This window comes from Sphingobacterium sp. UBA1897, assembly GCF_002337775.1.
Classification (GTDB): Bacteria; Bacteroidota; Bacteroidia; order Sphingobacteriales; family Sphingobacteriaceae; genus Sphingobacterium; species Sphingobacterium siyangense.
Genome location: NZ_DDGR01000004.1, coordinates 1 through 57,671, shown reverse-complemented (window position 1 = coordinate 57,671; position 57,671 = coordinate 1). Strand labels below are relative to the sequence as shown.

General features: G+C 38.4%; 57 protein-coding genes, 1 other RNA gene and 2 pseudogenes (1 of these 60 running past the window's edge). 18 read left to right on the top strand and 42 right to left on the bottom strand.

Annotation, left to right across the window (positions count from 1 at the left end):
• Positions 1 to 516, bottom strand: the 5' portion of a protein-coding gene (locus B4N43_RS02980; protein ID WP_286732686.1) for a hypothetical protein. 12 nt of this gene lie to the left of the window's left edge; only the first 516 of its 528 coding nucleotides appear in the window; it begins with the start codon at positions 514 to 516; its stop codon lies beyond the left edge, outside the window.
• A 96-nt stretch (positions 517 to 612) separates the two neighbouring features.
• On the opposite strand from B4N43_RS02980, the gene B4N43_RS02975 reads away from it, so the two are divergent.
• Positions 613 to 2,643, top strand: a complete 2,031-nt coding sequence (locus B4N43_RS02975; protein WP_286732684.1) for a M3 family metallopeptidase — start codon at positions 613 to 615, stop codon at positions 2,641 to 2,643.
• 255 nt (positions 2,644 to 2,898) lie between these two features.
• Positions 2,899 to 3,266, top strand: a transfer-messenger RNA (tmRNA) gene (gene ssrA / locus B4N43_RS02970).
• A gap of 725 nt (positions 3,267 to 3,991) precedes the next feature.
• On the opposite strand, the pseudogene B4N43_RS25470 reads toward ssrA, so the two are convergent.
• Positions 3,992 to 4,786, bottom strand: a pseudogene (locus tag B4N43_RS25470) (recombinase family protein); the annotation flags it as partial.
• Positions 4,749 to 4,937 carry a hypothetical protein gene (locus B4N43_RS02965; protein WP_286732683.1) on the bottom strand — a complete coding sequence of 63 codons (189 nt, stop codon included), beginning with the start codon at positions 4,935 to 4,937 and terminating at the stop codon, positions 4,749 to 4,751. The gene B4N43_RS02965 and the pseudogene B4N43_RS25470, both read right to left, overlap by 38 nt.
• A gap of 660 nt (positions 4,938 to 5,597) precedes the next feature.
• On the opposite strand from B4N43_RS02965, the gene B4N43_RS02960 reads away from it, so the two are divergent.
• The 4 genes from B4N43_RS02960 (at position 5,598) to B4N43_RS02945 (ending at position 13,593) form a co-directional block, all read left to right on the top strand.
• On the top strand, positions 5,598 to 6,905 hold the full coding sequence (locus tag B4N43_RS02960) for a site-specific integrase (protein ID WP_286732680.1): 1,308 nt from the start codon (positions 5,598 to 5,600) through the stop codon (positions 6,903 to 6,905).
• 1,102 nt (positions 6,906 to 8,007) lie between these two features.
• Positions 8,008 to 10,698 (top strand): DEAD/DEAH box helicase family protein, encoded by a 2,691-nt coding sequence (locus tag B4N43_RS02955; RefSeq protein ID WP_286732678.1) that lies wholly within the window; start codon positions 8,008 to 8,010, stop codon positions 10,696 to 10,698.
• A 13-nt stretch (positions 10,699 to 10,711) separates the two neighbouring features.
• Positions 10,712 to 12,148 carry a type I restriction-modification system subunit M gene (locus tag B4N43_RS02950; RefSeq protein ID WP_286732676.1) on the top strand — a complete coding sequence of 479 codons (1,437 nt, stop codon included), beginning with the start codon at positions 10,712 to 10,714 and terminating at the stop codon, positions 12,146 to 12,148.
• Positions 12,148 to 13,593, top strand: coding sequence for a restriction endonuclease subunit S (locus tag B4N43_RS02945; protein ID WP_286732675.1), 1,446 nt, complete (start codon positions 12,148 to 12,150; stop codon positions 13,591 to 13,593). Before B4N43_RS02950 ends, B4N43_RS02945 begins: the two co-directional genes overlap by 1 nt.
• Before the next feature lie 29 nt (positions 13,594 to 13,622).
• Here B4N43_RS02945 and B4N43_RS02940 read toward each other — a convergent pair whose 3' ends face one another.
• Positions 13,623 to 14,426 carry a tyrosine-type recombinase/integrase gene (locus B4N43_RS02940; RefSeq protein ID WP_286732674.1) on the bottom strand — a complete coding sequence of 268 codons (804 nt, stop codon included), beginning with the start codon at positions 14,424 to 14,426 and terminating at the stop codon, positions 13,623 to 13,625.
• Between the two features lie 39 nt (positions 14,427 to 14,465).
• Between B4N43_RS02940 and B4N43_RS02935 the strand changes: the two genes are divergently transcribed.
• Positions 14,466 to 15,014: a restriction endonuclease subunit S gene (locus tag B4N43_RS02935; protein ID WP_286732672.1), complete on the top strand. Its 549-nt coding sequence runs from the start codon at positions 14,466 to 14,468 to the stop codon at positions 15,012 to 15,014.
• Here B4N43_RS02935 and B4N43_RS02930 read toward each other — a convergent pair.
• The 4 genes from B4N43_RS02930 to B4N43_RS02915 form a co-directional block, all read right to left on the bottom strand.
• Entirely contained in the window at positions 15,009 to 16,265 is a 1,257-nt protein-coding gene (locus tag B4N43_RS02930) for a restriction endonuclease subunit S (protein WP_286732889.1), read from the bottom strand. The genes B4N43_RS02935 and B4N43_RS02930 overlap by 6 nt on opposite strands.
• 213 nt (positions 16,266 to 16,478) lie before the next feature.
• Entirely contained in the window at positions 16,479 to 16,679 is a 201-nt protein-coding gene (locus B4N43_RS02925) for a hypothetical protein (protein WP_286732671.1), read from the bottom strand.
• 93 nt (positions 16,680 to 16,772) lie between these two features.
• Positions 16,773 to 17,000, bottom strand: a complete 228-nt coding sequence (locus B4N43_RS02920; protein WP_286732670.1) for a hypothetical protein — start codon at positions 16,998 to 17,000, stop codon at positions 16,773 to 16,775.
• Positions 16,972 to 17,190: a hypothetical protein gene (locus B4N43_RS02915; protein ID WP_286732668.1), complete on the bottom strand. Its 219-nt coding sequence runs from the start codon at positions 17,188 to 17,190 to the stop codon at positions 16,972 to 16,974. The genes B4N43_RS02920 and B4N43_RS02915 overlap by 29 nt, the downstream gene beginning before the upstream one ends.
• A gap of 1,106 nt (positions 17,191 to 18,296) precedes the next feature.
• On the opposite strand from B4N43_RS02915, the gene B4N43_RS02910 reads away from it, so the two are divergent.
• The 11 genes from B4N43_RS02910 to B4N43_RS02860 all read left to right on the top strand — a co-directional run bounded on the left by B4N43_RS02910 (position 18,297) and on the right by B4N43_RS02860 (position 29,704).
• Positions 18,297 to 18,590, top strand: a complete 294-nt coding sequence (locus tag B4N43_RS02910; RefSeq protein ID WP_286732665.1) for a hypothetical protein — start codon at positions 18,297 to 18,299, stop codon at positions 18,588 to 18,590.
• A 112-nt stretch (positions 18,591 to 18,702) separates the two neighbouring features.
• Positions 18,703 to 20,202 carry a hypothetical protein gene (locus tag B4N43_RS02905; RefSeq protein WP_286732664.1) on the top strand — a complete coding sequence of 500 codons (1,500 nt, stop codon included), beginning with the start codon at positions 18,703 to 18,705 and terminating at the stop codon, positions 20,200 to 20,202.
• A 299-nt stretch (positions 20,203 to 20,501) separates the two neighbouring features.
• On the top strand, positions 20,502 to 21,326 hold the full coding sequence (gene istA / locus B4N43_RS02900) for an IS21 family transposase (protein ID WP_286732663.1): 825 nt from the start codon (positions 20,502 to 20,504) through the stop codon (positions 21,324 to 21,326).
• Between the two features lie 48 nt (positions 21,327 to 21,374).
• On the top strand, positions 21,375 to 22,634 hold the full coding sequence (locus B4N43_RS02895; protein ID WP_286732661.1) for a site-specific integrase: 1,260 nt from the start codon (positions 21,375 to 21,377) through the stop codon (positions 22,632 to 22,634).
• Positions 22,627 to 23,604 carry a tyrosine-type recombinase/integrase gene (locus B4N43_RS02890; protein WP_286732659.1) on the top strand — a complete coding sequence of 326 codons (978 nt, stop codon included), beginning with the start codon at positions 22,627 to 22,629 and terminating at the stop codon, positions 23,602 to 23,604. Before B4N43_RS02895 ends, B4N43_RS02890 begins: the two co-directional genes overlap by 8 nt.
• A 5-nt stretch (positions 23,605 to 23,609) precedes the next feature.
• On the top strand, positions 23,610 to 24,629 hold the full coding sequence (locus B4N43_RS02885) for a tyrosine-type recombinase/integrase (protein WP_286732657.1): 1,020 nt from the start codon (positions 23,610 to 23,612) through the stop codon (positions 24,627 to 24,629).
• Between the two features lie 128 nt (positions 24,630 to 24,757).
• Complete coding sequence (locus B4N43_RS02880) at positions 24,758 to 25,585, top strand: Mu transposase domain-containing protein (RefSeq protein ID WP_286732655.1); 828 nt, start codon at positions 24,758 to 24,760, stop codon at positions 25,583 to 25,585.
• A 34-nt stretch (positions 25,586 to 25,619) separates the two neighbouring features.
• Positions 25,620 to 26,336 (top strand): IS21-like element helper ATPase IstB, encoded by a 717-nt coding sequence (istB, locus tag B4N43_RS02875; protein WP_286732652.1) that lies wholly within the window; start codon positions 25,620 to 25,622, stop codon positions 26,334 to 26,336.
• Positions 26,337 to 26,573: 237 nt separating this feature from the next.
• A complete protein-coding gene (locus B4N43_RS02870; protein ID WP_286732651.1) occupies positions 26,574 to 27,692 on the top strand; it encodes a tyrosine-type recombinase/integrase in 1,119 nt (372 codons plus the stop codon).
• Complete coding sequence (locus B4N43_RS02865; protein WP_070568342.1) at positions 27,685 to 28,689, top strand: tyrosine-type recombinase/integrase; 1,005 nt, start codon at positions 27,685 to 27,687, stop codon at positions 28,687 to 28,689. The genes B4N43_RS02870 and B4N43_RS02865 overlap by 8 nt, the downstream gene beginning before the upstream one ends.
• On the top strand, positions 28,676 to 29,704 hold the full coding sequence (locus B4N43_RS02860) for a tyrosine-type recombinase/integrase (protein WP_070568781.1): 1,029 nt from the start codon (positions 28,676 to 28,678) through the stop codon (positions 29,702 to 29,704). Before B4N43_RS02865 ends, B4N43_RS02860 begins: the two co-directional genes overlap by 14 nt.
• A gap of 255 nt (positions 29,705 to 29,959) precedes the next feature.
• On the opposite strand, the pseudogene B4N43_RS02855 reads toward B4N43_RS02860, so the two are convergent.
• The 34 genes and pseudogenes from B4N43_RS02855 to B4N43_RS02690 all read right to left on the bottom strand — a co-directional run.
• A pseudogene (locus tag B4N43_RS02855) lies at positions 29,960 to 30,584 on the bottom strand (helix-turn-helix domain-containing protein).
• 92 nt (positions 30,585 to 30,676) lie between these two features.
• Positions 30,677 to 31,744 carry a methyltransferase gene (locus B4N43_RS02850; RefSeq protein WP_286732648.1) on the bottom strand — a complete coding sequence of 356 codons (1,068 nt, stop codon included), beginning with the start codon at positions 31,742 to 31,744 and terminating at the stop codon, positions 30,677 to 30,679.
• Positions 31,744 to 32,691, bottom strand: coding sequence for a hypothetical protein (locus B4N43_RS02845; RefSeq protein ID WP_286732646.1), 948 nt, complete (start codon positions 32,689 to 32,691; stop codon positions 31,744 to 31,746). The genes B4N43_RS02850 and B4N43_RS02845 overlap by 1 nt, the downstream gene beginning before the upstream one ends.
• Positions 32,681 to 34,573: a hypothetical protein gene (locus tag B4N43_RS02840; protein WP_286732644.1), complete on the bottom strand. Its 1,893-nt coding sequence runs from the start codon at positions 34,571 to 34,573 to the stop codon at positions 32,681 to 32,683. Before B4N43_RS02840 ends, B4N43_RS02845 begins: the two co-directional genes overlap by 11 nt.
• Positions 34,570 to 35,487, bottom strand: a complete 918-nt coding sequence (locus B4N43_RS02835) for a phosphoribosyltransferase-like protein (RefSeq protein ID WP_286732643.1) — start codon at positions 35,485 to 35,487, stop codon at positions 34,570 to 34,572. The genes B4N43_RS02840 and B4N43_RS02835 overlap by 4 nt, the downstream gene beginning before the upstream one ends.
• Before the next feature lie 199 nt (positions 35,488 to 35,686).
• Positions 35,687 to 36,115, bottom strand: a complete 429-nt coding sequence (locus B4N43_RS02830) for a HipA N-terminal domain-containing protein (protein WP_286732641.1) — start codon at positions 36,113 to 36,115, stop codon at positions 35,687 to 35,689.
• Positions 36,102 to 37,127 (bottom strand): HipA domain-containing protein, encoded by a 1,026-nt coding sequence (locus tag B4N43_RS02825; RefSeq protein ID WP_286732638.1) that lies wholly within the window; start codon positions 37,125 to 37,127, stop codon positions 36,102 to 36,104. Before B4N43_RS02825 ends, B4N43_RS02830 begins: the two co-directional genes overlap by 14 nt.
• A gap of 464 nt (positions 37,128 to 37,591) precedes the next feature.
• A complete protein-coding gene (locus tag B4N43_RS02820) occupies positions 37,592 to 38,023 on the bottom strand; it encodes a hypothetical protein (protein WP_286732636.1) in 432 nt (143 codons plus the stop codon).
• Complete coding sequence (locus tag B4N43_RS02815) at positions 38,020 to 38,211, bottom strand: hypothetical protein (RefSeq protein WP_286732634.1); 192 nt, start codon at positions 38,209 to 38,211, stop codon at positions 38,020 to 38,022. The genes B4N43_RS02820 and B4N43_RS02815 overlap by 4 nt, the downstream gene beginning before the upstream one ends.
• Before the next feature lie 73 nt (positions 38,212 to 38,284).
• Positions 38,285 to 38,893, bottom strand: coding sequence for a hypothetical protein (locus B4N43_RS02810; protein ID WP_286732633.1), 609 nt, complete (start codon positions 38,891 to 38,893; stop codon positions 38,285 to 38,287).
• A 5-nt stretch (positions 38,894 to 38,898) separates the two neighbouring features.
• Positions 38,899 to 39,705 (bottom strand): DUF4099 domain-containing protein, encoded by an 807-nt coding sequence (locus B4N43_RS02805; RefSeq protein WP_286732632.1) that lies wholly within the window; start codon positions 39,703 to 39,705, stop codon positions 38,899 to 38,901.
• A gap of 20 nt (positions 39,706 to 39,725) precedes the next feature.
• Positions 39,726 to 40,913 (bottom strand): ArdC family protein, encoded by a 1,188-nt coding sequence (locus B4N43_RS02800; RefSeq protein ID WP_286732631.1) that lies wholly within the window; start codon positions 40,911 to 40,913, stop codon positions 39,726 to 39,728.
• A complete protein-coding gene (locus B4N43_RS02795; protein ID WP_286732630.1) occupies positions 40,903 to 41,067 on the bottom strand; it encodes a hypothetical protein in 165 nt (54 codons plus the stop codon). Before B4N43_RS02795 ends, B4N43_RS02800 begins: the two co-directional genes overlap by 11 nt.
• Positions 41,060 to 41,464, bottom strand: coding sequence for a M23 family metallopeptidase (locus tag B4N43_RS02790; protein WP_286732629.1), 405 nt, complete (start codon positions 41,462 to 41,464; stop codon positions 41,060 to 41,062). Before B4N43_RS02790 ends, B4N43_RS02795 begins: the two co-directional genes overlap by 8 nt.
• A 153-nt stretch (positions 41,465 to 41,617) precedes the next feature.
• Complete coding sequence (locus tag B4N43_RS02785; protein ID WP_286732627.1) at positions 41,618 to 43,657, bottom strand: type IV secretion system DNA-binding domain-containing protein; 2,040 nt, start codon at positions 43,655 to 43,657, stop codon at positions 41,618 to 41,620.
• 9 nt (positions 43,658 to 43,666) lie between these two features.
• A complete protein-coding gene (gene traN, locus B4N43_RS02780) occupies positions 43,667 to 44,512 on the bottom strand; it encodes a conjugative transposon protein TraN (RefSeq protein WP_286732626.1) in 846 nt (281 codons plus the stop codon).
• 19 nt (positions 44,513 to 44,531) lie between these two features.
• Entirely contained in the window at positions 44,532 to 45,695 is a 1,164-nt protein-coding gene (gene traM / locus B4N43_RS02775; RefSeq protein WP_286732625.1) for a conjugative transposon protein TraM, read from the bottom strand.
• Between the two features lie 59 nt (positions 45,696 to 45,754).
• The gene (locus B4N43_RS02770; RefSeq protein WP_286732623.1) at positions 45,755 to 46,186 is read right to left on the bottom strand and encodes a hypothetical protein; all 432 of its coding nucleotides are present in this window, start codon (positions 46,184 to 46,186) and stop codon (positions 45,755 to 45,757) included.
• Entirely contained in the window at positions 46,164 to 46,778 is a 615-nt protein-coding gene (gene traK, locus B4N43_RS02765) for a conjugative transposon protein TraK (RefSeq protein ID WP_165308865.1), read from the bottom strand. Before traK ends, B4N43_RS02770 begins: the two co-directional genes overlap by 23 nt.
• A gap of 15 nt (positions 46,779 to 46,793) precedes the next feature.
• On the bottom strand, positions 46,794 to 47,912 hold the full coding sequence (locus B4N43_RS02760) for a plasmid transfer protein (RefSeq protein WP_286732621.1): 1,119 nt from the start codon (positions 47,910 to 47,912) through the stop codon (positions 46,794 to 46,796).
• A gap of 14 nt (positions 47,913 to 47,926) precedes the next feature.
• Positions 47,927 to 48,706, bottom strand: coding sequence for a hypothetical protein (locus B4N43_RS02755; protein WP_286732618.1), 780 nt, complete (start codon positions 48,704 to 48,706; stop codon positions 47,927 to 47,929).
• 3 nt (positions 48,707 to 48,709) lie between these two features.
• Positions 48,710 to 49,381, bottom strand: a complete 672-nt coding sequence (locus tag B4N43_RS02750; protein ID WP_286732617.1) for a hypothetical protein — start codon at positions 49,379 to 49,381, stop codon at positions 48,710 to 48,712.
• Complete coding sequence (locus B4N43_RS02745) at positions 49,378 to 50,034, bottom strand: hypothetical protein (RefSeq protein ID WP_286732615.1); 657 nt, start codon at positions 50,032 to 50,034, stop codon at positions 49,378 to 49,380. Before B4N43_RS02745 ends, B4N43_RS02750 begins: the two co-directional genes overlap by 4 nt.
• 4 nt (positions 50,035 to 50,038) lie before the next feature.
• A complete protein-coding gene (locus B4N43_RS02740) occupies positions 50,039 to 50,701 on the bottom strand; it encodes a hypothetical protein (RefSeq protein ID WP_286732614.1) in 663 nt (220 codons plus the stop codon).
• Positions 50,694 to 53,180: a TraG family conjugative transposon ATPase gene (locus B4N43_RS02735; RefSeq protein WP_286732613.1), complete on the bottom strand. Its 2,487-nt coding sequence runs from the start codon at positions 53,178 to 53,180 to the stop codon at positions 50,694 to 50,696. Before B4N43_RS02735 ends, B4N43_RS02740 begins: the two co-directional genes overlap by 8 nt.
• A complete protein-coding gene (locus B4N43_RS02730) occupies positions 53,164 to 53,463 on the bottom strand; it encodes a DUF4133 domain-containing protein (protein WP_286732612.1) in 300 nt (99 codons plus the stop codon). The genes B4N43_RS02735 and B4N43_RS02730 overlap by 17 nt, the downstream gene beginning before the upstream one ends.
• Complete coding sequence (locus tag B4N43_RS02725) at positions 53,460 to 53,765, bottom strand: DUF4134 domain-containing protein (RefSeq protein WP_112375704.1); 306 nt, start codon at positions 53,763 to 53,765, stop codon at positions 53,460 to 53,462. Before B4N43_RS02725 ends, B4N43_RS02730 begins: the two co-directional genes overlap by 4 nt.
• Before the next feature lie 45 nt (positions 53,766 to 53,810).
• Positions 53,811 to 54,119, bottom strand: a complete 309-nt coding sequence (locus B4N43_RS02720) for a DUF4134 family protein (RefSeq protein ID WP_286732609.1) — start codon at positions 54,117 to 54,119, stop codon at positions 53,811 to 53,813.
• A 6-nt stretch (positions 54,120 to 54,125) separates the two neighbouring features.
• Positions 54,126 to 54,446, bottom strand: coding sequence for a hypothetical protein (locus tag B4N43_RS02715; RefSeq protein WP_286732607.1), 321 nt, complete (start codon positions 54,444 to 54,446; stop codon positions 54,126 to 54,128).
• Entirely contained in the window at positions 54,443 to 54,772 is a 330-nt protein-coding gene (locus B4N43_RS02710; RefSeq protein WP_286732605.1) for a hypothetical protein, read from the bottom strand. Before B4N43_RS02710 ends, B4N43_RS02715 begins: the two co-directional genes overlap by 4 nt.
• Positions 54,773 to 54,777: 5 nt before the next feature.
• Positions 54,778 to 55,404, bottom strand: coding sequence for a ParA family protein (locus B4N43_RS02705; RefSeq protein WP_286732603.1), 627 nt, complete (start codon positions 55,402 to 55,404; stop codon positions 54,778 to 54,780).
• 30 nt (positions 55,405 to 55,434) lie between these two features.
• A complete protein-coding gene (locus tag B4N43_RS02700; RefSeq protein ID WP_286732601.1) occupies positions 55,435 to 56,607 on the bottom strand; it encodes a relaxase/mobilization nuclease domain-containing protein in 1,173 nt (390 codons plus the stop codon).
• On the bottom strand, positions 56,604 to 57,014 hold the full coding sequence (locus B4N43_RS02695; protein ID WP_286732600.1) for a plasmid mobilization protein: 411 nt from the start codon (positions 57,012 to 57,014) through the stop codon (positions 56,604 to 56,606). Before B4N43_RS02695 ends, B4N43_RS02700 begins: the two co-directional genes overlap by 4 nt.
• A gap of 369 nt (positions 57,015 to 57,383) precedes the next feature.
• The coding region (locus tag B4N43_RS02690; RefSeq protein WP_286732598.1) for a hypothetical protein at positions 57,384 to 57,671 on the bottom strand (288 nt) is incomplete at its 5' end.

Genomic DNA, 57,671 nt, shown 5'->3' with positions numbered 1-57,671 from the left:
CTCCATCACCTCGATGAATTTCTTACCCTTATTCTTCGGGTCAAAAAGCATTTTCTCTACCCTGTCCAGCTCAAGAGCCTCGAGATGACTAGGTAACATACTCTCTTTCATCAACTTCAACAATTGATCCCAGTCCGCACGATTGATCTTGTTCTGAACCAACTCCATCATCTGCACGGCATTGCGGTATTCCTTGCTCGTTTTCAGTTCCACCACCATATCCATCCAGTCACCGTAAGTGAAAAGCCTACTTTTTACCTTTTGCAATTGTAAGGCTTTCATCTTGACCATATCATAGCCCAGCAGCATCTCCGTGACGGAATCAATCTCCATACAAGCAGCGATTTTAGCATAATCTTTTGGGAACTCCACCCTTGCATCGCCATCCAGAAGCTTACAGAACGCTGGGACCTCCTTTTTCAGGGAATCACAGTACTGCTGCGCATGTAGCTCCAGGGTCATGATCAGAACTAGTCCGATCGCTAACATCCGGAGATAAATAGATTTCAATTTCATGCTTCGAAGATACCCATTTTTTGGAAAATATCATCCATAGCACATAATTCACAATGATTTTGGCGCTTCAGCCAAATATTTATTACATTTACTCCTATGAGTATTTTAACAGAGAAATTTAAAACGCAGCACGACACGGCTCCGTTTTCACAGATAAAAAACGAAGATTATATTCCCTCATTTGATGAAGCTATTCAGAAGACAAAAGATGAAGTCGATGCTATCGTCAACAATCCCGAAACGGCAACTTTTGACAATACCATCGCTGCTATGTCCTACTCTGGACAGACACTAGATCGTTTGTCCAATATCTTTTTCAATCTCCATTCCGCTGAAACCAATGCTGATCTCGAAAAGATCGCACAGGATGTCGCCCCAAAACTATCTGCTTTAGGCAATGATATCACCTTAAATTTCGATCTTTTCAAAAGGGTTAAGGCTGTATACGATCAGAAGGATCAACTGACATTAACGGCAGAGCAAACCACCTTATTGGAAAAATCCTATAAGGATTTTGTACGCAACGGCGCACTTTTAAATGATGAACAGAAAGAAAAACTCCGCGAAATAGATGCCGAGCTATCACTTTTAAAATTGAAATTCGGGGAGAATGTCCTGGCCGAAACCAATGCCTATCAGCTGTTGGTAACAGACGAAAAAGATCTTGCTGGACTTCCGGAGGGTGCTGTAGAAGCTGCCCATGCTTTGGCTAAAGCCAACGAAAAAGAAGGCTGGCTTTTTACCCTGGATTTCCCGAGCTATCTTCCTTTTGTCACTTATGCCGACAATCGAGAACTTCGCAAAGAAATTACCCTCGCCGCAGGCCGTAAAGCTTTTCAGGACAACGAGCACAACAACGTGGACAATGTCCTTAAAATTGTAAAACTGCGCTTCGAACGGGCCAAATTATTAGGCTACGCCACCCATGCAGACTTTGTCCTTGCCGAACGTATGGCGCAAAACCCAAGCAAAGTCACCGAATTCCTAAACGACCTCCTTGGAAAAGCGAAACCAGCAGCAGTGAAAGAATTTGCAGAATTATCCCAGTTTGCAAAAAACATGCATGGCATAGACCAATTGGAAAAATGGGATGGTGCCTATTATGCCGAAAAGTTGAAACAAGAACGCTTTAATCTGGACGATGAAAAGCTCAAACCTTATTTCAAACTCGAAAATGTCTTACAAGGTGCATTTGAAGTAGCCCATCGCTTGTTTGGCATCAACTTCAAGGAAGTCGATACAATAGATACCTACCACGAAGAAGTACAAACATTTGAGGTCAGTAAAGACAACGGTGAATTAGTCGCTATCTTCTATGCCGATTTCTTCCCACGTAAAGGAAAGAGAAATGGGGCCTGGATGACATCTTTCAAACCACAGTACATTCAACAGGGTAAACAAGAACGTCCGCATGTCTCCATTGTTTGCAATTTTACGCGTCCTACAGCTTCAAAACCTTCGCTGTTGACCTTTCAGGAAGTGACCACATTATTTCACGAATTTGGACATGCCTTACATGGTATGCTAGCTGACAGCACTTATCCTACACTATCTGGAACCTCTGTATATTGGGATTTTGTCGAGTTACCGAGTCAGGTGATGGAAAACTGGTGCTACGAAAAAGAAGCTCTTGAGCTATTTGCCAAACACTATGAAACTGGCGAAGTGATCCCGATTGAACTTGTCGAAAAGATCCGCGAAAGCGCTTCATTTCTTGAGGGTATGGCAACAATGCGCCAATTGAGCTTTGGTCTATTGGATATGGGCTGGCATGGACAGGATCCAACAGCGATCTCGGATCTGAAAGCATTCGAAGATGAACAGTTTGCCTCAACAAAACTCTATCCCGATGTCAAGGAAAATGCCATGAGCACGGCCTTCTCCCATATTTTCAATGGCGGTTATTCTTCGGGCTATTACAGCTACAAATGGGCCGAAGTACTGGATGCCGATGCATTTGACTACTTTAAACAAAACGGCATTTTCAATCAGGAAATCGCAACCAAATTCAAGGATAATATTCTTTCAAAAGGTGGAACCGAACATCCAATGGTCCTTTACAAACGTTTCCGCGGACAAGAACCTTCGGTAGAACCTTTGTTGAAAAGAGCTGGATTGATCAAATAATTAGATTGATCAAATAATAAAAAAGCTGGATTTTATATCCAGCTTTTTTATTGGAAACATAAATCCATCAAGAACTTCCTCCCTATCAAAATCCCTGTAAAAGTAACAGAACACTCAGCCAATCAAATCAGGTTCAATTCTTAAGCTATTTTATTAAAGCATCATTTGTTTTCCATTCAGAACCAAAGCATTAAACAAGAATCGCACGTATCTTGCTGATTAAGCAAAAAAATAGTACCTTTGTAAGACATAATTGGGGTTGACCGGAATTGACAGGATGGAGACGGTTATGTAAGCATGTAGTGCGTTGTTAGTAGAGCACTTTAATCTGAACTTTCAGAATTATAACTGGCGAAGAAAACTACGCCTTAGCTGCTTAAGTTAGACTTAACATAGCTATTTGTCCCGTTAGATCCTGTTCTTTGGTTTAACATTCGGGGCATCGAACAATAGAACTGGCAAGTGTGATGTTGCTAAGCACTTGTGAGAAACAGCAACTACGGCGTACGGTATAGGTAAGCGACTCACCTTCCCTCGCTCGACAATTAAAGAGAAGCTAAACATGTAGAAAGCGTATACAGTACCATGACTGGACGAGAGTTCGAATCTCTCCAGCTCCACTTGACGGGATAATTGAAAAATTATCCCGTTTTTTTGTATAATCTAAACACCCCATTTCTCTCATTTTCAATTCATTACGAATAAAAGGTTCCATAATATATGGAGTTCGATAGATACCATTCTCATAGTATAAAAAGTCGTCGAACACCATTTTAATGAGTTCCTGCTTTTCTATTGTGTTAGCTTCTGTATAAACGTAATTAAGGTCTGAAAGATAAAATAATTGATCTCGTAACAATAAAAATGTCTTATCTCCATTATGTCTTAACTTATCAATTTGTTCTTTAAGAGATTCTTTTTTTATAGTCAACTCATTATGCCACCTTTCATAAGTATCGTGTTGAATCCGATTTGTAATCCATTTTTCTTCGATTGACATAAGCTTTTCTCCTGTCTGCTCGTATTCGATTTGGCGTTGTTTTAATAATGTTTTATGTTCCTTTAAAGTTATCTCCATCTCGATCTGGCTCTTCTCCTTTATACTCGATATTAGTTTTTCAGGAAGACTCATTAATTCTAAAGCGCCGGATAATTGTTTGTGAGCTTTTTTAGCACTTATATTATTATGGGCACTAGCGATGCTACATTTATAATAATAATAGTATTTTCCCATTTTCCCTTTACTAGCAGCACCAGTTAATAGTTTTCCACAATGGCAGCGTAAGGCACCACGTAGTGGAATTAGGTCGTCATAAATTTTCCTTTCTTTATTACCTCTTTTTATCTTTTCATTAACTAATTTCCAAGTCGTTGCTTCAATAATTGGCTCGTGATTTTTTAGAGGGAATAACCCTCCTGGATTTTGTTTCCATGCTTTGACTTGTTGAAATCCATAATATAAAGGGTTTGTTAATATTCGTTCAACGGCAGTAGTTGCCGTGCGTTTTAATCCCATTTCTATTGCCTTTTCCTTAATTTTGTATAAAGCAACTCCTGCTATATAAGCATCATAAATATATCTAACGACAATTGCTTCACTTTCATCCACTACTAGACGACGTGCCTCATTCTTACCCTCCTTTTTATAACCAAATGGAGCCCGCCCGCCTTGAATCCAAAGTCCTTTAACCGCTTTGGCAGTATAGATTCCTGCATTTATATCATTCTGTCTTTTTATATTTTCAGAATTACCCATTAAAAATTCAAGCCCCATTATAAAGAATGAATTATGATCCATACAATCATAAATTGATCCTCTACTAGCGCTTACAATCCTCACATCATAAAGTGCTTGAATTTTTGTAACCATATTAATGGCGTCGCCTGCGATCCTACTGAATCTTGTTAACTCAGCTACGACCAAGTAATCAATTTGATCATGGTTCTTTTTGATAAAGTCAAAAAGAACTTTAATATCCGGCCTATCAAAGTTTCGTGCAGTGTGTCCTTCGTCGATAAATGTATCCACAATTTCCACACCGCTATTATTCATCCATTGGCTTGTTATTAAATCCTGACGTTCGATACTATGTAAACTTTGACCATCACTGCTGTATCTTAAATAGCGTATACCCTTTTTCATTAGCTTCGTTTATTGCTTTTTTAACCAAAATTTTAACTATTAAATTTACTAATTTTTCTTCATTTTTTACTTTTAGGTCTGCTGTTGTATCGTCTTTTTTATACAATTTACCAACATCGTAATTCTCTTTTGTAACTATCTTTTTTGGCATAGGTATTTAGTAAATAAAATCTCAATATTAGTAATATAATCAACATGACGTCTTCAAATCGATTGACTTAAGTTTATTGATTAATTTAGGGAGGAGTATATTTATTATCCCATAATTGTTTTAAATTGAGTAGACTCACTTTGTCATTCTTTTTTTCTTCGTTCTCCAATTGATTAATTTCTGATTTTCCATTTTTCTTTATTAAAATCATAAAAAAATATTTACTAAAATTTCATATTGATTCATTACTCTACATGTCAAACCGTTTACGTTCAAAATTTGAAACGATTTAAATTTTTCATATTTAAATTCAACATTCAGTCGTTAAAAATTTAGATGAGTAAGGAACAATACTAAAAATTGCCTAGTGCCCATCCGTAACAAGTCGAACCAATTTTTTCAGTCAGATAATTGGTATCGACTATTAGACTCATAATCTTTTGGTCCCTGGTTCGAGCCCAGGTGGGAGCACAAAGCAAAAAAGCGGCTTTTCTATGCGGAAAAGCCGCTTTTTTCGTTTCTTTCCATTAATTTTAATTGATGGAATGGCCAGGGTGTACCTACCCTATTTGGCCAGTTTTGCATAGTTTTTTGTTGAACTTCACGTAAAAATGTAACAAATATGTAACGGGAATTTTTACGTGCTAAAGAAAAAGAATTATGGCAACCGTAAGCGCAAAAGTTTATGAACACCACAAGAAATCCGATGGCACCTACAATGTAAAAATCTGTGTCTATCACAAGGGAGAAAGAAAGTTTTTGGATACTAATCACTACGTTGTTCAGAAGCAACTCACTAAAGAAAAAAAGATCAAGGACACCTTTGTTCTTGACAAGTTAAATGACCAGCTCAAGGAGTACCGTAAAGCAATTAGCGAACTTGATGGGAGACTTGAATATTTTACAGCGGAAGCTTTAAAAGATTACCTGAAAGATATGGATGAGGATGTAGAGTTCATATCATTTTGCAGGGAACATATCGAACGATTAAAAGCTGATGGAAGAAACGGAACAGCCAAGAACCATACAGCTATTTGCAATAGCCTTGTTGATTATTTTAAAAGACATACTGTCTCCATAAAGGAAATAAATTCAAACATGTTGTTTATGTATGAACGATTCCTGAAGTCCGATAGAACCATGACTAGGTTTAATCAATTTGGAAATTCGGTGGTAACCAAAGAAAAGGGACTATCAGAAAGTGGGCTTCACAACCACATGCGAGATCTAAGGACTCTCTTTAACGAGGCCAGAAGAAAATACAACAACGAAGATTTGGGGATCTATCGAATCAAGCATTACCCTTTTTCAAAATATAAGGTTGGTTCTCCCCCTCTCACAAAAAACAGAAACAATGAAATAGATGATGTTTTAAAATTAAGGGATTGGCCTACTGTACCTAACAGTCGAGCTGAGTTAGCCAAAGAATTGTATATGCTATCATTCTATCTATGCGGAATTAACGCTGTAGATCTGTATTATCTAAATAGATCAGATATCAGAAATGGTAGAGTTGATTACAATCGCAAAAAGACAAAAGATTTAAGAAAAGACAATGCATTTATCAGCATTAGAATAATTGATGAAGCTAGGCCACTTCTCGAAAAATATATTGAAAAACTAAGAAACCGATATCGAAATCCTAATTATCTTAATTATGCATTATCAAAAGGAATGCTTCATCTTCGTAATCTAACTGGAATTAAAGATCTCACTTTATATTGGGCAAGACATACTTTTGCTAGCACAGCAAGAAACAAATGTCGATTAAATAAAGATGATGTATCCTTGGCTCTAAACCATGTTGATGAGGGAAATAGAGTAACAGATATTTATATAGAAAAAGACTGGAAAATAGTCGATGATGTTCAAAAGAAGGTAATGAGAATCCTCAGAAAAATTGACTCAAAAAAAGAAACACCTAAAAAATCGAAGAAAAAGAAAGATAAGAACAAAAAAGCAGCTTAAATATATACTGCAACGAGGTTCGTAAGACTTTAACCTAGGGAGTGTAACTCGAGTTGTGTCATTAGATTAAAAAGCTCTTTCCAGTTTGAGTCTATCTCCAAATTTAATATAAAGTTGGGATATCGTCAAGTCCCAGTTGCTCACTGGTATTGTGTAGATTTCGGATAAACTGACCGTGCGATTCCGTGGCAAATTGACCACCTGATCTTCTGGCGAAGCTAGCTTTGGTGCTGTAGTAATAATATCATCAAAAGTAATAATTAATACGTATCTATTCTGGTTTTATTTTCAATCTAAAAACACGCTTTAGCACATATGGGTCTATATCAATAATTTGTTAAGTGGAATAATGTCTTTTTCAAATGGCTGCAAATGAATAGAAATACAAGTAGTGTTTAGGTGAAATTACTCAAATATTCATTTCCTATCATTTCAAAGTAATAGGTAGATGTTATAAAAAAATACCAAATGACCTAATAAAAAGTCAATTGGTGTACCACATCATGAAAAATAATTAGTCTTATATTTCAAATATAAAGTTGTTCATATCTTATTTTATCGAAAGTATTTTACATTCAAAAGATTATTTGAATTATCCGTAAAACATTTATATATCAAATAGCATGGAAATTCAGAAAAATAAAATCATTTATACATATTTTATTTAAAAGTTTTCAGGAAAAAGCTGTATCACTTGAATACTAAGCTTTTATAAAGATTATCAAAAAAGTCAGGTAACGATTTTGTAACGATGCTTATTGCTTTGCTTTTCAACGTGTTTCCGTTATCTCATAGCAAATATACATAAATTAGACTAAAGATTAGAATTCAAGTTTTTAATCTAAATGATGTTTACATACTTTAATTTTCTCTGTTTTCTTGCTAAATTCTATTTGCGTAATAAAATGGATAGTATGCTCAAAATAAAAGCCTACGCAGGTTTTGGTTATTTCAAAAACAGTTTTATACCCTACTGACGAAAATGAATTTTGTATAAATGTTGAATATATAGCAATTTAGAAATTGTTATTCGCAAATATCATTTAACATTTACTATTTTTGTATTAACTTCCGATAATATAAATTATATAGAAGTAAGTAAATGACACCAGAAAAAAAAGCCAGAGAAATCATTAATCGTATGCTGAATGAATCTGGGTGGGAAATTGTCAGTAGAGATAATTACTCACCTAATGTTTCTGCTGTGGCTATCGAGGAAGGGATTTTGAAAGGAAGTCTGGAGGCTGATTATCTTCTGTTTATTAATGGGAAAGCCGTAGGTGTGATTGAAGCAAAAAAAGAAGATTGCCGACTATCTAATATTGTCATGGAGCAAGCCGAAAGGTATGTTCGTAGATTGCCAATTTGGTGTTCTTACTGGTATCAACCTTTGCCCATCATTTATTTATCAAACGGTAAGGAAATACTATTTAAAAATATCAATAACCTTAGTGAGGATTATATTCCTGTTTCTAAGATTCATTCTCCAAAAGAGATTGTAAATCTACTTGGAATAGAAGACGAGTATGCCGGTTTACCTGCGCTGCAAAAGAAAGGATTACGAGACTGTCAATATGAAGCAATTACTGAATTAGAGTCTAATTTCAGATTAGGTCAATCTCGAGCATTAATGGTACTTGCAACAGGGGCAGGAAAAACCTTTACAGCTTGTATGGCAGCGTATAGATTACTTTCATACACACCTATGAAGCGAGTATTGTTTCTTGTTGACAGAAACAATTTAGGACGACAGGCTGAAGGGGAATTCGGTACATTCCGCCTTACAGAAACAGGAGAGCCATTCAATACGATTTTTACCACGGAGCGACTGAAATCTGCTAATATTCCAAAAGATGCGAATGTTATTATTTCAACCATTCAACGGCTTTTCGCGCTGCTTACAGAGCAGGAGTTAAATGATAACGATGATGACGAATCATATAATGAAGACGGTAAAGAAATACAATTGAGTGGAAAGTTAAATCTTCCCCCGGATTTCTTTGACGTGATTATTATTGACGAATGTCACCGATCGATTTATGGAAACTGGCGACAAGTTTTAGAGTATTTTAAATCAGCAAAGATAGTTGGTCTTACTGCCACACCAGCGCCGGAAACATTAGCATTTTTTAATAATAGAATAGTTAACTATACCCTTGAAAAATCTATTGCTGACGGAATTAATGTTGATTATCGTGTATTTCGTATCAAAACTCAAGCTACCGAAAATGGAGGAGCTGTAAAAGAAGGGGAAAATATAACACAAATAACTAAGTACTCTGGCAAAGTAGAAGATGTAAAAACATCAGAAGAAAAAACATACACTTCTACCGAACTTAATCGCAGTATTGTTAATCCTTCGCAAATCAAATTGATTTTAGAAACTTATCGTGACGCTATATATACAGATCTTTATCCAGACAGAGAACCTCAATTAGAATACATTCCTAAAACGCTTATTTTTGCTTTAAATGATGCTCATGCAACAAATATAGTCCGGATTGCTAAAGAGGTATTTTCCAATCAATCGGAAAATTTTATTCAAAAAATTACTTATTCTGCCGGAGACAGTAATCAATTAATCAGGAGTTTTCGAAATGATAAAGATTTCCGCATTGCCGTTACGGTAACATTAGTGGCAACAGGAACTGATGTAAAACCTTTGGAAGTTGTTATGTTTATGCGAGATGTTGAATCGGATGCGCTTTATACACAGATGAAAGGTCGTGGTGTAAGAACCATAGGCGACGAACAACTTCGTAACGTAACTCCTAATGCTATCAGCAAAGATCTTTTCTTTTTGGTAGATGCAGTCGGAGTAACAGAACACGAAATGCAGGTAACTCGTCCTGGTGCCGATATACCATCTCCGAATATTTCGTTAAGAATATTATTAGAACGTATCACGCACGGAGATTTATCAGATGATAATTTAAGGTTGTTGGCAAGTCGCCTTTCAAGAATCAATGTTAAATCAGATGATAAGCAACGCCACAAATTTACCGATTTAGCAGGAGTTGAGATGAAAGATCTAGCAGTACAAATATTCAGTGCGTTTGAAAATGGTTTATTAGAATCTTTTATTGATACTAACCAACCTAATCTTGTCAGAAAAAGTCTTGTTCGTCCTCTTACTCATAAACCAAAGGCTCGACAATATTTATTAGAACTAAATGCAGGGTTTATTTCTATTTTACAGCCTGGAGAAGACAGCCTTATTGAAAAAGGATTTTCAATTGAAGAAGCTCAAAATACAACTCAGGCATTTGAAGAATACATCAATACTCATAAAGACGAGATTGAAGCGTTACGCATAATTTACAATAACACTAATGAGCCTATTACCTACGGAATGTTGAAAGACCTAAGAGAAAAATTGGTTCACGCCAGCAATAAATTCAATCCTATTTTATTATGGAATACTTATTCTGTTTTGGATCCTGCTCATGTGGTCTCATTTCGCTCAAAAGATGAAAAAAATGCCTTAACTAATATCATTCAATTGGTACGTTTTGCTTTTAAGCGAATCTCTGATTTACGTTCTTTATCATCAATGGCTGCAAGCCGCTTTGAGCTTTGGTGTGGACAAAATCAACGCCCCTTAACTGACGGTCAAAAAAAAATTATCCGCAGCGTTGTTAATTATATTGTCGCCAACGGAAGTTGTAATATGAATGATATTAAAGAAGAAGACAAACCTTTGGTCGCTCAAATGGTAAGAGATTTTGGTTCTGCAGATTCTGTAAATACTGCAATAATCTCACTTTCACAATTTATACTAAAAGCTGCTTAAAATAAAATTATTAATGGCAAAAAAAACAATTGCGACCGAACAGTCGCTTACAAAAAAAGTTTGGAGTTTAGCCACCATCCTTTCTTCACAAGGTGTTGGATTCACAGATTATATTACACAGTTAACCTACCTTTTATTTCTGAAAATGGACAACGAGAATGTTGAAATTTTTGGAGAAGATTCTGCCATTCCGGACGGTTATCGCTGGAATGATTTAACGAAGCTTGACGGACTTGATTTAATTGATCAGTACGAAAAAACGCTTAAAATATTAAGTCAGGAAGACAATCTGATAGGAACAATTTACACAAAAGCTCAAAATAAAATAGATAAACCGGTATATCTCAAAAAAGTTATAACGCTTATTAATGAAGAAAACTGGCTTTCAATGGATGGCGACGTTAAAGGTGCTATCTATGAAAGTATTCTTGAGAAAAACGGTCAAGACAAGAAAAGTGGAGCGGGACAATATTTTACCCCAAGACCATTAATCAATACAATGGTTGAGGTTACGCATCCTCAAATTGGAGAAACAGTCTGTGACCCTGCCTGTGGTACAGGAGGATTCCTACTTGCAGCGTACGATTACATGAAAGAGCAATCTCAAGATAAGGATAAACGTGTATTCCTGCGAGATAAAGCATTACACGGAAATGACAATACGCCTCTTGTGGTTACTTTGGCTTCGATGAACTTATATCTTCATGGAATTGGTACAGAACGTAGCCCAATAGAATGTTGCGATTCATTAGAAAAGGAACCCGATACATTGGTTGATGTTGTACTTGCAAATCCACCCTTCGGAAATCGTCCTGCCGGTTCTACAAATATTGCAGACATGCGTACTGATTTATATGTTTCTACAAGCAATAATCAGTTGAATTTTATGCAACAAATCATGTTGATGCTTAAGAATGGAGGAAGAGCAGCTGTTGTACTACCAGATAACGTATTATTTGAAGGAGGTGCGGGTGAAACAATTCGTAAAAAATTACTTACAGAATTTAATCTGCATACCATTCTTCGTTTACCTACAGGTATTTTTTATGCAAATGGAGTGAAAGCAAATGTTCTGTTCTTTTCAAAAGGAAATAAAACTAACGAAACCTGGTATTATGACTATCGTACTAATGTTAAACACACATTAGCCACCAATCCGATGCGTCGTCAGCATTTGGATGATTTTGCAAAATGCTACAATTCTGATAATATCGATAATAGAACAGAGACTTATTCTGAAGAAAATCCTTCAGGTCGTTGGAGAAAATATACTTCAAAGGAATTGTTGGGCAGGGATAAAACCAGCCTTGATATAACGTGGATAAAAACCGGCGAAGACACGGTTGATATGTCTCTTAGTGAACTAATGACACATATTGAAGAGAAAAGTTTTAATATAGCAAAAGCGGTAGCTTCCTTAAAGGAAATTATCGGTAAAGTTGAGGAATAATGGATACGAAAAAATTAAGGCAAAAAATCCTCGATTTAGCCATACGTGGAAAGTTAATTCCTCAAGACCCAAATGATGAACCAGCATCTGTACTTATTGAAAAAATACGTGTAGAAAAAGAACAGTTAATCAAAGAAAAAAAGATTAAACGAGATAAGAACGAATCATACATTTACCGTTCTGATAAATCATATTACGAGAAGTTCGCCGACGGAACCACAAAATGCATTGACGAAGAGATCCCTTTTGGGATACCGGAGAGTTGGGAGTGGTGTCGTGGTTATACTTGTTTTCTACCAATGGTTAGTACTAAACCTACTAGTGAATTTTTTAGATATATTGATATTGAATCTGTAGACAATAAAAAACATTGTATAACTTCTCCTAAGGTTATTCGGTCAAATGAAGCTCCAAGTAGAGCGTCTCGGAAGTTATCTTCAGGAGACACTCTATTTTCGATGGTTCGTCCTTATTTAGAAAATATTGCATTTATAGATGATTCTTATGCTGATTGTATTGCATCTACGGGATTTTATGTTTGTAAACCGAATGAGTTCTTATTTTCTGAATATAGCTTTCGTTTGATGACATCCTTATATGTTATAAAAGGATTAAATCAATATATGAAAGGAGACAACTCACCCTCTATAAATAACGACAATATTCTATCGTGGCTTTATCCTATTCCTCCTTTTTCAGAACAACAAAAAATAGTTTCGTCAATCAAAAAATACAATAGCTTGATAAATGAGCTAGAGGCAAATAAAGCAGATTTAGAAGAATTTGTAGCACAAACCAAATCCAAAATTCTAGACCTTGCCATACGAGGAAAACTTGTTCCGCAAGATCCAAGCGATGAGCCAGCTTCTGTTTTGCTGGAACGTATAAAAACAGAACACTCTGTTAGTAAGAAAACGACAAAAAAAACAAGTGATAACTCACATTATCCCTTTGATATTCCAGAAAGTTGGGAATGGTGTAGTCTTGATCAGATTTCACAACATATTTCTGCTGGCGGTGATAAACCTGTAAATTACTCTGTTTCTAAGACTTCGAAATATTCTATTCCGATATATTCTAATGGAAAAGATAAAGATGGTCTATATGGATATACTGACAATGCAACTATAAATAAACCAAGTATTACCATTTCCGCACGCGGGACTATCGGATTTTCATGCATTCGTTTTGAGCCATTTTGTCCAATTGTTCGATTGATTTCAATAACACCAAATATACTGATAATCGATATAATTTATTTGCACTACACGTTAATGTCACTTATTCCACAAGGAGAAGGTTCAAGCATTCCTCAATTAACAATTCCTAATATCAAGCCAAAAGAAATACCGATACCACCAATATTAGAGCAAAAACGAATCGTCAAAAAAATTGAAGACATTTTTGCTTCACTTGATGAAATAGTAAATTCAATTATAGCGTAGGCATTCGCCTACGCTATAATTTTTACTGATTACCAATTCACAATTTCATCAACAATTGCCTGCTGCTCACTTGCAGTGCGTCGAAGGTAAATCCGGGTAGTCTCTATACTTTCATGTCCCATTAAATCGGCTAATAATGCAATGTCATTGAACCTATCTAAAAAATTCTTGGCAAATCGGTGGCGGAAAGAATGTGGATATACAACGTGAAGATTTAAGCCATATTTAGAAGCAAAATGCTTCAACTGTTGAGAAATTCCACGTGATGTAATTCTTTCTCCAAAACGATTGAGGAATATATAACCTGATCTTATGTCTTTTGTCTCAAGCCACTTAATTGCTTCCGAACGTAGATTTTTCGGAATATATAAACGCCTGATTTTCCCTCCTTTTGTATACATATCCAGATATCCGACATGTACATGCTCTGCTTTTATCTGCAATAATTCACTAACACGAGCTCCAGTTGCAGTTAAAAACCAAATAACAAAATACCATTCAACGTGTCCATCGGCTTTTAATTTCGTTTTGAAAAACTTGTAATCGGCATCACTTATAACATTTTCAAGAAAATTCTTTTGTTGTACTTTAACAAACTTTAGCTTTAACCTATCCTTTTTAACAAATTCAAGGTATTTGTTTATCGCCTGTAATCGTAGATTCACCGTTTGTGGTTTAAAATGTTCTATTAAAAACCCTTTGTAAGCCAATAAATTTTCCTTGTTTATTTCCTTGTAGTTCGTAAGGAAATGATTTGCAGTCCAGACATAGGACGTAATTGTGTTTTCAGCCAAATCATTTTTGCTGAGTGATTTTTTAAATTCTGTTACCATTAATCTAATAATTTTAAAATTTATGACAACAAATTTATCTTGGCTATCTCACATTATGAGAACTTGCCTCAAGGTTGGGCTAAATGTACTTTGGAAAATGTTGGTTCATGGTCAGCTGGATCAACCCCAAGTCGTTCTAATAAAATGTATTATGAAAACGGAACAGTTAATTGGTTGAAAACGGGGGACCTGAATGATGGCTATATTGATTACATTCCTGAAAAAATAACCGACTTAGCTCTTAAAGAATGTTCTGTTAGATTAAATCCGAAGGATAGCGTGTTGATTGCGATGTATGGAGGGACTATAGGTAAAATAGGGATTTTAAATATTCCTGCTACAACTAATCAAGCCTGCTGTGCCTGTATTACATACCCAGGTATATATAACAAATTTCTTTTTTATTTACTGATGAGCAAAAAGAGAATTCTGCAAATGAAAGGTGAAGGCGGTGCTCAACCGAATATTTCAAAAGACAAAATTATTAATTTTCCAATTTTATTACCACCAAGTCTAGAACAAAAGCGTATTGTTCAGACTATCGAAAACTTATTTCAACAATTAGACAACATAATATCAGGGTTATAACTCTGATAACATGTTGTCTAGTATCTTAAAAAGTTGATCAATGACAGAAACTATTTTATTTTGTTCTTTCAAAGAACATACAGGAACACAGGTGCTACGAATATTTTCTAAATGTAAATTTGGAACTCCAATACCTTTAAGATTTGCTCTGAATTGTCCCTGGACAAACGATGAGGACATTATATAGCGTAAATAGTATGGACTGATTTCATTTTCAAAAGGACGAAGTAGTGCCAAACTAACATATATATCAAAAACACAATCGCTATCAACAACTGCTGAAAAGCCAGTCGTTCCATTTTTAGCAAGTAAAATATCCCCTTTTTGAGGAGCTAATCGTGCATATAATTGATTGTGTAGAAATTCTGGAATATACATAACATTTTCCCAATCAATCTTACCTGAAGTTACATTTTTTGATGATAGGAAAATATATCCCTCGTCAGAATATGTAGGTGTTTGATGTGTACCATCAGTGATGATAGAACAAATATCTATCAATCTACACCACTCCCAGCTTTCAGGTATCTCAAACGGCAAGTTCTCATAATGTGAGTTATCACTTGTTTTAGATACTTTCTTTTTGCTATTAGGATACTCCGATTTTATGCGTTCCAGCAAAACAGAAGCTGGTTCATCGCTTGGATTTTGTGGAACGAGTTTGCCTTGTATAGCAAGATCAAGAATTTTGGATTTGGTATCTTGAATATAATCTGAAAGATCTTTTTGGCTATTGTTAATGTTGTGAATAATATCAGTAAGTTCTAATGCTTGTTTTCCTATTAAAAGCTGTTCTTCGTATGGAGGTATGGGAATAAGTAAACTCTTTAATGAGGTACCATTTACATTAGGTTGTCCAACTCCAACCGATTTGTCCGTAACTTGCCCCCAATAAAATCCACTCTCAAAATAGAATTTAATATACTGAGAGTTAAACATCTCAAATAATCGAACTCTTATTAAGTAGGAAGCATAAATTACATTATTATTTACTTCATTTACTAAATATGACTTACCAACAGTTGCTCCAGTACGTGCAAATAATATATCATGTTGTTCAAGTAAATATTCCGATACTTTCTCTTTTGGAAGTGTTGTAAACGGTACATTTTCCCAATCGACAGAATTATTTTGTATATCGGTAATCCTTAATAGTCTGTAATCGCCTTCTGTTTGTGCAGATTTACTAACCCCATACAAAACATTTTTTGCAATACTTCCTAACCTACACCACTCCCAACTCTCCGGTATCCCAAAAGGGATCTCTTCGTCAATGCATTTTGTGGTTCCGTCGGCGAACTTCTCGTAATATGATTTATGGAGTGTAGTTGTTTCATCTACTATTATAAAAGTTTCGGTGTTTAATTATAACTTGAATCTATGGAAATGCGTGAAATGATATTAATCGAATATAATAATGTAATTTTTTCAGAGTCTGCCGCTTCCCTATTTCAACATGAACAACTAACGGTATATAAAACCGGGACTTTTAAGCCACTCTTTTCCATACTTATTGATCTGATCGGCATATTGAATCAGTGAACCACAGCCAGCTTTATTAATTTTTTTTTCACAGACCTTTATCCCCTTAAATATCATAAAGCAGAAAAGCATCCATGCAGTCGATCTTGAGGTATTTTTGTCCAACAGTTTCAGTTTTGTCATTTGTTCAAGTTTATTGCCCTCCAGTGTTCCCGAATTAGTCAGGAAGAGAAAAGTACGGATCGGCCACTTGTCCCTTTGGAGTGATATGACAAATTATCCCACCTTGTTAGCATCGAGATAATATTCCAGCAATACATAATCCTTTTTTATAATGATTTTAGCTATATTTTCCCGTATGACATACCCAATATAGGCCTGAACAATTCCCCGCAAAAAAACTGCCCGCTCTTCGAAACATTCTAGTGCATGCTGCTGGGAGTATATTGTCTGGGGGATATCATCTTCGACTGGCTTATCTGACGGAGATCCGGTCAAACTCATCTACTTTGGTCGCTGAGGGCACTCCCATGCGGACAACGGTTCTCTTCTTTCCCTCAACATCCTGCAGAGCTGTGGAATGGGATAACCTGTGTATATGGATTTCATTTGTCCCGCCGAACTGTTCAACTGCCATCCGGTCAAAACTGAACCGCACCTTACCTAATATAATAATTATATAGCTGCAGGTCATTGAGGCTCATTATATGGATGATTCTCGTTCCCTGCTCATCGAGAATTTGGTAAAAGTAAAATAGGGCGTGAATACTTCTCTTAACCTGCCCCCCCTTTTATCCTCTGCCACCGACTGTATACTGGATATAATGAATGAGTACTAATGCATCAGTCTGAAAACGGGCATAAGAAATCTTCTCTCTCAATAAGGTCTCGATATATTGGGCTTTAGTTTATTCTTTGTTAAAGATCACAAATCTTTATCACAATAGTGTATAATTGAGAAACATTTGCCGCATTTTTTGCGCACTTTTTAGAGTCATTTTTCAAGTAGGACATCATATGTTAAGGTTTAAACCAAGTAATTATTGTGTCTTAATCTATCATAATTTTTACTGTTATAAATTTTCAGTTGTCTTGTTTGGGTTCTGCAACCATCATTTTAAATAGTAACTATTTCCGCTTAGTTTGTTTAACAATATTATCCATTATTAAGCGAGCTTTCATATATTCTTTCAGTTACTCCTTACTTTCTTATCTCTTTTTAATAAAGTTGTTATTGAATAACACTTTGTGTATATCTGCTAGTTGCGTATTCGATTGTGAAAGCATTTGTGATATATTGTTTAGTTGGTTCGTTAATTGTTCAATTTGATTTTGTAGTTCGATTAATTATTTATGGTTTTCCATGAGATTGATTGTCTATATTTTAAATAGTAAAGTTGTGAAATTTAATCACTCGCCGTTCTGCGAGTTGAGCGAAGGTCGCTGAAAAGAAATGCGCTAGCATGATTCAGCAATATATACGGAGACTGTCGGCGGTATTTTTGATTGTGCTGGATCGAGCGTCAGCCATTAAAAAATAGTGATAACATCTTAGCCTGAGCGATTTGCAGGCGAGCCATACACTAAAAGCGGTTGGGTTTTGAATGTGCACGTAATGCTTGTTCAAAAGACAATGGAGTTTTCATGAAGTAGAGGGATTAATAAGGCATCAAGTAAGACAAACTGCGTAACATTAATAAAGAATTGGGATGCGATCCGATTTCGTTTTTAACTTGGTTTGGCATATCTTTATGCTAGTGATTCCGTAACGGAATGCCATATAACCAAATTTAGTTTTCCATGAATAAAAATAGATACAAAGAAGAAGATTTTAGTGGATTTGTCCAAGAGCTTATAGATGGGCAACATTTTAATGATAACAAAGAAAGTGGTATTGCTCAACTTGTAATTGATAAGGGCTTTGATTCATTATCAGAAAAGCAGAAATATGTCTTCGAAAAGGCAATTAGTCATTACGTTTATGAAGAATGCGAAAGATGTGGTAACGATATACCTTGGTCAGAAATGTATTTTACAGATGAAAACGGAGGTTTCTGTGGGTGGTGTTATAAGATGACTGACAAAGACGATTAACACTTTTATCAAACTTTATGGAAGTAAATTAAAAATTAGCATATCAAAGGTTGAATTTATTACATCCCCTTCTTTTATTTGTTTCCATTACTTTTAGAGAATTAATATCAACATGACAAAACTTAATATACTTCATGAAACTCCGGAAAATCTTGATAAATATATCAGCAGATATTATAACACTGGCGAAATATATTATCTTTCAATGCAGGAGATTGGCAGGAAATTTATATGTTCTTATTTGGGGCTAAATGAGGACGAGATATTCGAACGTCTACGGGATGCCTATATTGAAAATACTGGTATTTCAAATTTAGAAGTATCTGATAACGAGCGAATGTTTTTTAAAAATATAACCAAAAGCTTTATTTTTATAGAGAAAGACCCGTCGAAAATTGTTATAGAACACCTTCAAAATGCCTCAGCCCATCTTAAAGAAATCGACGAAAGGATTAGCGATATCGAAAAAGAGCTTATCAAAATAAAAACCAGTAATATCACTTCGGAAATACAAGAAAAGCCTCCTGTTCTAACATATTTCCTCAGTCTAAACAAACACGCAAGAGAGCAGATTGTAGAGTTTTTGAAAGAAGGTATTTATAGTTATAGCCTAGCCGATGCTGGTACTTTTTCAAATATGAAATTTTCGTTTCGTTACCCCTACCCTTATGCAGTTAAGCCAGAATCCTACCAAGTAAAATATCCGACATTAATTTCTAATAAATTTGGAGATCTTGTAACTAAAAAATATAGAGAGCTTCAAAAGCTATTTCAAAAAAACTCTGTGGCCTTTAACGAGTTCCTATCTGATTACATTGCAGATCAGAATGTAGTTGAACAACTTCAAATGGAATGCGTTAATAATCATTTTTTCAGGTCTCGATCTGGAATAATCTTGGAAGCTATCAGGGCATACGAAGATGGTCGATCGGCGCTATTTTCCAGTATCGCTATGACCATAATTGAAGGTGTTTTCCATGATATATGCATTGCATTAGGGAATTTGGAAAACGACGTGTTGACTCTAGGCTTTCAAGCCAAGATCAACATCATGAATGAAAAACTTGACTATCATTTCGATTATAAATATTATGCTTTTAAATTTAGGTTGCTCAGGAACAAAGTTGCCCATGGATTAATGAACAGCACTGAGGCAAGTGAGATTTCAGGATTAGCCTTACTGGATATATGGGACGCAGCCAAAATTAGCAGATCGATGGAAATTCCGACGAATCAGAAATTATTCTTTATGCATCAAGTAGCAAAAGAAGGGACTAATGGAGATTTCAAATATCTTGCGGCTCTTGTTTTTTGTCAAAAAATTTCGGTACCAGCAGATTCATATTCAGATTCCGATATCAAAAATATACATAAATTACTTCTCAGCAATGAATATTGGGCATATATAGATTTGAAGATTGGCGAGACACCAGAGAGTAAGTCGTATGCCAATGCCCTGTTGAAGGCAATGTATGCTAATAATAATGAGTATTCCTGCTTAGACTTAAAGAATAAATGTAAAGAGCGCTTTAAAAACACCTTTAAAGATTTGCCAAAATTCGAACCGTCAAAATTTATCGGGTCCTTAATCAGGTATACACCGAGGGACTGATTTGATTGAACGAAACCATTTTACTTAAATATACAACGCTTAATATAGTTTAAGTGTAATAGCCACTACTTGATCTGACAGTTGGATATACTTGAGCAAGCTGACCCCTCAAAATTGAATTAGAATTAGGGATGCGTAGTGCGTTTAAAGCTGTTATTCAACTGCCATACTGGCTGATGTTGACCCCCTAATTCATTTTTCAGTTCATTGCGCTGGAGCATGCTGACCCCTTAGCAAGTAGTTTTTGTTACTTAGTGATCAAACAATTCGGATCACTGATGGCTGGAAAACCAAAACGAATGAGTCAGATAAAGCAATTAATCAGATTGTACCAGGGCGGTAGCGGAATAAAAACAATCGCCCGCATCCTTGGTATGAGCAAGAATACGGTGAAGTCCTATCTTAAAAAGATAGCTGACGGCGGTTTCAATACGGAAGAACTTCTTAAACAGGAGGATCCCCTGTTGGAAAAGTCGTTCCACGCAGGCAATCCCGCTTACAAGGCGGACAAGTTTGAGTACCTAAAAAGCCGTCTTGACTATTATGAAAAAGAACTTAAACGTACCGGAGTTACCAAACTGCTGCTGTGGCAGGAATATATAGAAAGTGATCCCACGGGTTATAGCTATCCACAGTTCAACTATCATTTAAGGCAACAGCTTATCTCGCGCAAGGGCAGCATGGTGATTGAACATACCGCCGGCGATAAACTATATATTGACTTTTCCGGAAAAAAGCTCCATTATATTGACAGGTCCACCGGGGAGCTGGTCGCCTGTGAGGTATTTGTGGCCTGCCTGCCCTTTTCAGACTATGCATTTGCCATCGTGGTACCATCCCAGCAGACCCCCGACTTTTTTTATGCACTGAGCAGCTGCCTGGAGTCCCTTGGCGGTGTGCCCAAGGCCATTGTCCCCGACAATCTCAAAGCAGCGGTCATCAAGGCCGATAAATATGAGCCGGTCCTGAACCAGTCCATGGAAGACTTTGCCAATCACTACGGCACAGCTGTGGTTCCAGCGCGTGCAGGTCGTCCAAAAGATTATGTATGTATTTTTGATATGTATGTTTTTTATTTTAAATGTTTGATGGTAAGTGTTTTATCTGCAATAAAGTTTACATAATATCCTGACCTTGCATTATGCAATTCCGCATAAGATAATTTTTATCCAATGAACAATCGTTATTCCTCCTTCGGGGAGTTATCAGATTCCGCATCCGATTATCTCAGAGATATCGGCAGAAGCAAACAGACGATATCCATCTACAGGTGGATATGGAGCCGGATCAGGGCATACATGGTGTCGAATAATATCAGCAACTGTACTTCCGGGACAGTAACCGCGTACTTAAGTGAGACCTATGGCAGCAAATCAGTTTCAGAGCTCACCCACCATCAGAAACATTGTTACCGTTGCGCGCTATGTCTTGCCCAGTTTGCCGAAACTGGTAAGATGGTCGAAGTCATAAATAGGCGGGAGCCGATAGTATTGACAGGGGAATTTGGGAACCTCATCGAACAGTATGTTGAACAAAAGAAATCGATGAGGTTAAGTGAAAAGACACTGCGAAGCTATTGCTATTACCTTTATCGCTTCCAGATTTATCTCCATGCACAGGGTATCAGCTCGCCTCAAGCCCTGACCCCACTAACCATCATAAATTACGTATCCTTACTGTTGCCGGATACAGCTGGAGCGAAACATCTGGCTTTATCCATCATCCGAAGCTTCCTTGCTTTTCTAACAGGGATTGGTAGAACTGTAAAAGACCTGTCCTTATTGATACCCAGGGACAATTATAAGAAGCAAGCTAAACTTCCATCTGTTTATACCAAACAGGAGGTGATGGTCATCCTTGATTCCATGGACAGGAGTACGACCACCGGAAAAAGAGATTACGCACTGATTATGCTGGCCGTACGGCTGGGCTTAAGGGCTTCGGACATCAGTGGCCTAGAGTTCGGTCATATCCTATGGCAACAGAATATCATTTGCTTCAGTCAAAAGAAAACCGGGGAAACGATCAAGCTCCCACTTACAGTTGATGTTGGGGAAGCACTTATTGACTATATCCGTTATGGCCGTCCATCTTCCCAATCTGCTTTCGTTTTCCTTGAGCGCCTATTTCCTCACGGCCCGATCGATGCCAAGCGTGTTTCCGGCGCCGCGGATCGCGCCATCCGTCAATCTGGGGTGGAAATTGGGAGAAGAAAACACGGATCGCATGCCTTACGACATACTATGGCCAGCATGTTACTAGAAAATCAGGTATCATTGCCCGTCATATCCAGTATTCTTGGACATTCCAGTATCCAGACATCCATGTGTTATCTCCGGATAGATATAGAGGGTTTGAGGCAGTGTACCCTGGATGTCCCCGGAGTCCAGGATACTTTCTATACCCAGAAAGGAGGTGCCTTTTATGAATAGCGGATATGTGAAACGAGGAGTACTGGCACCACTGATCCGAGATTTCCTTGCTATGCGCAGCAACCTCGGCTATAGATCAAAAGGGCCAAAATACAGTCTGTTCGCATTCGACAGGTTCACCATGGCCAAGGGACTGCATGATGTCACCATCACGCAGGAACTGGCGACCGAATGGTGCAACCGGCGACCAAACGAGGCGGCAGATACATGGAGCCATCGGAACTGTTTCCTCCGGCAGTTTGCAGTCTACTTATCTAACCTGGGGTACGAAACTTATATACCACAGGCGATGAAGGTACCGAGACAGGATACATTTATCCCATATATCTTTTCAGATGATGAGATCAAAGCTATTTACATTGCGTGTGATACGCTGGTACTTTACGACAGGCATACCAGAACCAGTATCATGATGCTCCCTGCATTGATCCGACTGCTTGCTTCAACGGGAATAAGGATTGGTGAGGCAGTAAACCTAGCAATAAATGATGTCAATCTGGAACAGAATTACCTGACGCTTCGAAACACCAAGAATGGAACAGACCGCCTGGTTCCGATATCTGATTCACTTGCCGGAGTATGTAAGCAATATCTGAGATACAGGAAACTATTGCCTGCAACAAGTGAATACTTTTTTGTGAAGCTCAATGGCCTGGCGTGTCCCGCCAAAGGAATTGCGTTATGGTGGGCCAAAATCCTCAAGACAGCTTGCATAAGACGCCGTGGGCTAACCATAGGGCCTCGTATCCACGATCTACGTCACACTTTCTGTGTCAGATCATTGGCTCATTCGTTGTCAGAGGGACGGGATCTTTATTATATCCTGCCAATCTTGTCAACCTATATGGGACATATGTCTCTAGCTTCAACAGATCGGTATGTTCGTATGACCTCCGAGATGTATCCTGAATTATTAGGAAAAACTGATAGCATCTGTAGCTATATATTCTCTGAACTCAATTATCGGTAACAGTCATGAAACAGACAGCTTTTGCAAAATATCTGACCCAGTTCCTCGTTACGTACCTTGTAGATGAGCGAGGTTGCTCCAGGCACACGGTCAGTGCATATCGGGACACGATCAGCCTTCTACTTACCTTCATGCGGGATGTTCATGGCATCAAAGCCGATCGTCTGGACTTTAGGGATATCACCAGGGAACGGATACTCGAATTCCTTGATTGGCTGGAAAAAGAAAGACATTGTAGTGTCTCCACACGCAATGCCAGACTGGCAGCACTCCATTCCTTCTTCCGGTTCCTTACTTACAGATATCCCGATCACATGGAGCATTGGCAATCAATACTCTCTCTGAGAATAAAAAAATGTGCTGCTGCAGAGGTGGTTTATCTGACCGCAGAGGGGATGAAGCTCTTGCTTGCCCAGCCCGACACAACAAAAAAGAAAGGAAGGCGTGATCAGATGCTTTTATCCCTGATGTTCGAATGTGCGGGAAGAGTACAGGAAATTATAGATCTGGTGCCAGCCAGGTTCAACTTCGGTAAGCCCACGCTACTTACGCTTAAAGGAAAGGGCAACAAAACACGTATAGTACCCCTAACCGAGAAATTATCTATCATGTTAAAAAAGTATATGCAGGAATACGGACTGTTACGGGATCAAGCTACAGACTATCCATTGTTCGCAAATGGACGGGGAGATAAATTGTCACGGATGGGCATAACGGCAATTATGCGCAAGTACTCTATTAAGGCAAGGACAGTGGATGCATCGCTTATTCCGACAGGAATAAGTCCGCACTCCCTGCGTCATTCCAAAGCAATGCTCCTTCAAAAAAGTGAAGTGAACATTGTTGCCATAAGAGACTTCCTTGGCCACGCATCGGTAACGACTACTGAAATATATGCCCGGATAGACAATAGGCAAAAATGGGACGCGCTCGAAAAAACCAGTTTGTTGCCGGTATCAACAGAACTACCGGAATGGCAAACCAACCACGGATTGCTTGATTGGTTGGAAAGTCTCGGAAGGTAATCGTAAATTATGTAAACTATCCAAATAGTATACCGCTCAAAATGAAAAGGTTACTTTGGATAGTTTACATATCAAAAATACATACATAATCCCGTTTATGTGTATTTATACATAAAAAAGACAAATCATTGGTAGAAAATCAGGTAAAAATGATCTATACCCGTGTTTTTGCACCACTGAGAAACAGGCAGTTCTTTGATATCCATACGCTCAATGAAGCTATAAAGGTCTGTATGCTAAAGCACAACCAGACCCGGATGCAGCAAAAGCCATACTGCCGGGAAGAGCGGTTCTTAAGTTCCGAAAAATCAACATTGGGCGAACTTCCCAAAGAACGCTTCGAGCTGAAGAGCTATGCTGAACTCAAAGTTGGGGATAACGGACATATCTATCTGCAGCGCAATAAACACTATTACAGCGTACCCTTCGCTTATATCGGAACAAAGGTAAAGATCATTTACACACGCAATATGCTCTGGATCTATTGTCGGGGCAAACAGATTGCCGGGCACATACGCAGTTACAGGGAAAATGCATACACCACTCTGGCGACACATCTAAAGTCCGAACATCAGGCGTATAAGAACCGCTCGCATGAAACGTACCTGACAAGGGCAAAAGCACACTCTGCGGAGTTCGCCAAACTTCTGGAGATACTCTTTGAGCGGGCGCATTATCCCGAGCAGTTATTCCGTACCTGTGACGGACTGTTCAGGCTAAAACGGGACTTCCCAGCAGAAGAGTTTGACAAAGCATGTAGTTACGTACTAAAAAATAAACTATATACCTACTACTACTTTAGGAATGTACTTGAAAACGGAACAGCAAACAATCAGGAAGAAACTTCCGTAAAAAGCTCCCTGCCGGAGCATGCAAATATCAGGGGAAGAGCGTATTATGCAGGCAGCCAGCCGACACTGTTTGATCAGTCAAACGATGGCCCCGCAATACAGTGATGAATAGAATAAAATAAACAAATAATAAAATAAGATGAATATTGAAACACAGATGAGAGCGTTACGCTTACATGGTATGGAGCGTAACTGGAAAGCATTGAATGAAACCCGTCGCAGTACAGAACTCACCCTTTCCGAAGGACTGTCCCTATTGCTGCAGGCAGAATCAGATGAAAGGGATGAAAAAAGGTTTGAGCGACTTAAACAGAATGCAGGCTTCCGCTATCAGGCTTCGATAGAGGAGATAAACATGGTCGCTACCAGAGGTTTGGACAAGGGATTGATCACTACGCTGGCTACCGGCGAGTACATCAAAAAAGGAGATCCGATACTCATCAGCGGTGCTACGGGCTGTGGGAAGAGCTTCCTCTCTTCAGCATTGGGCCATCATGCTTGTGCGCAGGGGTATAAAGTCCTGTACTTTAACCTGCAAAAACTACTTCTAAAGACTAAAATGGCCCGCCTTGAAGGCACACTGCATAAGCTGATGGACAGGATATCAAAAACAGACCTGCTTATTGTGGATGACTTTGGCCTGGTAAATCTGGACCAGCAGCAAAGGCTGGATCTGATGGAAATAATTGAAGATAGACACGCTAAGGCATCAACAATAATTGCCAGTCAGTTACCTGTGGCCAGTTGGTATGATGTAATCGGTGAAGATACAATTGCAGATGCAATACTTGATAGACTGATCCATGGATCTTACAGAATCGAACTTAAAGGCTATGACAACAATATGGATATGTAAAGTCCATTATCAGATCTCTTCTCAAAATTCATTTATAGCCAATTATTAATACGACTACACATAATTGCTTTCCATAACGTTAGTGTTGCATATTACAATATATCAACATAAATAGTAAAAGTTATGGAAATTCAAAATCTTATTGAACGTACTAACCAACTTTTAAAAGAGGCCAGATATTCAGGCAGTCGTATCTACACCTATAATTGGTTGTGGAAGAAAGGCATCCTTGTTTATATGCACTCAAGAGGCTTGGTTGACTACGACGAAAACGTCGGCAACGAATATATGCTGACGTGCCGTGATGGTTTCAACGTTACATTCCATCATCGCGACCTTATTAAAAGTATTGAAGTGTTGACCCATGTTTTGTTGGATAGCAATCTGGGAGGGAGAAGACAGCATGTGGTACAACATCCCTTACGGGGTGACATCGGCGCCGCCGCTATTCAGTATCTTGAATACTTGAAATCCCTGGGCTTAAATGAGAAGAAGACACTTCAGCGTTACAGAAAAACAATGAGCAACTTTATAGAATATCTACTCGAACTGGGAATAGACAATCGTTCGGGAATAACCGAAGAAGCTATAGTGAGGTATGTTGAGAGTCGCGAATATCAACAGAAGGAGTATATTGATACTACGCGCCGCTTTCTATTATTTCTCTTCCGCGAAAATATAATTGCAAAGGACTATTCCTATATGCTAAAATCACTTGGTAAAAAAATCAAGCGTGTAAAGGCCCCTTCGTTCTATGCTCCAGATGAAGTACAGAAGATAGAGACATCGATTTCCCGTTCAAGCAATATTGGAAAACGCAACTATGCTATGCTATTATTATGCTCCCGTCTAGGGCTGCGCGTCTCGGATATAGCCAATTTGAGTTTTAGCGACATAAATTGGGAAACCAATAAAATAACGCTTGTGCAATATAAGACCGGAAATCCATTGACACTTCCACTTTTACCTATAGTTGGTAATGCCATTATCGACTATGTTCGGTATGCACGCCCAAAATCCATGTCAGACAAAGTGTTTTTAAGTTGTCGTCCTCCATATGGGGCACTTAATGGAGGAGCGGTTCATGGAGCCATCTTAATTGTTTTTAAGTCTTCTGGAATCGAATTCGGGAACAGGCATCATGGAGGGCATGCATTGAGATTCAGTCTGGCGCAAAGAATGCTGGACAAATCCACGCCAATCTCAATTATATCGGAAACACTGGGTCACTCCGAAGCAGATACAACAAGAACCTATGTCCGGATAGACCTGTCACATATGCTGGGATGCGTACTAGATGTTCCGGAATCCAGCGATTGCTTTTATACGCAGAGAGGAGGGTGGTTCTATGACTGATCCATTTGACTATCGGGGAGTATTGGCTCCTTATATGAAAGCCCTGATCCGGATCAAAGAATCCTGTGGGTCCACCGTGCTATCAACCAAATGGACTTACAAAGAGTTTGACGAGTTCACCATAATATATGGTTTATCAAATCCAGTTATCACGAAAGATCTGATAGGTGCCTGGGCAAAGTCCAGGGAAAATGATTGTAGTAGAACATTCTATGGAAAATGCTCCCGTCTGGCCCAACTGGCGAAATACATGAATGAGCACGGGGTTAAATCATATATCATGCCTTTGCCAAAATGTACGAACGATCGTGGTTTTGTACCCTATATCTTCACTGAAGAGCAGATGCTGGCCATATTCCGGGAATCTGACGGGCTTCAGCGAGGAAGCCATCGAAAAGATGATCCAATTATATCCCTACCCTGTCTTTTTCGACTTTTATATAGTACAGGCCTAAGAATCACAGAAGCAACCTCGCTGCGAAACAAGGATGTGGATCCCGACAGGAATGTATTAAGGGTTGGCACTTGGGGCAATACTAAAAATGGAGAAGAACGCCTGGTTCCCATATGCAGCTCTTTAAAGGAGGCCCTTCTGAAATATTTACATTACAGGAGCATGCTCCCCGTAAAAGGCGTTACTGATAGCGAACGTCCATTCTTCATTAAATTGAATGGTACAGCCGTGTCTTCCGCCAACGCATACAACTGGTTCAAAAAGGTATATACGAAATGTGGAATTGCATATAAAGGTGAATGCTTTGGTCCTCGGGTGCATGATATAAGACACACCATGGCAACGCATTCTCTTGCAAAAATGATAAGAAAAGGGCTTGATGTGTATACTGCCCTTCCATTACTGGCTGCTTGTCTGGGACACAAGTCTCTTACATCCACCGAAGAATATGTGAGACTCACCTGCAACGAATATCCCGAACTATTGGAAATGTGTATTTCCCTCAATGAATTTATATATCCCCAAAAAGATGGCAACGAATAACATAGCAAAATATATCACAGGTTTCCTTGGTGTGTATCTTCCGCACGAGCGAAACGTCAGCCCCAATACCATATCCGCGTACCGCGATGGTTTTGTCTCCTTTTTTTCCTTCTTGAGGGATGAGAAACAGATAAAGATTGAAAATGCGATTTTGTCAGATATTAATAGGGATAATGTGGTTGAATATCTACGATGGCTGATTGAGCGGCAGGGAAACAGTATTGCGACGCGCAATAATAGATTGGCAGCGATACATTCCTTTGTAGCATATCTTCAGTATGATAGCATCGAATACCTGGATCAGTGGCAAAAAGTCCTGAAGATTGGAAATCTGAAAAAAGCACATCCTACCCCGGTATACTTTACAAAAGAAGGAATAAAGCTTCTACTTGAACAACCGGATAGTGCATCTTATCAAGGGCTGAGACACCTTACGGTCCTTGCTTTGATGTATGATACAGGTTGTCGGGTACAGGAACTGGCTGACCTGACGGTAGAGTCAATGCGAATACAGTATCAGCCATACTCGATCAAGGTATATGGAAAAGGAAGAAAAGTGAGAATAGTACCGCTTTCTGAGCATGTCGTCGTAATACTCAAGAAGTATATGGAAAGGTACAATGTTGACTACGAGATTGATATAAAAAGACCGATCTTTTGTAATAGCGCGGGGAATAAACTCACCAGAGCCGGTATAACCTATATCTTAAAGAAATATGCAGATATGGCCCGTATATACGATTCTAATCTTATTCCCGAGGTTACCAGTTGCCATCAGTTAAGGCATAGTCGCGCAATCCACCTGTTGCAATCTGGTGTAAATCTGGTTTGGATAAGGGATCTTTTGGGGCATACCTCGGTCCAGACCACAGAGATATATGCAAGGGCCGACTCAAAACAGAAAAGAGAGGCTATAGAACAGGCATCGGAATGCCTTACACCTAACCAGGTTACCGGAGAATGGATCGATAACAGTAACTTGATAACTTGGCTGAAAGGGCTGGGTAAGAAATAACGATTATGTAAAGTCCAAATGTAAAGCCGTAACGCAATGCTCTGTGAATCAATGTACCTTTCAATGGACTTTACATATCCATATTGTTGTCATAGCCTTTATTATGGAAAGCTTTCCATAATAAAGGCGAAAGTCTAAGAAAAAAGAAGTAATATTGTCAGGTCATCAGTTGGACTGAAGAAAGCCTTGATAGAGGGGTCAGTATGTCCAGCGGAGGGGTCAACATCGACATTATATCCAGACAGTTGGGTGTTCTTAAAAATTGTCAGATTGCCTATTCGAATATAGTGATGTTTCTTCAAAATCTAAAGATGCGACTTGTTGCTTATTCTCCTGTATTGGATAAGTAACAAGTTGATCTTCTTTTAGTGTCTCCAGCATCTTCTGCTTTGCCAAATGAATTGTATCGTCGAAGGTCTGCATAGGTGTCTTCCCAAAGCAGTACTTTCCAGTGTGGGTACGATCCTGATTATAGTAAGCCATCCAACGATCTAGGTCATTTTGGAGCTCCTGAATGCTACGATATATTTTCTTTCTGAATGCAACTGCATAAAACTCATCTTGAATAGTGCGATGGAAACGTTCACAAATGCCATTTGTTTGAGGGCTTTTTGCTTTGGTTTTCGTGTGATCTATATCTTCGATTGCTAAATAGCACAGCTTTTTCAATATGTTCTTCTACTCGGTTCTTTAACACTGGCTTTCTTCTAGAAAGTTCCTGAAGCGCAAGTTCGCCTCCTTGATCATACAATTCCTTGAATCTATAAAAGCTGTCTCTGGAATAGCCCATTACTTTACAGGCTCTTGATACATTTCCTAAATGTTGGGCAAGTTCTAAAACACCCAGTTTGTTCTTGATGATTTTTTCTTTTGTTGTCATAACTCTAATCTATTTTACAGTTGTTAATTTATTGCAACTGTCAGATTAAGTCTTGACTACTTCAGTTTAAGTAGGGATATCATGTAAAAACTTCATATTGCTTCTTTTTTTCCGAAAGAAATATTTTGATAATCAAGGTTCAAAAACTGCTTTAGTTTGTCAATAGTTATATACTTCGCTCCCGTTCCTGTATATAGAGTCTCAATCATACGCCAGTTTTCCAGCATATATAAATAAAGTCGCTCAGCATCCTTAATTGTTGATGTTTTTATTCCAATAACGCAATCTGAAAGTATATAAATATCATTGGGATATATTATACAAATTTTTGAAGATATGGGCTTACCAACTCTTGGGATTAATATTGCGGGACCAGATATTTTTGAATATTCATTCACCACTTTTACATTCAAGTTGATAATAGAATTTGCATTTAAGTTTGTTGAATGTACCAAAAAAAATCCATTGACATCTTCCTTTATTAGATTCATACTCAATTTACCTCTTAAGACACTTACTCCGTTAAATTCAAGCTCAATTCGAGGAATTGTTTTTTGAATGGAGTTTTGATTTAAATCATTTAAGGAAATCAGAATTACATTTGGTGTACAATCTCTAAAATATTTCACCTTCGGTTCATCAAGCAAACACAAGTTGTATTTTCTCTCTAACATTTCCCATGCTTCTTTATCCTTCTGAGAATACGCCACGCTGCTAGGCATAATTGCATATATTACCCCATTAGTTTTCATGTATGAAATAGATGTAATCAAAAATTCCATAGCCGTACTAACGTAGTAAATTCTATCCTCAAAAACAATTTCATTAACCTTACCTCCTTTGCATGAAAATGGTGGGTTTAATAAAATTAGATCATACTGATTCTTTTGAAAAATTATTGACTCATTTCGCTGTTCTTGATCTAAAAAGTCAGTTTTGCTAAGCACCCAGTCATAGTGTTTATTTTGAGTATTTTCGACAGCTTCGTCGGAAATATCACTACCGAAACATTTAACCTTAGGCCATTTGTTTCTGGCTGCTCTTAGCAGTTCACCATCACCAATACAAAAGTCGGCTACACAATTAATTTTCCTATCTTTAATAAATGAAATCAATCGTTCAGCAAGTATTTTTGGAGTATAAAAGGAGTCTCTAGCCATTAATTTTCTACAATCAATTTACTTACTATGCATTCAACCACATTCCCAATTCCAGCAGTTCTACGTTTTTGTCTTTTAGGATTATCATAGACTAGTTCGACAAAACGAGGATATTTAATTGCAAAAAGCATTGCGGCAATAGCATGCGGTTTAGTACCTATTGGCGCTAATTTAATTTTAAAATTAGGATTTTTTTTCAATATTTTCGAAAGCAGCATATAAACTTCAACTAGAGAATTTGCAGAAGCAAATTTCACTTTTCTCCAAGTTTCCGTTTCTTTAAGTGGTCTATTATTACCCCAATAAGCCACGTACGGATACTCCGGCCTAAAACCAGGTACACCTATTATAGGAATTACATTTTCTTTAGGTGGTTGCACTGACTCCAGCATATGTGAAAATCTCCCTCCTTCAAAACCTAACAAAGCTATTAAAAATATCTTCTCTTCATCTTGAGGAAATATAGTTGCAAAACCAGGCAATGGAGAAATTCCATCAATACGTTCTGAAAGATCATTAAATACGCTTTCAGTTTTAAATTGTTTTATATCATATGAATCTGGTTCTGCATAAACGATTATAACCTTCTTAACATCACTATTGGAATGCATTTCCATAGCATTTTTTATAAAAGCTGCGCATATACGATTGTCCAATCCAGTTACATCTATGTATATATTATTTGAATGAAATTTACCTATGGCTTTTTTAACCGAAATAGAACTCCTCAAATGTATTTCAGTTTCTGATCCCACCTCAATAACTTTTTCATCCTCTAATCCTCGCAATTCTAAATAGTTGACATTCTCTAATTTTCGACTAATCAATGTCTCTACAAAATGACTCCTATCTTCAGCAGATACTCCATAAATATAAGTCGAATCATTTTGAGGTTTAAAGTCATCTACAGATTTATGTATTGCTGTATATAAATAATCATTTTTCATTATAATAATTTTGAAAAAGAGACATTTGCTGCGGAAATTCTTGCAACTCATTATCGCTAATGTCGGTTCTAGTTAATATACTCTTTATAGTCTCCTTTTGATGATTAATAAGGCCTAATATATCATCGGTTTTTAAGTTGATCTTTCTCTTTCTTCGATGACTAAATTGAAAATATGCAGAATACAAAGGGTGGATCATATACAAATAATCTCTTGTACTATATGTTTCTCCCATCTTATTACCAGGAGTCCTAATTAACGCTAGATGCATGACTGCATTACGGATCAGTTCTTCAAACTCCTCAGCTTGAATCCCCGTTTTTTCAAGAGAAAATTGATTTTTTTCAGGAGCGGATTTGCCATCACTACTTGCCAATACTTGGAATACCCTACCTAGACCTAATAATAATTTTGTCAGTTGCGCTCCATTCTTCCAAAGTCCTTCAAGTTCCATCAAGTTTTTCAAACCTGCTTCTTGAGCCGCATAGGTTTGATTTTTGGGACTAATTGAAACACTTAGCAGCTCGTTGGCTTCTAGATGTTTCTCATATGCTCGATATACTAGTTCCATTAGGTACCTTATGTTTCCATATGCTAATTTAGTATAGGTGCCCCAGCCTGAGTAAAATTTTTGAATTCCCGATTTTCCACGGCCCTTTCGTATTTTAAAGAGCATCTCATATTTATAATTATCATACCTTGTATTCCATTTTTTGACATTATCACAATAATCTGAAATTATAATCTCAACTGGTTTATTATGAATGGTCGCCCAATAGGAGATGAAAAACTGATAAAGAAGGGGCAAATCCTTAATTTTACTTGTTTGTGATGACGGTAACTTCTTTAGATTATTGAAATGAGGAGTATTTTCTACTTCGAGTAATATTGCTTCTTCTTCTATAGTCAATCCTTTCAACGCATCGTCAATATCCATAATCACATCTGAATCATGGGCTGCGAGAATCTTTTGAATTCTCTGCTGACAAACTTTTTTAGCAAAATCTGAAAAACTAGATTCGCTTTCCATCAATTTAGATTCAATATTCACTAGAACATAATCGGCTGGATCATATAATAACTCATTATTATTAAGGGTATGTTTTACTCTCCATCCCAATTCCCTTACACCTATTTTAAAAGTATAAGACTCTGTTGTATGTTTGATCAGAGAATTTATTATCTTTTGTTGATAATCTTCATAGTTCTCATATTCATCTAACAAAATAAAAAAAATCTTACCTTCAAATTGCCTCAATTGCAATGCATATTCTGTAATCAATTTAATAGGATCACCAGACATTGATAACTTTGGAAGATCCTGATCAAAAATATTATTTATTTCCGACTGAAATGTATACATAGACATATCAAATATTTCTAATAATCCATCAATATCTTCACAAGTTTCATTGCTATTGATTGAGTTCGCTATTAAACGACATACATGTTTTGAAAATTTTTCATCATTTGGACTTTTATCAGCGTGCCACTTGATAAAAATTAAAATATCTCTGCAAATTAGTAGGTTGAAGTAGTGTGCGAAAATTCTTCCCCATTCCTGTTCTGATAGATCTCCACCAGAAAATGCACGCACATGGTTTGTATTAACTCGATTATAAATTCCAACAAAGTCGGATTGATCAAAATCCTCTATATTGTTATTATGTATTGCAAATTGCCCCTGATAAGAGAGCCCTCTCAGAACTGTAGTCTTTCCTGTACCTCTCCCACCCTCCAACACACAAGGTCGATTATCTTGTAATGCGGGGAAATAAGACGGTTCAGCAAAAAGTTCAAAGATTTGATTTCTCAACCATTCTGCTTTATAACTTCCGAAGGATTCGTTTAGCTTCTTTAAAGATTCTTTTGTATCGCTCATCTTTGGTGTATTTTACGAACTAAAGGCACCCAATCTCCTGAATTCCAATAAAATATTGGCAAAGTAGCATCAGGTGTACCATGATTGAATGAAAAAGCTAGTCCCTGTCTACCAAATCCTTTTTCATCATTTTCATGTTGTCCATCTGTGGAAGGTATACCAAGCTCTTTACTTTTTTCCAATATTAATTTTGTTCCTTTTTTATATAAATCTAAATCATTTTTCCAACAAATACATTGTTCATCAAACAAATCATATTCCTTACCCAAAATATGTGTGGGACTTAAATAGAAGCCTTGGCATCCATCAGTTATTACCTTCGCTCCCATATCATTTACTATTAAGGGAGCATAGACTGCACAATGTTTTCCTTCTTTACAAATTTGTGAAAGTGTTTTATTATTATGGAAAACATTTACCTGCCAAGCTTTAAAAACTTGTGCACCTGAACCGACAAAATCGTCAACAAAGATTATGGGTGTAGGTTTTGCTAAGAAATCTAAAACGCGAGGGATATTAGAATAACTAACAATTCTGCCTTCAGGAACTGACATCTCATCTCTGAGTAACCTTGTAAAGATATGTCCGCTATCCGTTGGATTTAATGTTTCCCCAGGAATAAAACTATATATACAACGGTCAAAAAAGTCATCATGCTTCCAATCTGAAAAATGTTTGGTAAAAATATATCCAGTGTTAGAAACAGAAGTTTTAAGCATCTGAATAACCATTTTTGAAGAGTAATAATTAAAAAAATCTAAAATTATACAGGCTATATCCCTCTCTTCACCTTCCCGAAAATTATTAAGCCAACCTTCATAATTTAAGTCTTCATCTAAAGGCCATGCTTGCACTGTTTGAAAAAATTTTGCTCTACTTTTTGCTTCCTCAAAATAATTATATTGTTGATCCAAGGTTAATTCATTTTAAATAAATAATGGCTTTCAATCTATTGACTCGAAAAATCAATCAAAATTTAGATGATAAATCGAAAATAATATATTTAACTTATCAATCAAAAACAAAGGTACGCATCTTTAATCAATTAGATTGTATCAGAAATAAAAAACGGGANNTCCCGTTTTTTATTTCTGATAATTGTAATTACTATCCCTAAACTAATTCTAAACTGAAAGGATTGCTAATTGTTCTTTTTCCAAAGCGTTCTAACAACTTAACATTATTAGTTGGATCAATATTTTCCTTTTTTAATATTTCTCTTACACTAGGCTGTTTTAGCCCCGGTATCCGTACAATAAAAAATGGCCAAAGTTCATCACTTTCATATTTTTTCTCCAAACTAGGAAATCCTACAATAAGATTATACTCCTCTGCATTATCTTTAAATTCTGAAGAATACTCAAAAAACCAGCGTTTATTATCTGCGTCAAATGATAAAACGCCAATTTTCAAATCATTTAATGATAACACAAACTTAATAGTATTGGAAAGAAAATCATGTTCTGGAACCTTCAGATCTTCCAAATCCATTAAAACCTCATCCTTTAATGAGGATGATTTAAATAATTTATTCCACCACATAACAAAGACTTCTTAAAATTTCAAATCTTTTTTCAATAACAAGCGTAATAATCCGTTTACGTTCTTCAGTGAAATATATAAAAATTTCTTCATTTAATAATGTTAAAATTTTTCTTTCATTGACTTCACTAATCAACTCACAAACTATTGAACTATTTTCGTTACTATAATTTTTCAAAAACTCTACCAAATCAAAATGGTTAACTGTTTTATTTGCGTCAATACTAATTCTTGGACACGAATTAGTGAGATACTTGCTAAAAAGAGTTCCTCCATTCGTATCATAGTTAACCAAATATTTCTTTATATTTTCTTCACTTAGATTCCACATCAATCCTCGTGCCGAATCATAAAGTGGCGCAAAGGTAATCATTTTTTCAATGCTATTTATACTCCTTTTGACTCCCCAATTATAAAAGTGTCTATCATTGTTACCGACAATAGCATCAAATACTAGCATTTTGACAAATTCCTTCATTAACGGTTCAAATGCATTTGGAAAAACTAATCGAATTGCATCTTTAACAAATTCAAATGTAAAATGTTTTCGTGCCTGATTTTTGTCATTCGCAATCATAATTGCTTCCTCTAGATTTCCAAAATGTTCTGCACATATGTCAGCTCCATGTACTAAGGTTTCTTTTTCTAAGTTTAAAAAAAACTTACTAAGAAATCGAATTTGGGAGTTAGCAACTACGAGCCTAGTCTCATTCATATTTAACCCCAGTGATTCTCCGATTCTGTTGATTGCATATTCAATTATTGACTCGTGTGGATACCATTTTTCCGCAGTTTTTGCAATATAAGAAACCCATACTTTTCGGTTTCCTTTGCACTTTTTCCTTCCGTTTTTATATTCATAAACGCAGATAAACTGTTTTGGCGCATCACCATCTAAAGGAATATCTTCTATTTTATAGGATTTTTCTTTTAAAACTTCAATTTTATGAAAATTTATTAATTTACCTGAATAATGCGACGAATGTTCAATTCTCAACCCCGGCAACGCCATATTATGTATAATGAATGGTTAATATTTACAAATATAAAACAAATTTAATTAAGTAAAATTTGGATACTCAATACTTGTTTATGTTATATTTTCAGACTCAAACATGGAAAGATTCAAATGGCATTACAATTTTGCAAGTTAAAGTAAACGAAGATGAGTATCATTTTGTTTATATATTCCAAAATGTAAATCGCGATGCTCATAAAGATGATTGAGAATATAGCAATACGTTCTGAAAGAAAGGCCGTTCTCACATAATAACAACTTTTTAAACTAAATATTTCACCTTATTCCTTTTAGCCTTATAATTTGTAGTTGGAAAGATTTGCTAAAGCACAAAAATAAATACAGTATAGTATTGGAATTCTTTGTACATAAGACGATTCAGAGTCGTGTATAGGTTCCTAAATTAAATGTAACTTGGATGTATCCCTCATATTGGATATAAATTAAAGTAATCATTATCAAGATCTTCCTCTCTTATTATTATTTTCCTCAACACTAGAAATTGTTCCGTATCGAATATCACGAACTGTAGGTTTTACATATTGATCTTCTTTTAGTCCAGCTGACTTAATGATACTTTCTGGGATATTCGTATTTAATAATCTATTTCCATCCTTTAAATGTGGTAATACCTTATCCTTAATCGCATTCATAATATCCAATAGTCCTTTACTAAATGATAAAATTTTAACGATTGGGGTATCATATTTAATATTCCAAACTGCTCTATCTGACATTCCATATACTATACCTCTAAGCATAGCTTTATTAACAATTGAAGTTAGTTTTTTCAGATCCTTCTTTCTCAAGTATTCATATAGTAGATCATTAATTTTCTCCTCCAAAGCCATATTGATAAAACGATCATCCGGTTTTGTAAAGGATTTCATATACTCTTCGCTTGTTTTATAAGTTCTTTTCCACTTGCATCTTTATGATAATAGTCAGTTGAACCGCCATGTCCTGCATTTTTGGCATAACCAGCATGTTTACCATTGATATATAACGAAGCTGTGAACGCTTCCGTTTCTTCGCTTAGTGAAGGAGCATGTTTAATATTTTTAAGTTCAATATTCATAAAAAATAATTCTAACGGTGGATAAATCCACAAGTTATAGATCGATAACAATCGGCCTTATTGGCACTAAATACTATAAAGCAGTAAATAAATGAGAGAAATTCAAGAATCCCTTAACCGGTTTATGAGTTCGGATGGCGAACCGTTTACCAGAAATCACCTCAAAGTAGTTTAGAGAAAACTTCTCAATCGGTAATACAAGACTTTGCGAGCCAAATTCTATTTCTATCAGCTCCTTACTCATTCGAAATTTTGAGTCGATACTACGACTCCAAAGGGCAACCTTGCAGTCAAAGATTTTCCCAATCAAGCTATTTTCAGCTATAAGATGGATTTTGGCATTAGGGAACTCATAAATGAGCTCCCTAATGTACTCTTTGCATGGAAGATAGCCTATCGAGGCAAAAGCAACAGACAACAAGTTATCAACATAATGTGGAAAAAAATGTGTAAAACATAAAATATCTAGACAAGCTGAAGCTATAAATAAATCAGTTACCGAAGGGGCAAAATGATTACAAGCTTTCCAGATACCGCTAGCTACCTCTTTAACACATACGTTGTTAGTCCAAACTTCCTTTTCCTTACCTGAAAGATATCTATGACTGAACTCAAAACCCGTAGGGGATTTTTCAAAAAATGGTTCAAAGAACCGGATCACATCCTGATCCAAATTATCCATATTCATTAGCGGGACGATGAGCGTCCATATCCCCTAGATTCCTGATTTGGGATATGTTTATTTATTAACTGCTGGATGGTAACATTAGAATCGACTACATTTCCTTTTTGTTTCATATCAGCAATGGCCTGATTATACCCATTTGTATAACCTTCGGATTGGAACTTGGCAGCACGGTTTTTCAGGGCCTGAATCCCTCTATATACAAGGTACGAGATGCCGGCATCAAACAGGATCGAAAGTGCTAGTCTTTTATTATCCGATTTTAATCCCTGGGGGTTAAGCGCTGTATGCTGAAACCTGGTGCCATCAGATAATTCCACAATCTGTCCATTTTTAAATTTTTTCTTTTGTTCTTCTGTTAGCGTCTCTGAATTTACCGTTAATGGAGCATTTACCTTTGCAGGATCATAGGAAATAAACTCTTTGGTCTGTTCATCGTATTCGATGATTATTTTCCTGACCTTACCCTTTTGTACTTCTTGCTCTTTTGCAATATTATCAATCTCACCATTTTGAAGTTTCTGACTTTCGTTTTCATCCAATAACTCATGTGCTTTTGCTACTTTGTATATTGGATGCACATTCAGGCTCACACTTCCGTCATCATTTTTCTTTAAAGATAGTTTTGCATCGAGTTCGGGAATAGATAACCCATCAAATTTAAGGTCCTTAAAATTTGTCATTTCGGTTCTTCTGCCAGTCAATAGTGCATTGATATTGTCCCTGGAGAGAAGTATTCGCCCTTGAATATATAGTCCCAGTTTTTCAAGTTCACCAAGGGGAAGTTCGTTGTCTTTAAATTGATTCATGTTACTATCTAATTATTGGATTAACGTTTTAAACCATAAGAAGCTTTTTGGACTTCTTCGTTATTATTAGAAATTGCAGGAGTTTTTATATCATTGCCGTTTTTGACATCTAGCAACGATTGGTAGAGCCTGTCATTCTTTGAGAGTACAAATTTCTTCCCCGTGTCCTCTACTTCCATCTGAAGCCTTCCCCTTTTCAGTTGACTGGTTACTTTATAAACCGAATCCTTGTACGGAATGATATCGCCAATAAACAGTTTGGATTCATTTTTTTGCTGGCTTTTATTAGTGGTTTGCTGGTTAAGTTCACGTTTACGCTCAAAATCCAGCAGAAAAGAAAATATCTTTTCCGCATCCGTTGCAGCCGCATGGATTTCATAAGGATTATTTTTTAACATTTCGATCCACCCTTTTACATAAGCAGCATGCTGGCCGGGATCATGACCGATCTTAAACTCATCACCGATCAGCATAGAGGCAATCTCCGCCCTTAATTCTTCCCGTGCATACCCTTCACTTCCAAACCTGTTAAATAGGGACCTGTTGAGCCTGTCCTGATGTCCAGTCCAATGCCCAAGCTCATGAAGAAGGGTAGCATAATAGCGGTCTGGAGTAGTAAATTGCTCTTTTAACGGCATCGTTATACTGTCAGAACGGAGGCTATAATATGCCTCATCACCTTTTCTGTGATTGACCACCGCACCGGAAAGGAGAACCAGATCTTCCGCACGGACTATTGGGTCCCAATCAGATTTCAATTGGGGCTTGAATTCTAATTTACGAATTCCACTGACCTGTTCAGCGTTAAAGACCCATGCCGCTGTGACAATGGCACGTTCCAAAGGCGTCCGTACTTTTATGCTTTTGCCATTTTCATCAAGGACTTTTTTCCCGTTTTCATCTAATTTTGGAATAAGATCATGGGTTTTGACAAATTGAACAAGCGTAGCCTTTTCACCCTTATTTATTTGCCAGCCTTTGGAATCCGCTTGTTTGAAAGTCAGCCATCGGGGGTCTTCCCTGCCTGAATTCAGCAGTGAAAAGATATTGATTCCTTTATATCTATTTCCGGTAATTGCGTTATAAGGCAGACTGAAATCGGTTGAGACGGAATTCCAAGGTTTCTGCCAGGGGGCTGTTCCTTTTTCCAATTTTTCGATGAGGGCTGCGGCAACCTGCTCGTGTAGCGATTTTACCTTATTGTTCATCCTCCTCCCCTTCCTCGTTATTTTTCTCGTCAAAAGGAAATTCGTCACCATAAGATATTCCGTATATGACTGCTTCTTCGGGCGTTAGCCCAATTTCTTCGCCTTCTTTCAGAATTCTAAGTTTCTCATTAAGGCTTTCAAAAGATTTATTCATTTTTTTGCTCGTTTAAAGGATTTAAGCTGATTTCATTGAGTTTTTTAAAAAAAAGAATGGGGTCAATAAATTGACCCCGGATTTTGACTGAGAGATGGAGATGCTCTCCGGTCGCTAGACCTGTTCTGCCGCTTACACCAAGTAGATGACCGGGCGGTAAACATTCGCCTTTTTGGACCAATAGTCGAGATAGATGTCCGTATATAACCTGGATATCATCACCTGATTCTATTACCAGAAATTTACCCAGCGTAGGACTTTCCGCGGCATTCACCACTTTTCCTGAAATTATATTAAAGATGGGTGAATCCCTAGCGGCAAGATCTACACCGTTATGATGAATAGGTTTTAATTTTATCGGATGTTGCCTAAGACCGTAAGGCGACGTAACCCGCATTTTTTTAAGTGGTAGACTAAAATCTATAGCTTGCCCAACCGCGTTTAAGGAAATAAAAAGCAATGTGAATATCCAGATTATTGGACAACAGTAAATTGGATAAACGGGGCATCGAATATTGTACATAGTGAAATTAAACGGGTGATCTGAAAATTATTCCGATGATTTTTTGTATTTATCCGTTAAGGATTCCGTCTCGTTAGGCTGCGTATACCGAAATCCGGTCACCGCTTCAACAACTGAATTAACCTCCTCTTTGATCTTTTTAAAATTCGCCAGCAGTATCTGTTCTTTTTTCTCTCCAAAATCATAGAATATGGGCAATTCTCTATAATGCTGCTCTTCCTGTTTTATCGCTCTAACATCAATATTTATCCGGCAGTTAACGGCTGAGGTCCTGAATTTTCCGGTAAACTTCTCTACGGCATCAGAAGCGATAAGTCCTACCATCTGACCAGCAGGCAGTGCTGCGATCTTACCTGCGGGGATAAGGGGTTCGAGTTTTTCTGACAGGGAGATAGAAGTTTTATTCCTGTCGATACTAAGGCTTTCGCTCTGCTGTTTTACTTTTCCAAAAATCCTTTCTAACCACTCAAGGGTATCTTTGTTCTGCACGCTTCCTGATAGAACATTCCCCACTACCGAAGTAATCGTTGCGGAAGTTTCTTTGCCATACTGCTGCTGAAATTGTTGTAAGCTCTGGATACCCAAGACAGTCGCCACAAGATTACTTCGAGCCTGACTAAGAACCTGTTCTATACGGTATAAATATAAACTCGGAGCCTCATCAACGACTATTCCAACAGGAAGGTTTCCTTTGGAATTTACCAGTTTTGTAACACGGTTCACGACAACCGATAAACATGCAGAATTGATACTCTGGGTAGCGGGATCATTAGCCAAGATCAGTATTCCGGGATGTTTGGGATTACTGACCTGAAGTTCAAAGTCATCTCCGCCAAAAACCCAGAACGTTTCTTTTGTCGCTAGCCTGCTGATAAAGATTTTTAATGTTCCGACCTGTCCCTCCAGCTGCTCAAAAGCACGCGCCTTATAAGCTGTCATAAAGGGAGACAAAAGCGAATTAAGTTCTTCGTTGCTAAAGAGTGTGTCAAAAACATCTTCGTAGGACATGTTCAAAAATGCCAGAACATGTGGCAAGGTTGAATAGCGTCCATTTTCATACTTACAAAAGAAGTAGATACAGGCCGTTAAGAAATTCACGGCAGATTGGGTAAAAAACTGGTCGCTTCCTCCACTCTTATCACCTTTTTTTAGAGCCTCTACCAATGCTTCGGCTGTTTCATTTGCATCTGCGAGGGTCTGCAAATATTCCGGTTTAAATGGATTTGCCCGGCGGCTTCTGGATGGGTCATTCAGGTTAATGACATGGAATTCATAATCCAGCATTTTTCCTTCCTGTTTCGCCAGCAAATAATGATAGTAAGCAATCTTTCCAAGATCAGGATACTTTAGATCATAAATACACATGGTAAATGAATTTGCTATCATTTGACGCAGAATTGGCATAATGACCCCAAAGCTTTTACCGCTTCCCGGAACTCCGCAGACCAAACAGCCCCTAAATAAGTTTTCCAGTGGAATATAGCCTTGATTTACCTTTCCCTTATAATAAAACAACATAGGGATATTGACAGAATATGGCGTGATTTTCGCCTGGGTGGGCTGCATAAAGGATTCTTCCTCGATATTCCATTTATCTTTCCCTAATCTAGAGCTGATAATCTTTGAAATGTTGTCTAATGCAACATGGATCAGGACAATCCCTAGAAAAGAGCTGAATACATAACCAAGATCATAATAATTCAGCCCGTATAGAACCGGTTTCCCCTTGTGATCGTGCAGCCATACCGCAAGTGCAATTATTAAGAATCCAAGCGTGAGGGGATAAACAATATGGTTCTTGGGATTTAGATCTTTCTTCTTTTTACTCAGGGTACCGATAGAAACCAGTATGACCAAAAAAACAGTAAATAGCTTACTGGCCAGCAGTCCCGAATAAAAAGGCATCCTTGCCAGCTTGGTTGCAAAAAGTAAATTTGTTTTGTTTAGTATCCCATATTCAAGGGATTTCTCAACATAAAGAAAGAGATAGAACTCCAGAAAAATGGAAAGATAAATGGCGAACTGGAAGAATCTATAAAGGCCCTGTTGCTCTTTTGTTTCTTCCATTTTTATTAGTTATAGAGAATCTGCATTCAGGATATCCTGGTATTTGATTTTCAGGTCAATTGCCCTGCCCGACAACTGTTTTTCAGTGAGACTTACCCGCAATATTTTACTGCCCGGAAATGTTACTTTTTTAAGAACATAAATATTCCGGTTCTTTTTCTTTAGGAGGTCGAATGGCTGAAATTGCCAGATGGGTTCTATCTCAACCGACTGGACATTTGTCGCCTTGGTAATTCTTTTATCTTCCACAAAAAAACGTAGCTGATCTGGCCTAAATGAAAGGTTCGTTTTATTAACAAATGAAAGATCCAGAAAAATGAAATCACCGATCGTTCTGATACCGTTTAAATAGATCCCTATTCCAAACTTCTCTTCCTTCCTCTTTGGGCGGTTACCGGATTGGGATAAAAGAGTATAGGATAAGGACCTCATCTGGCTCCTGCTCAGGCTGTTTTCCGAAGGTTCCAGCGGAACCGTAGATAAAGGATTTATTTCATAAAGAACTGGCGACTGTGGTTCAATATCCTGATCAGTTTTGAAGGCCCGGAACTGTGTCATGAAATTTTCTCCGACGACTGTAATGCTGCCGAGTTCTGTCACTGAATCATCTAGATTCATGCTGTCTGGAACAATTTTAAGCCGGAGCAAATTATCTATAGGCAAATCTGCTACTACTCTTTTGGAAGATATATCCACATATTTGATCGGTTCCGGTGAAAGGATGTGAACTGTATTTCCCTTGGAAATCCTGATAGATTTAAGGTCGCTAAGTAAATGGTCTCCACCTGTCTGTGCCATTGTCGGGGTTGCGGCGAGCAGAAATATCGCCGATAAAAACAGAAATAGATTTCTCATAATTGAAAATGATGAATGATTATTTGTATTGTTTTTGATTTTCACGAAGTGCTTGTGGGTCTATCAGATAGACCAGCGTGTTATATTTGATTTTCGCCCTATTTTTCCGGATATACCTGGAAACTGCTGTAGTAGTTGACTGAAACATCCTCTGGATCACGCCCATAATGACCTGGTTCTGGTTTTCTCCCCCCTGTATTGAAATTCCCTGAGAAGAATTTGCGCCAAGCTCTTTACTGAACTCCCTGAAAGCGGATGCGGGCACATAAAGGCCCTGAAGACCATCATTATCATATAGATCAAGTTTTACAGGCAGGATCTTACCTCCCTGCATAATTGAGCTAATGCTCAAAAGGACACGCTGGCCGGTAAATCCGCTAATTTTTGCGTATAAATAGGTGCCTTTTTGAATCAGATTGCTTCCCACAAATAAATCATCCATGAGCCTGATCCGCAACCTGGAATCCACATATCCGGTCATATTTTCGTCAATTATGGCCTGAATAAAAGAATCGTTCGGATTGTCTCTTACCGTATTGAAAACGGATTCGGTATCGTCGGCCTTTCTGACTTTAAGCAATGGCAGATCCGCTTCTGCTTTTTTCGCTATTTCGATCCGCTGCCTCTCCTCCCTTGCCGCTCTTTCTTCCGGGTCATTGGCCTTTGCCAGACTATCGGCAAATTCCATCTGCCGGCGGAATAGGAGCATCGGATCTTCTTTTGTCCTTTTTGGTTCTTTTCTGGATTCTGGATTGGATTTAGGAACAAGGGAACTCAGGACACGGTCCAGGTCTTCATTTCCATGCACAGCCCTGGGTGCATTAACTGACATTAGTGATTCCTGTTTAAGCTTATCCCTTATGGAATCTAACTTGCGTTTTTCTTTATCATTGTACATTTCATCAAAACGGAATCCATCTACTTTGTCTTCCTGCAATTGATTCACCGCGGTATAGCCGTCCCCTCGACGGTACAGTTCCCGGTAAGCGTTAAGCTTATCGGTTAAAGCTTTATTTTTCACCTCTGGGGAGACTTCCGAAATTTGTTCTTTTAGCTGGGGCTCATTATCTTTTACAGCACTCTCTTTTGAAAATGCGGATTGGTAAACGTAAAAGAAAATACAGATAAAAGGCAGGGCGATAAGCGGTATGATATATTTGGGCCTTTTTAGGTCTAATTTCATAATATAAATTGATTTAGAATTGAGAAATGCTAAGCGGGTTTAGGAAAAAAAATGGTGGATCAATCTTTGGATATCGAATCTTTCGCATTATGGTTTTCCAGCGACAAAAGCCTATCCTTTATCTGGATAAGGATCATACTATCCTGTTTATCTAGGTTATCTTTTTTTGAAAGCCCTTCTAGGACTGCCTGGAGTTCAAGTACTTCTTTTAGATCGGAGATTGAACCAAATATATTTCCCATTCCATCCGCAATAGGCGCCGATAGTTGCGGATTTTTCACCATTTTTACTTCCTTTTGCCTTGGCAGCATAAAGAAACAACAGATTGAAATCAGGATACATAACACCATGAACATGAAAACCTGCTTGGGATATGTACTCAATTTTGACCTTACACATTTTCTAAGATGGACTGTATACCTGGAAAATTCATTGCCGATCTCTTTCCAGACACTGCTTTCGGATTTATTAGAGGTTATTTTTTTGAACATAACTGAGGTCTTTATTTTCCAATGTTTTCCATCTCGTTATCAGAACTGCATGCGCGTTGTTGTCTGTTCTGATTTTAAGGTCCCTTAAATATCCTTCTGTAATGAGACTACGAACAACGGTTGAGCTCCGTCGGTCTATGGTCTGTTTACCATAAAAGCGAAAATAGTTTCCTTCAAGGTGGATTGAATCCGTCTGGACGGTAAGTACCGCACTGGAAGACAAGATGGAATTAAAAAATCCTTTCTCACGGAGGTTATTGTATTGTAAAGCACCTGATTCATCAATCAGATACATCGCCCGCTTCATCTGGTATTCTATAAACTTCTCGTCCGGTGTCAGCGTAAAAAAAAGACTATGAAATAAATTTATATGCGTTCGGTACTCGGCTGAACGGTTCATTTCAACACTGGTCTGCTGCGCGGCCAAAGGCACATTATTTATATCCAGTACATATACTGACTTTCTTGCGCTTTCCACCTGTTTAAAGGCAAAGAAAGAAACTATGGACACCAGCAGAAAGGCTGTTATTAAACTCCCGACGGCAATAAGGGTTGCCAGACGAATCTTTGATTCTATATTTTTGATAATCATGTTCTTTATTTAAGTTTAGAATTTTGCGATCACCCTCCTAGCTGTTCTTGCCATACCGGATGCCCCACGGCCCATTGTACCCGCGGCAGAAGTGATTCCAGAAGTGGAGACGATCCATGTACTGATACTTGGCACCGTGAGCATTGTGAGCCCACCGATCAGGAAGGTTACTATGACGATCCCAAATGACATTATCCCATTTCCGGCAAGCCAGCCAAGTTTTTCGAGCCTATCGCCAGAAGTCGATAATAATTCCTGATAACGGGTGATCTCAGCTTCTAAAGCATACTGCTGAAAAAGACTGGCTATATGCATTACCAGATAGGCAATCCCAGAGTAGAGATTGACCGACACGAACCGCGCGATCCAGGTTCCGAAAGAATCCCTGAAAGCGGGAAGAATACTTACCGCAACGGAGAATGGGCCTAAAATGATCAGTATGGTCGAATAGAGTATCTGGATCATGAATATGATATAAACACAGATCCGAAGTACCCAGACTGCCAAGGTTTCCAGTGTATAGGTCATCCATAGCTGCAAATTGATCTGCATCCTGTTTCTTAGCTCCACAACATTGTTCCAGACGGAAGTAAACCCATCTTTCACGGTTGAGGTGACCGCATCCCACGCTTTTCCGTACCAGGTATCCGCCTCATTTTTTGCAACTTCGGTTTCCGCCTGGATCTGGGTCAGGGAATTGGCTATGTCATACATGAGTTTTGCACGTTGGAGCCGAAGGCTATTGACTTCGGTCTGTCCGCTATCAAAGAGGCTTTCCGTTTTGGCAGCTACAATATCCGTAGGATAAGCGATCACCCTTGTGAAAGCTCCCCACCAGATAATGACCATGACCAGTCCAAATGGCCTGAGCAGCGGCATAATCTCCATTTTTTTATCGCCGGACATCATTTCATAGCTTTTTATGGCGAAAAATATGAGCATAAAAATTGCCGCTAGCGCCTGTGCATCCGTAATAAAAGTATCGTAATGGGTCCATATCGTATCTTTCATCCCTTTCAGGAAATGCATTACCCCTTCCTCGTATACCCCATTTCCCTGCAGGAAAGTGAAAGTATCCTTAAATGAATCAGGCACCCCCACTGGAGATGCCTGTAAAAAAAATGTGTATGTCATATAAAATTAATTTATCATCTGCTCTTATTTAGGATTTTGTCCGCAATTTCAATATCAGATTTTCCATTATGTGGGAGCGGCATGACCGGATCTATCTCCTTAATGGAAGACAGGTCACTTGATAGGGACAGAAATTTCTGGGCATTGCTCTTCTTGGATTCCCACCCCGATTCAAGAACCCTATATTCCGACAATAGGCGATGAAAGCCCATGATCCTGCTGCCCCTTTCAAGATCTGCTGTTTTAAGGATTTCTAGACGTTCTATGAGGCCCGATCTTTCACTGGTATACCATTCATAAGTACCTTTATTTATCAGATATTCTCTTACCTCTGAACTTAGCCCCTGAAGGATTAGGGATTCATCCTTTTCTAGGGGGGCGAACTCATGTTTATAGTATAGCATCCAAAGTGGATCTGCGGAACTTACAGCCCCTGAATAGTGGGCCAGTTCCTTGATAGCAGTATTTCGGATGGTATCGGACTGCTTTTTATAGGAATCATTGGTCTGCTGCATAGCCATCACCAGCCCCATCCGCATGGTCTGGGGCCCTGAGCCTGAAAGGGGGCGCCTGTCCAGCTTGGGATAATTGGGATGAAGGCCCCAGGTGAGCCAATACTGATAATTCACTCCAAGAAAGCCAGAAGTCGGGGTAAATTTCTTTCGGTCCCACTGTTTATGCACCATGCGTTCCTGCTGATTGACAATATGTTTATCGGTCTGACGCTTGATCCGCTGGCCAGTGACAGGTTTAGATCCAAGCAGAAAAATAACAATAGCTAATATTCTCCACATAATTCAATGTTTTACTGCGCCATAGTTCCTTAATATCTCGTTTGCTTTTTGGACGTCCTTATTGACGAAATTTTTAAAAGGATTCACCGTTTTTAATAATCCGTTTATTTTTGTCCAATAAACCGAACGTTCCATACTAAAAAGTAGCGCGCGCATCACCTTTAGTTCGATGATGATCTTCCTCAAAAGAAAATCCCGCTTTTCATAATCCATTAAGACATTTTTGCCTTCCCTGAGAACAAAATCAGAAACTTCCATAGCAAGATTTATCCCCCTTTCTTTTAGCTGCCTAGCTGTTCCTTCTGCTACTAAAAGCAGCCAGGGTTCTTCTTTTGAAATCTCGATAAGGCTATTGGACTGTTTAATAATTTCAGCGATCAAGGAAGAAACCTGTAACACTGATCTACCGGACTTCAAAGCATTGTTTACCTCCGATAGGGACCTATGGATCACCTGCTGAACGATTACCAGGGAAGACAGGTTGAGATTGATGTCTTCAACATTTTGATTGATCTGCTTTAGCATACTGTTATGCGCCGATTCGGAGGCCAGCCTGACCGCACCGTTTTCATTTACGATTGCCAGATGTTTGGTATCTGAAATTATTGTCACATAACTTTGCCCATACAAAAAATCAAAACAGAAAATAATCAGTGTTATGAGATAATACTTCATGGTTTCTTTTCTAATTGTCTTAATATATTTTCCACAATTCTCCTGTCGGTGTTTATATATTCCTTAAAGGGATTAAGACCATCCAGTATTTTCTTCCTTGTGGAGTAATAAAGGGTAGCTGCCAGTGCCCTGGATGCTCCTTCTATCTGTCGGAGTTCAGTCAGTATATGCGCATAAAGCAAACGGCGATCACTGGTTTTCATCTGGTTGAGATCCCCGATTGTCAAAAACAGGCCGGCAATATATCTTCCCAATTGAACTGACCTATCTACGATTTCCTTTTCGCTATTTAAGGCCAGTGGAATAAATTCAGGATGGTCAGATGCGATACTCATCATTCTGTCCTGATGGGCAATAATCCGTTCAATGATCGGTCTGGATTCGATTCCCACACTCAGTCCCTGTAATGCCGTATGCAGGATACTGAACCTGTTCTGGATCTCCCGGTACCGCTTTTTGAGCTTCGTGGTACCCGAAGTATTTACCCGCTCATTTGCCGTAGCCACTCCCTGGCGGTCATGGGCCTCTTTCTGTCGTTCATACTCATCTTTGCTGTGACCTACCAGCTGGTGCAACAGTTGCACATTCAGCTGACAACTTGCAGTTTTGGATAAGCAAAGAATACAGAAACAAAAGATAATTCTCCATTTCATTGCATTACTTCTTTACGAGTCTATAATTTCTGATAACATCATCCGCGATCTGTTTATCTATATTGATAAATCTAGCATAGGGATTTAAGGAATTGAGGATTCCACGCTGTTTGGCCCAATACATATTTCGGTGCATTCCATACGCAACGCCTCTGAGAATGGTCAATTCCGTTTGTATCCGATTGAGTAATTTTGCCCGTTCACCGGAATCCATCAGACTCTCCTTTCCATCTTTGAGTACAAAGGCCCCTACCTCTGTGGCAAGGTTTGTCGCCCTGTTCTTAAATTCCCTTGCTCCGGCTTCGGCAAAAAGTAAAAGCACAGGATTCCCCTTTGCAAGTACCATTGCTTTTTCGACATCCTCAATAATATCGACGGTAATTCCGGCAATCTCTTTTATGCTCAGCAGTGATCTGACCACAGAAGAAACCTCAGAGAGTCCTTTATAAATTTTATCCTGTAGATCATTGACAATCTGTAACTGCCCGGTAACAGCAAGCTGACCCCGCTGGATCAGTGTCAGGTTATCGTTGACATGATCCAATTGCCTATTCATCACCGAGGCATGTGCTCCCGTAGCCGCTGCGACTGCCGGATCGGTATAGATCTGTGCTTCTACAGACAAGCTTGGAAATAAGATCAGTAAAATCATAATTAGTCTATTCATTGGCCATAAGATTTAAAGTTTGAATTCCCTTTCTATTAACTTCCCCAACAAAATCGCTAAGGGCTTTGCCAGAATATTCCAGATCTTTTACAAATGCGGTAAGGCCATCTTTGTAATTTCCAAAATGATCCGCATAGATTTTTACAGCACTTTTTTCGGGTTTTTCGGTGGTAAACGCGAGATACTGAAATAAGGATACTTCCACGCCATATACTTCGCCTACTGTCCCTCTTCGGATGTAGACTTCTTTAAAACGTGACCTATCTTCCTTATTCTGTAATTTATTTATGGTAAAGATCTTGCGTCTTTCAACATCGGTAATGGACAGCAGTTTTGCTATTTCATCATAATTGGACTGGAATTTAGACTGGTCAAGTAAACATATCGTATCCGAATTTGCCAGAATGCTGTCCTTGACTATTGGATTGCCCAAAATATCGCCTAGTTCTTGCGTAACGACCACGATTTCACCATAAAATTTTCTTACCGTTTTATACAGGTAAACTATGTAACCAGCCATTAAGGGGCTTGCAATGGCCTTCCATGCCTCTTCGATTACCAAGGCTTTACGCTGGAATGTCCGATGCCTCATTTTCTGTAGGAATAGATCCATAATAACCAGCGTAACGATTGGAAAAAGGGTCTTGTTCTCCTTCAGATTGTCAATTTCGAACACCACAAGCCTCTCTTCAAATAGGGAGGAATCAGCGCTTTTATTGAGAACGGTACCAAATTCCTGTCCTGTAAAGAATTTCTTCAAAACATACCTATATTCATCCAGATCAAACTTTAAAGATTCATCGTCCATTATATCCCTGATCTTGTCAACGGAATACACATAAAAAGAGTCGAAATTTAATTCTTCAGGACGATGGGTTTTTTGCGGTCCGGGATCGAGGTAAAAATATTCATAATAATAGGAGGATATAACGTTTGATAAAAGTGTATCCTCTACCTGGGACAATTTTCCGTCGGCTCCCTTCCAGAGCAGCGCTACCAGGGTTTTTAAGAAATCCTTTTTCTCTAGGTTAAACTCTTCCTGAGTCAGGGCAAAAGGATTCATGGATATCGGGTTTTCCTCAGTATAGGTAAGGTAAGTTCCGCCTAGAAAAGTACAGAGGCCCTGATAGGAATCGCCGGTATCGACGATGACAATATCCATGTTATACCTATAATACTGTTCCAGAAGCGCATTCATGAAGAAAGATTTTCCAGTACCACTAGGCCCCAGCGCAAATTTCGAACGGTTGGAAATACGGTTTGTACTCAGGTCAGCAGGATCAAATGCCAATGGTATCCCCTGTCGGTCTGTAAACCGGATCAGAAAATCCGTTTTTTCATCGCAGGGCAGTGATTCCTTAAAAAAATAACAGAGCGCCGCATCTACCGGAGTCAAAAACCAGTCATAAACCTGTAGTTCCACGGCATTGCCGGGTAATGAAGACCTGAATAATTCGAACTGGTTGTAAGCATTTCTGCTGGGAATAATCCCCTGCTGAAATAGGGACGATTCAATAAAATTCGATGTCCTTTCCAGCAATTCAGAATCGCAACCAATCAAAATCGAAAAATGTGTATTAACGAGCAACTGATTGTCTTTTGCCACATCGGCCAATAAATTATCAATATCTTCAACATAGAACTGATTGGCCGGATCGGGCATATTGGAATGCCTTTTCCTTTTAAGTTCCAGTTTGTTCAGTGTAAACTGCTGAGCTGGAATTTCAATCACCTGATTATAGATCATGACCTTATAATCTGGTACCATGTGCAGAAAAAATAAATTGTCAACGGGAAAATCCATCAAGCCGTTTGTTTCATTCCGTATCGCATACGAACTGATCGTCTCAGGCAGTTCAACAATATCCGTATCTATGAGACTAATGCATCTGATGGATCTTTTCCCCAGATTTATCTGATTGTCATGACACTGATAATTATCCAATACTGTTTCCGTACCCTCAAAATCAAATGAAAGTATCCTGTAAAAAAGACGATTGATTTCTGCTTTTCCAAGCACCCTTGGATGAAGACCCGCACCGCTTAATACCTCAATTACTTTACCAAGATCCCTTATAAACTTATACAGCATCTTCTCATCGTAAGTATAGAATGTGCCTTTCTTTACCTGTTTGGTAAAGGTGATATAGCTTCTGATTTCGGTAAATTCCCGACCGTTAAAATGTTCCTGATATTTTTGTTCCAAAAACACATCCGAAGGAACTGGTCGATACTTTCTACGGATAAATACATCCTGCTTTTGGATTATATGTCCATCCCCCAAAAGTTTGACCACACTGGAGATTGCATGGTGATAGGCGGAATACTTGGTTTCATCGGCATCATACTGGATGACCGGATTGGTAATACCAAGGATAATTGAATAGTCCCCCTTATCCCCAAAGAGGATCGGGAAACCCATAAATTCATCAATGCCCGCAAAAGGTAGATTAAAGGCATGCTTACTTTGCTTTTTCATTTCTGAACAGTGTTTTGGAAGGATGGATAATAATTCCGTTGTGACGGGTTTTGTCGAATAGCCCCTTTCTCTGCTTACTGATCGTATACACCATTCCCAGGGTCATGAACAGGAGGATGCCCAGGCAGCCAAGTATCATGTTGGTAAATGCGCCAATAAGACCTCCGCAGAGCATGCCGCCCATGATGGATATGACAGCGTAATAGATAAATTTCCCTTTAAAACCCCTGTAAATAAGGGGCTTTTGGAGCCCCTTATAAAATTGATAGTTTTTCTGGATCATACGCCAAAAAATGCCTTGATGACCACACTGACCAAAATGAGAAATAGACAGGAGCCGCCCCACGACATCAGTTCTTTCGAGATATCCTGGTCACCGCTGTTCCATTTGATATAGACCCTGATTCCCCCTATCAGCCCGACGACAGCCCCGATACTCAGTATCAATGTCGATATGGGATCGACATAGGTATTTAACGACGATGTGGCGGCGTCAATACCAACTGTTCCTCCTTGGGCGAAGGAACGTTCCGCAAAAAGGCAGATTGCGGCCAAAACAAGTAACTTGCTTGCTTTTACTCTCATAAGAAATAGGAATTAAAAAAGTGAATGGAAAAAAAGATTGGCGTTTTAGCTGATTCCATAGAGTGCTTTTAGGGATGCACTCAGTAGGGAAAGAAAAAGACAGGAGAGGAACCAGGCCATGACCTGGGCATCAATATGATGATCTTTTCCGCTCTGCCAGTTGTAGAAGATCCGAACCCCTCCTATCAGGCCACAGATAGCCCCAAGGACCAGGGCGAAGTCGGAAAAATTAAAATACCAGCCCCTGATCTCCGAGCTGACCTGCCTGAATTCGGACAAGCCCGGCTGGGCGACAAGGTTGTGGACAAAAAAAAAGACGGCAATTGCCGTCCATATCGTTTTCTTTTTGTTCATTATTGATTAATAAGCAATTGCCTTTGTGAATTCGATCAGGTCATTTTGAGCAAGGGAGAACAATTCTTTGATGGATACGCCTCCAGAACTTTCTATTGGGCCACTTGTGATCGCACCGGCATTTTCGAAGCTGTCGTCCAGAATATCTTCCTCCGGTAGGTCCACCTTCGTGGAGGAATGAAATTCAGGAAATGAGATTTCACCTTGCCTGACGTTTTTAGATTCATTACCCGGTTTATTATTGCGATAAAAATCATACATGAGGTTCAGTCCATAGTATCCAAGGTAAAGGGTGGAGAGATAAAGTGTAAATTGAATCCAGTTCATAGTTCGAGATTTTTTAGGGTTTCTTTGATATGATTTGAAATTTGGGGATGTTTTTGGAGGAAGTATTGAAGGGAATAGGAAATGATCTTGTTCATGTCAATTCCCTGGGTAATCTTGAGCTGTTTGAGGAGAAATATGGTTTTATCGTCGAGCCTGATCAGCAGCTTTTCTTTTCCGATCAGCCTGTGGGCACGTATTTCCTCGACGATAGGATCTAATGCGTTTTTTTGGACAGGTTTCTTTTTAGGGACTGTTTTGCCTGTCCCTTCATTATTATCTTTCCGAATGGTTTCCCTCAGTTCATCCGCTAGTGTTTTAATATTCATAGGCATCAGTCACTTTTAAGAAAATGGTCATAGATATGGGAAAGCACTGGATAAGATACCGGACGGATCGTTTCGGGGGTATGTACTGTTGAGACCCTTTGAAAATCTATCCTGTCCGAAATTTCCGAAAGGACTGTTCCAAAATTCCGCAGAACCTTCTGGACCTGTTCCTTGGTTTCGTATTTTACATTTGTCTTGATCCTGTTAGGGATAAAAAGAACCTCTGCTCGTCTGTTCAGCTTTTTGACGACCATTGAAAATAACACTGTTGAATCGACTGAAAATTCGTCATACGCAAATGGGCACAGAATGAGATCGGCGGAAGTGAAAATCGGAAGAAGGCCATCATCATCCATTTTTCCGGGAAGGTCAATTAAAATGATGTCCTTTGGAGATTTTAGCAGTCTCTTCTTCATTAATGGGAAGTCATCAAGTGCGGCGGGAACAATTTCATAAAAAGGGTCATTTTCCAATATTTTAGCTTTTTGCGATTTTGCAAATAGGGACTGTTGATAATCCATATCAAGAATGGTCAGGGCCTGTCGTTTCTCTATTGCCAAAAAATTGGCGAGCAGAAGCACAAGTGTACTTTTACCGCAGCCTCCTTTCTGGTTTCCAATAAGTACAAGCATAATGTTAGAGTTTGGTCAATAATGTTTTTGCTAACGTGTATTGGTGCGGGATTTTCTTTTACGTCTCCGATTTCTACCATGAATGGCCTCATCATCAACGTCATCCCTAATGTCGATCTGAAAATCAGGTACCGGAAAACTGCCATTTTCCGGTATGTCATCGAGAACAATTGAATTTTCAACGCTAAATGATTTATGAGCTGGCGATTTAAACTCAGCTTGCGGAGAATCTTCGGATCTAGTAGGTTTTAATGTTTTATCACTATTATTTGCAGAGATAAATTCTGAAAGTGGCATCAGGTCACCACCTTTATAAATGCTCTTGCCCGCATGGTCAATTATCGTATAACCATAAGGAGGTTTTCCGGGTTTTCCATGAAAAAGGAACTGGATGCCGAATTTTGATTTAAACAGTTCTGCCAGATCAGAGGTGTAACCAACTGCAATAGCACTTTCCCCACCGGGGTTTTCCTGATACAAAGTTCTCACTGTCGGATCATGCGCTAATTTATAGCGGTGAAAAATTGCACGGATCTGGGATAATCTATCAAGGTCCTTTCGAAACTGCCCGATTTTATTGTCAACGACATCCAGCGATACTTCACCAAGATTTCTACCGAATTTGGAAACCCGGTACTTTCCAGCGTTAAGCGTAATACTGTAACCCTGATTTTCCAAAATCATCATAAACTGTGCCCGTGTGGAAAAGCTGTATTGGAGAGCATTTTGTATGGATTTCGAAGCTTCTATTTTTTCGTCGTTTCCCATCACTCGGTTAAGGACCTCATAGGAACGAAGTTTCTCATAGCTATCGCTGATTTTTTTCCCGTCCCTGCTGACACGTGTTGAGACGATGTGGATATGATTATTTTTAGTATCCTTGTGAAATATCAGCAAATAGGGTTGATTTTCATATCCCATTCCTTGTAACCACTTCTCCGCGATTTCTGTTAATTCTTCTTTACTATGGCTGCGGCCTTTACATGATATCGCCACATGAAATTGTGGGTTCTTTATTTTTTTGCTCGCACTGGTCTGGAGCTCCAGATAGTTGATATAATCAGATGGGCGCACGTTGGACATGGCTCCAAGCGCACCGAAATTGGCTGCTTTTACCAGTTCACCCTTATCCTGCTGGATCTTGTCCGTATTATAGCGAACACCGCCAAAACTTTTAGCGGAGGATAATATTTTAACAATCATCGCTGTCCTTTGATCAATCGCATTAGATTTCTGAATTCCTGTTCAATCTGCCGCTGATATTTAATATAATCAGCTATGAGGGAGGGAAATCGGGATAGTTCGCCGGGTTCCAGTTTACCCTGTAGCTTTAATGTATTGATGTGGCGCGCAAGTTGATTAATATTATTTCCAGATCTTCCTAGCTCCGATCCTAGCGTATCGAGCATCTGGAGTATGGTTTTAGAATCGACCAATGTCCTGGATGGATGGGATAAAACCCTATTCCTTACGATTTCCGAACGGTTTATGCCAAGCGATTTTTCAAGGGAAAGGAACTGTGCTTTTTCGCTTTCTGTTAGGCGCAGTTCAAAGCGGCATACCCTATTATTTTTTAGACTTTTAGTTCTGAAAGATTTGTTTCTTCCCATATATCGATTATTTTAGGTACCACTGGCTAAACGGCTGGCATGAAAACCCTCCGGTGAGAATATCGAGTTTTCCCATCCCATCCAGGAAGCAGCCAGATCAAAGCCACCTATTCCCGTGAATAGGCTGCGGTGTTTTTTTAACATAGTTTTAGGATTAGATTTAGGAAAAATGCACCAGAACAAGGGGCAAAGATTTAGAAAGTAGAAAAATGGAGTTGCGACATTTTTCCTTCCCTGATACTTGTCAATCTAAAAGGGTGATAAGTTTCAGGGCAAGTTCGTTTTTGTTGGTACAAGATCAGCAAAGCGCAATCTGTACGTACAAAGACACAACTTGCCCAAAACAAAACAAGAAACAGTGGGGGTATTTTATCGACGGCGAAAGCCTTTCAGAGGATCAAGTAGATCAAATTTTAATCTGGGTTTTGGGAATAGGCCCGGAATAAGTGCGGAACTTGGCAAGTCCCTATTATTTGTAAAATTCCGATACTGTATAGGTTGGTTGCCGGCACTCGAAGCTGCCAACCTGGCAATTCTAATTCCGGTTCCAATTCCATCCCTGATATAAAATTTACAGTTGATGGGCTGTTTAAAACGGTTTGAAACAATAGAAGTTTCCAGATAATATTTATCTATATATGCTGCTCCCCTAAAACT

Excerpts from the sequence above, each read along its gene's own strand:
- B4N43_RS02825 (WP_286732638.1), bottom strand. The coding sequence starts at position 37,127 with ATGGCGTTGCCGGGGTTGAGAATTGAACATTCGTCGCATTATTCAGGT.
- B4N43_RS02860 (WP_070568781.1), top strand. The coding sequence starts at position 28,676 with ATGGCAACGAATAACATAGCAAAATATATCACAGGTTTCCTTGGTGTG.
- B4N43_RS02815 (WP_286732634.1), bottom strand. The coding sequence starts at position 38,211 with ATGAATATTGAACTTAAAAATATTAAACATGCTCCTTCACTAAGCGAA.
- B4N43_RS02945 (WP_286732675.1), top strand. The coding sequence starts at position 12,148 with ATGGATACGAAAAAATTAAGGCAAAAAATCCTCGATTTAGCCATACGT.
- B4N43_RS02695 (WP_286732600.1), bottom strand. The coding sequence starts at position 57,014 with ATGGGAAGAAACAAATCTTTCAGAACTAAAAGTCTAAAAAATAATAGG.
- B4N43_RS02755 (WP_286732618.1), bottom strand. The coding sequence starts at position 48,706 with ATGTGGAGAATATTAGCTATTGTTATTTTTCTGCTTGGATCTAAACCT.
- B4N43_RS02865 (WP_070568342.1), top strand. The coding sequence starts at position 27,685 with ATGACTGATCCATTTGACTATCGGGGAGTATTGGCTCCTTATATGAAA.
- B4N43_RS02795 (WP_286732630.1), bottom strand. The coding sequence starts at position 41,067 with ATGAATAAATCTTTTGAAAGCCTTAATGAGAAACTTAGAATTCTGAAA.
- B4N43_RS02890 (WP_286732659.1), top strand. The coding sequence starts at position 22,627 with ATGAATAGCGGATATGTGAAACGAGGAGTACTGGCACCACTGATCCGA.
- istB (WP_286732652.1), top strand. The coding sequence starts at position 25,620 with ATGAATATTGAAACACAGATGAGAGCGTTACGCTTACATGGTATGGAG.
- traN (WP_286732626.1), bottom strand. The coding sequence starts at position 44,512 with ATGAGAAATCTATTTCTGTTTTTATCGGCGATATTTCTGCTCGCCGCA.
- B4N43_RS02895 (WP_286732661.1), top strand. The coding sequence starts at position 21,375 with ATGAACAATCGTTATTCCTCCTTCGGGGAGTTATCAGATTCCGCATCC.
- B4N43_RS02975 (WP_286732684.1), top strand. The coding sequence starts at position 613 with ATGAGTATTTTAACAGAGAAATTTAAAACGCAGCACGACACGGCTCCG.
- istA (WP_286732663.1), top strand. The coding sequence starts at position 20,502 with ATGAGTCAGATAAAGCAATTAATCAGATTGTACCAGGGCGGTAGCGGA.
- B4N43_RS02710 (WP_286732605.1), bottom strand. The coding sequence starts at position 54,772 with ATGAATATTAAAACACTAGCGGATGAACTGAGGGAAACCATTCGGAAA.
- B4N43_RS02830 (WP_286732641.1), bottom strand. The coding sequence starts at position 36,115 with ATGTGGTGGAATAAATTATTTAAATCATCCTCATTAAAGGATGAGGTT.
- B4N43_RS02700 (WP_286732601.1), bottom strand. The coding sequence starts at position 56,607 with ATGATTGTTAAAATATTATCCTCCGCTAAAAGTTTTGGCGGTGTTCGC.
- B4N43_RS02965 (WP_286732683.1), bottom strand. The coding sequence starts at position 4,937 with ATGCCAAAAAAGATAGTTACAAAAGAGAATTACGATGTTGGTAAATTG.
- B4N43_RS02735 (WP_286732613.1), bottom strand. The coding sequence starts at position 53,180 with ATGAAAAAGCAAAGTAAGCATGCCTTTAATCTACCTTTTGCGGGCATT.
- B4N43_RS02705 (WP_286732603.1), bottom strand. The coding sequence starts at position 55,404 with ATGCTTGTACTTATTGGAAACCAGAAAGGAGGCTGCGGTAAAAGTACA.
- B4N43_RS02785 (WP_286732627.1), bottom strand. The coding sequence starts at position 43,657 with ATGGAAGAAACAAAAGAGCAACAGGGCCTTTATAGATTCTTCCAGTTC.
- B4N43_RS02850 (WP_286732648.1), bottom strand. The coding sequence starts at position 31,744 with ATGGCTAGAGACTCCTTTTATACTCCAAAAATACTTGCTGAACGATTG.
- B4N43_RS02725 (WP_112375704.1), bottom strand. The coding sequence starts at position 53,765 with ATGAGAGTAAAAGCAAGCAAGTTACTTGTTTTGGCCGCAATCTGCCTT.
- B4N43_RS02790 (WP_286732629.1), bottom strand. The coding sequence starts at position 41,464 with ATGCGGGTTACGTCGCCTTACGGTCTTAGGCAACATCCGATAAAATTA.
- B4N43_RS02750 (WP_286732617.1), bottom strand. The coding sequence starts at position 49,381 with ATGAAGTATTATCTCATAACACTGATTATTTTCTGTTTTGATTTTTTG.
- B4N43_RS02910 (WP_286732665.1), top strand. The coding sequence starts at position 18,297 with ATGAATAAAAATAGATACAAAGAAGAAGATTTTAGTGGATTTGTCCAA.
- B4N43_RS02950 (WP_286732676.1), top strand. The coding sequence starts at position 10,712 with ATGGCAAAAAAAACAATTGCGACCGAACAGTCGCTTACAAAAAAAGTT.
- B4N43_RS02720 (WP_286732609.1), bottom strand. The coding sequence starts at position 54,119 with ATGAACAAAAAGAAAACGATATGGACGGCAATTGCCGTCTTTTTTTTT.
- B4N43_RS02905 (WP_286732664.1), top strand. The coding sequence starts at position 18,703 with ATGACAAAACTTAATATACTTCATGAAACTCCGGAAAATCTTGATAAA.
- traM (WP_286732625.1), bottom strand. The coding sequence starts at position 45,695 with ATGAAATTAGACCTAAAAAGGCCCAAATATATCATACCGCTTATCGCC.
- B4N43_RS02960 (WP_286732680.1), top strand. The coding sequence starts at position 5,598 with ATGGCAACCGTAAGCGCAAAAGTTTATGAACACCACAAGAAATCCGAT.
- traK (WP_165308865.1), bottom strand. The coding sequence starts at position 46,778 with ATGATTATCAAAAATATAGAATCAAAGATTCGTCTGGCAACCCTTATT.
- B4N43_RS02925 (WP_286732671.1), bottom strand. The coding sequence starts at position 16,679 with ATGACAAAACTGAAACTGTTGGACAAAAATACCTCAAGATCGACTGCA.
- B4N43_RS02955 (WP_286732678.1), top strand. The coding sequence starts at position 8,008 with ATGACACCAGAAAAAAAAGCCAGAGAAATCATTAATCGTATGCTGAAT.
- B4N43_RS02730 (WP_286732612.1), bottom strand. The coding sequence starts at position 53,463 with ATGATCCAGAAAAACTATCAATTTTATAAGGGGCTCCAAAAGCCCCTT.
- B4N43_RS02840 (WP_286732644.1), bottom strand. The coding sequence starts at position 34,573 with ATGAGCGATACAAAAGAATCTTTAAAGAAGCTAAACGAATCCTTCGGA.
- B4N43_RS02805 (WP_286732632.1), bottom strand. The coding sequence starts at position 39,705 with ATGAATCAATTTAAAGACAACGAACTTCCCCTTGGTGAACTTGAAAAA.
- B4N43_RS02915 (WP_286732668.1), bottom strand. The coding sequence starts at position 17,190 with ATGACCTGCAGCTATATAATTATTATATTAGGTAAGGTGCGGTTCAGT.
- B4N43_RS02800 (WP_286732631.1), bottom strand. The coding sequence starts at position 40,913 with ATGAACAATAAGGTAAAATCGCTACACGAGCAGGTTGCCGCAGCCCTC.
- B4N43_RS02820 (WP_286732636.1), bottom strand. The coding sequence starts at position 38,023 with ATGAAATCCTTTACAAAACCGGATGATCGTTTTATCAATATGGCTTTG.
- B4N43_RS02870 (WP_286732651.1), top strand. The coding sequence starts at position 26,574 with ATGCACTCAAGAGGCTTGGTTGACTACGACGAAAACGTCGGCAACGAA.
- B4N43_RS02770 (WP_286732623.1), bottom strand. The coding sequence starts at position 46,186 with ATGTTCAAAAAAATAACCTCTAATAAATCCGAAAGCAGTGTCTGGAAA.
- B4N43_RS02760 (WP_286732621.1), bottom strand. The coding sequence starts at position 47,912 with ATGACATACACATTTTTTTTACAGGCATCTCCAGTGGGGGTGCCTGAT.
- B4N43_RS02845 (WP_286732646.1), bottom strand. The coding sequence starts at position 32,691 with ATGAAAAATGATTATTTATATACAGCAATACATAAATCTGTAGATGAC.
- B4N43_RS02810 (WP_286732633.1), bottom strand. The coding sequence starts at position 38,893 with ATGGATAATTTGGATCAGGATGTGATCCGGTTCTTTGAACCATTTTTT.
- B4N43_RS02740 (WP_286732614.1), bottom strand. The coding sequence starts at position 50,701 with ATGAATAGACTAATTATGATTTTACTGATCTTATTTCCAAGCTTGTCT.
- B4N43_RS02920 (WP_286732670.1), bottom strand. The coding sequence starts at position 17,000 with ATGAGTTTGACCGGATCTCCGTCAGATAAGCCAGTCGAAGATGATATC.
- B4N43_RS02745 (WP_286732615.1), bottom strand. The coding sequence starts at position 50,034 with ATGAAATGGAGAATTATCTTTTGTTTCTGTATTCTTTGCTTATCCAAA.
- B4N43_RS02940 (WP_286732674.1), bottom strand. The coding sequence starts at position 14,426 with ATGGTAACAGAATTTAAAAAATCACTCAGCAAAAATGATTTGGCTGAA.
- B4N43_RS02715 (WP_286732607.1), bottom strand. The coding sequence starts at position 54,446 with ATGAACTGGATTCAATTTACACTTTATCTCTCCACCCTTTACCTTGGA.
- B4N43_RS02885 (WP_286732657.1), top strand. The coding sequence starts at position 23,610 with ATGAAACAGACAGCTTTTGCAAAATATCTGACCCAGTTCCTCGTTACG.